This is a genomic window from Pseudomonas sp. GW821-FHT09D08, from assembly GCF_059416305.1.
Genome location: NZ_JBWKOX010000001.1, coordinates 632,161 through 687,643, shown reverse-complemented (window position 1 = coordinate 687,643; position 55,483 = coordinate 632,161). Strand labels below are relative to the sequence as shown.

The window sequence follows — 55,483 nt, the reverse complement described above, 5'->3', positions numbered from 1 at the left end:
ATCAGCTTTGATGGCGATATTCGTCTGCGCGACGAGTCGCGCTATTTCTCGGGCAACAACAGCAACAACATCACTGACTTCGCCAAGCTCAATGACACGGGCCCGTACGACGTCAACAAAAACTCCAACACCAAGTTCCCGCCGCTGCTCAACACCCGCGAGGACCGCGAGAACCTGTTCCGCCTGCGTGCACGCCTGGGCATGAAAGCGGTGATTTCGCCGGAATGGACTGCCGGCATTCGCATCGCCACCGGCTCCGACAATAACCCGGTGTCCACCACCCAGACCCTGGGCGGCGGCTTTGGCAAAAAGGACATCTGGCTCGACCAGGGTTACCTGAGCTGGAAAACCACCGATTACATGACGTTGACCGCCGGGCGCATCGGTAACCCGTTCTATTCCACCGACATGATGTATTCCAACGACCTCAACTTCGACGGCGTGGCGGCGATCTTCAACCACAGCCTCAACAGCGAGTGGGGCCTGTTCGGTACCCTTGGCGCCTTCCCGGTGGAGTACACCTCCGACACCGCCAGCAGCAATGGTATCGACAAGGAAGACAGCGACACCAAATGGCTGTTTGGCGGGCAGATCGGCGCGGATTGGAAGATCAACCGCAGCAACCGCCTCAAGCTCGCGGCCGCTTACTACCAGTTCCAGGACATCGAAGGCGAGCGCTCCAGCCCTTGCTCCACCTGGCAGGGTGCGGCAGGTTGCGACACCGACGGCACGCGCGTGGCCTTCATGCAGAAAGGCAACACGGTGTTCAACCTGCGCAACAACACCACCAACCCGGCGGATCCTGCGCGCACACCCGACCCGCAGTACGTAGGCCTGGCGTCCAAGTTCGATGTGCTGGACCTCAACCTGGTCTGGGACAGCGAACTGCCGAGCGACTTCAAGCTGCGCAGCCAGGCCAACTTCATTCACAACCTGGCCTACGACAAGGGCGAGATGCTCAAGCGCAGCGAAGGCGAGATCGTCAACAACATCAACAGCAATGGTCAGTTTGAAAGTGGCGGCAATGCGCTGATGGTCTCGTTCACCCTCGGCAGCGCCCTGGAGATGCGCAAGCGCGGCGACTGGAACCTGTTGGCCGGCTACAAGTACATCCAGCCCGACGCCTTGCCCGATGGCTTCAACGACTCGTCGTTCCACCTGGGCGGCACCAACGCCAAGGGGTATTTCATTGGCGGCAACTACGGTATCGACAAGAACATCTACGCCAGTGCGCGTTGGTTGAGCGCCTCCGAAGTGTATGGCCAGCCGTTCGAAGTCGATGTGATGCAACTGGAACTCAACACGCGCTTTTAATGCGCAGGGAGACGCCACATGAACACACGAATCTGCGCGCTGTTACTGCTGCTGGTGAGCACCGGCGCGTCGGCCGAAGGCATGGAGGAGCGCCTGCGTACGCAACTGCGCAGCACCACCCAGCAATTGCAGGCGCTGCAAAGCGAACAGGCCCAGGCCAGTGCCGCACGGCTGGCCGCCGAAAACCAGGCCAAACAGGCCCAGGCGCAAATCAAGCAACTGACGGCCGAGCTGGAAAAGGCCCGTGGCACCGCCGAGCAACTGGCCGGCCAGCAACAGAGCCTGCACAGCCAGGCGCAGGCCCAGGTGGCGGCGAGCAACGAGCAGATCGGCAAGTTCAAGAAGGCTTATGACGAACTGCTGGTGCTGGCCAAGGGTAAAGAAGTCGAGCGCGCGCGCCTGCAGGCGGCCTTAAGCGAACGTGACACACAAGTGCAGCAATGTTCAGTCAAGAATCAACAGATGTACGGCGTGGCCCAGCAACTGCTCGCGGCCTACGAAAAAATCGATGTGGCCGAGGTGATGAGCATTCGCCAGCCGTTCGCCAGCAGCGCACGGGTCAAGTTCGAGGAACTGGCCCAGGGTTTTGGCGACGATCTGTACAAGAGCCGTTTTGATGCGCCCCAGGCAGCCGCCAATCACTGATAGACAAGGAAGAGATCACCATGAGCGAATTGATCACCAGCGTCACCGTCCAGAGCCTCACCGACCTGTTGCAGGACGCCGGCTACCGGGTTAACCAGAGCGAGCAGAACGGCATCGTGCAGTTGCTCAGCGCCAGCCAGGGCATCGGCTTTGCCGTGCGCTTCGGCAACCCGGCGGCGGAGCAGGGCAGCTATGTGGACTTCACCTACAGCTGCGCGTTGCGGGTGCAGGGCGAGTTGCCCGAAGGCCTGGCCCCGGTATGGAACGCCTCGCGGCGCTTTGCGCGGTTGTCTGTGCAGGGCGAGTTCCTGCTGATGGAAATGGACGTGGTGGTGGCCGGGGTTGGCGTCACGCACCTGCGCAGCCAGCTGGAATTGTGGGATCGCCTGTTGCAGGAATTTATCGTCTACCTGCGTGAGTACAGCCAGCAGGCCGCGCAGTTGCAGGCCGCCGCGGTGGGTGAAGAGGCGGCGGTGCTGTGAAAAAGCCAACCCTGATGCTCGGCGCGGGGGCGCTGGCTGTGCTGGTGGTGGCCGTGGCGTTGAGCCTGCGGCCGGGCAGCGACCCGGTGGCGGCCCAGCAACCGGCGCCGGTGATCAATCCCGCGCCGAGCGGGCCAGCGGTGGCGCGCCTGGGCAATCAGCAGATCGACCTGGCGGAGCTGAAAAGCGTGCTGGCCAGCCTGCCGGCCGAATCCCGCGAGCAACTGCGCGGCAACCGTGGCGCCCTGGAAACCTGGATTCGCTCACGCCTGGCGCAAAAAGCCGTGCTTGAACAGGCCGATGCCCAGGGCTGGCGCCAGCGCCCGGAGGTGGAGCAGCAGACCCGCGCCGCCGCCGAGCAGATCGTGTTTCGCGACTACATGCTCTCGGTCAGCCAGGTACCGGCGGACTACCCCAGCGCCGCCGAGTTGCAACAGGCCTACGACAGCGGCAAGGCGCAATGGGTGACGCCGCCGTTGTACCAGGTGAGCCAGATTTTCCTCGCGGTGAATGACCCGCAACACCTCGATGCCGTACGGCGCCAGGCCCAGGAACTGAGCCGCAAGGCCCAGGCCGCGCCGGCTGATTTTGCCGCCCTGGCCACGCAGTTTTCCCAGGACCCCGACAGCGCCGCGCGCGGTGGCGACTCGGGGATGCAGCCGTTGCAGCAACTGGTGCCGGAGGTGCGCGGCGCGGTGGCGCGGCTCAAGGTCGGTGCGGTCTCGGACGTGGTGCAGAGCCCGGCCGGGTTCCATGTGCTCAAGCTCATCGGCCAGCAACCGGCGCGCACCGCCACCCTGGACGAGCTGCGTGAACGCCTGACCCAGGCCCTGCGCGCCCAGCGCCAGGAACAGATCGCCAAGGCCTACCTGGAAGGCATGCTCAACACCGCGACCTTGAGTATCGACGGCGCCGAGTTGAACAAAGTGCTGGAGTAACACGCCTCAACCCGCATTGGATGCACAGACCAACCAGACAGGGAGTCTCCCATGGCATTTCTCGAACCGTCTGCCCCACAGGGGCCCACTGCTTACCGTGCACCTACCGAGCCCCGCAGTGCCTGGCTAGCCCTGGCCAGCGAGATCGACCCGGAGGTGGCCCGCTACTTTCTGGTGAGTGCGCGCTGCGGCTGTTTCATGCAGGCCGCGCGCAGCCTGAATATCAAGGCAACCCTGTTGCGCAAGCGCCTGGCCCAGCTGGAGGAACACCTGCGCCATGCGCTGTTCAGCTACCAGGGCAACGGCCTGGTGCTCAGCCGCGACGGCCAGCAATTGCAAGCCCAACTGATCGCCCTGGCCCATGAACGGCGCCTGCCGGTACTGGAACAGCCGCTGATTCGCCTGGCGGTGGCCGAGCCGATCCTGCACGACATCCTCGGTCGCGACCTGATCGCCTTGCTGCGCCGCAATGCCAGCGTGCGCCTGGAGATCATCTCCCTCGACAGCCACCTGTCCCTGCAAGCGGTGGACGTGGATGTGGTGCTGTGGCTGGCGGACACCGACGGCCCGGTGCCCGGCCCGAGCTTTGTCACCGAACCGCCGCGGGCGCTGGCGCGATTGCGGTACCTGCCGCATATCGCCAAGCGCTATTCACGCCTGACCACGCGCCCGGACAGCGTGGAAGACCTGGCTGACTACATGCTGGTGCAATGGCAGCCGGACGCCCAGGTCGAGGCCCTGCAGCCATGGAACCAGGTGGTGCAACAGCGCCTGGCGGCGGTGGTGCAGGTGCATGCCTATTCGCTGATGCTGGAGATGATCCGCTGCGGCGCCTGCATCGGTTTGCTGCCGCACTACATGAGCAGCTTCGACCGGGGGCTGGTGGCGTTGCCGGGGTTGTTGGCCGAGGACAGCATGCAGCGCCAGGTGTGGCTGGCGGTGAATGCGCAGGTGCGCCATCCCGAGGCGGTGCAGATGATCGTCGAGTTGATCGTCGGTACGTTCGAGGGGCGGCGGGAGTGGTTTGACTAGCGCTGCAGTGCGCGGCCAATGATCGTTCCCTTGCTCCGCGTGGAAACGAAGGCGTTGCGTCATCGGGTTAACTGCGCCAGGCTTGGTCGCCTCGACCTCTGCGTATCAGCGACCCGCAATGCAAGCCACCCGCCTGACCTTGATCTGCCATGCCGCAACGTCCCTGCAAAAACAGGGGCGCTTTGCTGATGACGAGTGCGTTGCAATGGACTGGCAAGGCGCGGCGTTATCGCTGGCCAATCGCTATCCAAAAAACACACATTTGCTCTGTGCACCTGAGTTACGGGCACGGCAGACGGCGGGTTTGTATGGCCGTGAAGCGGTCATTGACGACGCGCTGCGTGATGGCGATTTGGGACGTTGGAAAGGCCAACGCCTCAGTCATCTCGACAGCGACGAATTACAGGTCTGGCTGACCAACAGTGCCAGCGCGCCCCATGGCGGTGAATCGGTCGATCAGGTGTGCACGCGGGTGGCGCAGTGGATGCAAACCCTGGAGGCCCAACCCGGGCACATCGTGGCCATCACCCATCCCTTTGTCATCCGCGCCGCGTTGCTGCATGTCATGCAGTGCCCGGTGCCGATGTTCTACCGGATCGACGTCGAGCCGCTGTCCGCCACCGAGCTGCGCTTCAACACGGTGTGGCGCCTGCGCCTGGAAACTCACGCCTGAGTGCGTGAACATGGCAAAATCCACGCCCCGCAATGAGAGCAATCCATGAAACGCATCCTGATCATCGGCATTGGCGCCGGCAACCCTGACTACATCACGATGCAGGCCGTGAAGGCGCTGAACCGCACCGACGTGTTTTTCCTGATGGACAAGGGCCAGAGCAAGGACAAGCTGATCGACCTGCGCCGTGAGATCTGCGAGACCTATATCACCGAACCCGGCTACCGCTTCGTCGAGGCCGACTGCCCCGAGCGCGTGCGCGGTGAGATCGACTACACCACCGCCGTGCAGGACCTCAACCGCGACAAGCAGGCCACCTTCGAACGCATGATCAACGAGGAGATGGCCGACGATGAAGTGGGCGCTTTCCTGGCCTGGGGCGACCCGGCGCTGTACGACAGCACCATCCGCATCCTGCAGGCGATCCTGGCCAGTGGCCGCTGCACCTTTGAGTTCGAGGTGATTCCCGGCATCACCAGCGTGCAAGCCTTGGCGGCCCAGCATAAAGTGCCCTTGAACCGTATCGGCAAGTCCATCGAGATCACCACCGGGCGTCGCCTGGCGGCGGGGCAGGCCAGCGAGGCCGATACCCTGGTGGTCATGCTCGACGCAGAAGATTCCTACCGCACGGTGGCCGATCAGGGCCTGGAGATTTACTGGGGCGCCTACCTGGGCACGCCGGATGAGATATTGATCAGCGGCAAGGTCAGTGAAGTGGCGGAACAGATCGAACGGGTGCGCAAGGCGGCGCGCCTGGAGAATGGCTGGATCATGGACACCTACTTGTTGCGTAAACCCTGAGGTCACGTCCCATGTTCAAACTGCTTGCTCTCGCGCTGGCCCTGGTGGCCGGCGTTGCCCACGCCGATTCCGAGTTGCACACCGATTTGCCGCTGGCGTACCTGGAACAGACCCAGGGCGATGCGCGCAACGAGCCGCTGGTGATTTTCCTGCACGGATTCGGCAGCAATGAGGAAGACCTGTTCGGCATCAAGGACGCACTGCCGTCCACCTGGACCTACCTCTCGGCCCGTGCGCCGACGCCGGTGCAACCGAATGGCTTTCGCTGGTTTACCAAGACCCCGGGTGACGGCGATTACGATGGTGTGACCGCCGATTTGCACAGCAGCGCCAAGCTGATCAAGGACTTTGTCGGCCAGGCCACCGCCAAGTATCACACCCAGCCTGACCGGGTATTCCTGGTGGGGTTCAGCCAGGGCGCGATCATGGCGTATGAGGTGGCTTTACGTGACCCGCAACTGGTGCGTGGCATTGCCGCGCTGAGTGGCAGCGTGCTGCCGGTGCTCAAGGCTGAGCTCAAGCCGGATCAGCGCTTGAACAACCTGGCGATCTTTATTGGCCATGGCACCCTGGACCAGGCACTGCCCTATGCCTCGGCGACGCGGGCGAATGAGGCGTTGGTGGGGCTTGGATTGAAGCCGGAGTTTCATGGCTATCCGGGGATGAACCACACGGTCAGTGAGGCGGAAGTGCAGGATCTTAAGGCCTGGCTGGAAACGAGTTTGAAGTGAGCGCGCTGAACAAAGGCGACGATTTGATTCAGGGAGGAGGCGTCAGGCCGCAGCTTGTGGCTGCAGGTGCAACTCGCCGTCCACCTCCTTGACCAACCCACTGGCGAGGAACAGCGGCGCCAGGCGCTTGTGCAACTGCGGCTCGACAAATTCCTTCACCGTCTCCAGCGCCAGCGCGCCATTCGAAGGCAACTCAGCCTTGGTGAAGGACAACCAGGCCTTTTTCAGCGCCATCAACACATCACTGCCCGCCGTGGAGGCAAAGCGGCGCTGGGTCGGTTTGCCGTCGAAGCTGAAGGTGTGCTGGAACGCGTAACCGGTTTCGTCACCGCCGCTGGCGGTGCAACGAATGCAGGTGCACGGACCGTCGCCGAAAGCGCTGCGCAGGTAGCTGTTGAAGTCCACCACGGGTTTGAGTGACAGGCGCTTATCCACCTCGAACAGGTCCCCGGTCATTTTTTCGTCAGTGTTCAACGTGCAGTTCCTCACAGTGTGCGGCAGTTTTTTCAAAGCGCGGCACGATACCAGCTGCGCGCCGTTTTAGGGGTATTTGCATAACAATAGACCCAGATATTCTTTTGCTGTCTAAAAAACCGCGGCTACGCTCCATCACCTTCTCGAAAACGCGGCAGATTCCCCATGACGTTCAAGTGTTCCTCCCTGGCTCTCCTGGCCGCGTCCCTCGCCGCCGCCAGCGCCTTGCTCAGCCCCGGTGCCCAGGCCGAAGGCAAGATCAGCATCGCCCAGCAATTCGGCATCGGCTACCTGATCCTCGATGTGGTGCGCGACCAGCACCTGATCGAAAAACACGGCAAGGCCCAGGGCCTGGACATCCAGGTGGAATGGAACAGCATTTCCGGCGCCACCGCCATGAACGAATCGCTGCTGGCCGGCGCCCTGGATGTGGTGTCCGCCGGTGTACCGCCGATGCTCACCCTGTGGGACCGTACCAAGGGCAAACAGAACGTCAAGGCCATCGCCTCCTTGGGCTCGATGCCCAACTACCTGCTGAGCAACAACCCCAACGTGAAGACCCTCAAGGACTTCAGCGAGAAGGACCGCATCGCCGTGCCTGCCGCCGGGGTGGGTTTCCAGTCGCGCACCTTGCAGATCGAAACCGCCAGGCAGTTCGGCGATGCCCACTACAAGAAATTCGATGACATCTCCATCAGCCTGGCCCACCCCGACGCCACCGCCGCGTTGATTGCCGGTGGTTCGGAGATCAACGCGCACTTCTCCAGTCCGCCGTTCCAGTACCAGGAGCTGCTGAGTCCCAACGTGCACAAGGTGCTCAGTTCCTACGACATCCTCGGCGGTCCGGCGACGTTCAACGTGCTGTACACCACGCAGAAATTCCACGACGAAAACCCCAAGACCTACCAGGCGTTCTACGCCGCGCTGGCCGAAGCCGAGCAGATCATCAAGGCCGATAAGCCCGCAGCGGCCAAGGCGTATATCCGTGTAGAACAGTCAAAGCTGCCGTTGGACCTGGTGGAAAAAATCGTCCAGGACCCGGAAATCGACTTCACCATCGTGCCGCAGCGTACCTTCATCTACGCCGAGAAACTGCAGGAACTGGGTGTACTGAAAAACAAGGCGGCGAGCTGGAAGGACTACTTCTTCGAAGAGGCCCATAGCGGTAACGGCAGCTGACCTGTAAACCGCCCCTCTCACATTTGGATCTCCACAATGCCTATACCGCATTCAAGCTGCGCTTGATCCAGTCATACAAGTCATTCCCCTCGCTCGACAACTCACTGTTGGCTCGCCGGCACAGGTAGTACTGGCGGCCATCATTGACCTCCAGATCAAACAGCTTCACCAGCTCGCCACTGGCCACATGGGGCGCTACCAGCGGCGCGCGCAGCAACGCGCAGCCCAGGCCGGTGAGGGTGGCGGTGAGTGCCAGCTGGCCGTCTTCCAGCAGCAAGCCATTCAGCGCCGTGGTGTCGACCTCGGCGGCCTCGAACCATTGGCCCCAGGTGCCGCGTTCTTCATCGTGCAGCAACGGCAGTTCGCTCAAGGCCTGGGGCGTGTCGATGGGGCCGTGTTGGGCGAGAAAGCTGCGGCTGCAATAGGGGGTCACCGCGCCGGAGATCAGCGGTTCGCTGTGATAGCCCGGCCAGTGCCCGGTGCCGAAGCGAATCGACAGGTCGGCAGCATCGCTGGGGTAGCTGCGGTGGTTGGCGTAGGTCACGTTGATGTCCAGCGCCGGGTGGTCTTTGAGGAAGTTCGCCAGGCGCGGGATAAACAGGTTGATGCCAAACAGCGGGATCAGGCTGATGGTCACCTGGCGGGTGGCGCTTTTCTCGCGCACATGTTCGGTGGCGCTGCGCAGCACGGCAAAGGCCGAGCGGATGGCACGGTAATACTCGCGCCCTTCATCGGTGAGCACCAGGTTGCGGCCCTGGCGCAGGGTCAGTGGCTGCTGCAGGAAGTCTTCCAGCAGGTGCAGTTGATGGCTGATGGCAGAGGCGGAAACGTCCAGCTCGCGCGCGGCGGCATTCACCCCGCCATGGCGCGCAAACGCTTCGAACGTCCGCACGGCACGCAGGGGAGGGTCATTGGCTAACTGTTCTGATTTATTCATGTATTGAATTAAATACCAAGTTTTAGTCCAGATAAAGAGCCATAAGTGCCGTATTTACGGCATAAATAGCCTGTTATTGCTTTGGCATAACCCTATAACTTTCTGATATTTGATAAAAATAGAATAGATGCTTAGTGTGCCGCCCTTGTACGCACTGAGGTCGACGGTCTTCATGGATGGTTTTATCCAACAACTGCTCAACGGCTTGATGACGGGCAGTCTCTACGCGCTGGTGGCCCTGGGGTACACCATGGTCTACGGCATCCTGCGCATCATCAACTTCGCCCACGGCGATGTGCTGATGATCGGTGCGCTCGTGGGCTTGTCGATGATTCGCCTGTTGCAGGCGACCTGGCCAGCGTTGCCAGCGCTGCTGGTGTTGCTGACGGCCACCCTGGTCGCCATGGCATTTTGTGCGGTGCTGGCGGTGGTGATCGAGCGCGTCGCTTATCGCCGGTTGCGTCACGCGCCGCGCCTGGCGCCGTTGATCAGCGGCATCGGGGTGTCGCTGCTTTTGCAAACCATCGCAATGCTGGTCTGGACCCGTAACCCGCAAATGTTCCCGCAACTGCTGCCGTTGGAACCCATCGAAGTACTGCCCGGCGTCTCCGCGCACCCCGCTGTCACCAACGCCACGGCCCTCACCACCATCGCCATTGCGCTGTCAGTGATGGTCGCGCTGCTGGTGCTGGTCGAGCGCACGCGCTTTGGCCGGGCCATGCGTGCCGTGGCGGAAAACCCCCAGGTCGCGAGCCTGATGGGCATCAACCCGAATCGGGTCATCGTGCTCACCTTCGCCATCGGCGGTGCCCTGGCGGCATTGGCCGGGGTAATGATGGCCAGCAACTACGGCAGCGCGCATTTCTACATGGGCTTCCTGCCGGGGATCAAAGCCTTTACCGCCGCGGTGCTGGGCGGTATCGGCAACCTCAAGGGCGCCATGCTCGGCGGCCTGTTGCTGGGGCTGATCGAAGCCCTGGGCACCGGCTACCTGGGCGCCGCCACCAACGGGGTGTTCGGCAGCAATTATCAGGATGTGTTTGCCTTTATCGTGCTGATCGCGGTGCTGGTGTTCCGTCCTTCCGGGCTGTTGGGCGAACGTCTGGCGACCCGCGCATGATCAACCCACTCACTGCCAATCAACGCGCCAGCCTGGGCCTGCTGCTGTTTGCCGTGGCCCTGGTGCTGGCACCGTGGATCGTCGGCCACGCCGGTGGCAACACCTGGGTGCGGACCCTGGATTTTGCCCTGCTGTACATCATGCTCGCCCTTGGCCTGAACATCGTGGTCGGTTATGCGGGGCTGCTGGACATGGGGTTCATCGCGTTCTACGCGGTGGGCGCCTACCTGGCCGCGTTGCTGTCGTCGCCCCATCTGCTGCAACAGTTTCCAGCCCTGGCGGCGTTGCTGCCGGCGGGCATGCACACCTCGATCTGGTTGATCCTGCCCCTGGGCGCCTTGCTCGCGGCGGGATGCGGCGTGGTGTTGGGTGCGCCGACCTTGCGCCTGCGCGGCGACTACCTGGCCATCGTCACCCTGGGCTTTGGCGAGATCATCCGGATCCTGCTGCGCAACCTCGACCGCCCGGTGAATATCACCAATGGCCCCAAAGGCATCGCCCAGGTCGATCCGGTGAACCTGCTCGGCGTGAACCTGGGCCGTACCCAGGAACTGTTCGGCCAGCGCCTGCCGTCGGTGTACCTCTATTACTACCTGTTCGCCGCGCTGGTGGTGCTGATTCTGTTTGCCTGCATTCGCCTGGAGCGTTCGCGCATCGGCCGTGCCTGGGTGGCGATCCGCGAGGACGAAGAAGCGGCCCAGGCCATGGGCGTGAACACCGTGCGCCTCAAATTGCTGGCGTTTGCGATTGGCGCCGCGTTCGGCGGGGTGAGCGGCGCGCTGTTCGCCTCGTTCCAGGGCTTCGTCTCGCCGGAATCGTTCACCCTCAACGAGTCCATTGCAGTGCTGGCGATGGTGGTGCTCGGCGGCATGGGCCATATCCCGGGGGTGATCCTCGGCTGCGTACTGCTGGCCGCGTTGCCTGAAGCGTTGCGCGCGAGCATGGGCCCGTTGCAACAGGCATTGTTCGGCCAAGTGCTGGTGGACCCGGAAATCATCCGCCAACTGTTCTACGGCCTCGCGTTGATCCTGGCGATGCTCTATCGACCCGCCGGGCTGTGGCCCAAAGGAGTGGCACGATGAACGCACCTCTGTTGCAGATTGACCGGGTCAACAAACACTTCGGGGGCGTGGCGGCGTTGACCGATGTGAGCCTGAGTATCCAGGCCGGCGAAATCTACGGGCTGATCGGCCCCAACGGCGCGGGCAAGACCACCTTCTTCAATGTCATGACCGGCCTCTATACCCCGGATTCCGGGCGCTTCCAGCTCGATGGCCGGGAGTACCGGCCGACCAGCGTGCATCAGGTGGCCGAAGCCGGCATTGCCCGCACGTTTCAGAATATCCGCTTGTTCAATACCATGAGCGCCCTGGAAAACGTCATGGTCGGGCGCCATGTGCGCACCCGCAATGGCCTGTGGGCCGCCTTGAGCCGGCATCGCCGTGCTCGCGACGAGGAAGCCCAAACCCGTGCCCACGCCCATCGCCTGCTGGCGTATGTCGGGCTGGCGGGTTTCGCCCATTATCGCGCCGACAGCTTGAGCTACGGCCATCAGCGCCGCCTGGAAATCGCCCGCGCATTGGCCACCGAACCGCGCCTTCTGGCCCTGGATGAGCCGGCGGCGGGTATGAATGCCAGTGAAAAAGTGCAGTTGCGCGGCCTGCTGGAAAAGATCCGCGACGACGGCCATACCCTGCTGTTGATCGAGCACGACGTGAAGCTGGTGATGGGCGTATGCGACCGCATCAGCGTGCTCGATTACGGTCAAGTCATCGCCGTAGGGCCACCCGTCGAAGTGCGCCAGCACCCGGCAGTGATCCAGGCCTACCTGGGAGCCAGTGCCCATGTCTGAAGCCTTGTTGAACGTCGACGGTTTGCAGGTGCGCTACGGCGCCATCGAGGCGGTCAAATCCCTGGATTTGCACATTGCCGAGGGTGAGCGCGTCACGCTGATCGGTGCCAACGGTGCGGGCAAGACCTCCAGCCTCAAGGCGCTGATGGGTCTGCTGCCGGCCAGTCAGGGTGCAATCCGCTTTGCCGGGCGCTCGATCCTCGGCCAGGCGCCGGACCAGTTGCTGCGCCAGGGCATCGCCATGGTCCCGGAAGGGCGCGGAATTTTTGCGCGCATGAGCGTGCTGGAGAATCTCCAGTCCGGTGCGTTTTTGCGCCGTGACAACGAGCAGGTGCAGCGCGAAATGCGCCAGCTGTTCGAACACTTTCCGCGCCTGGAAGAGCGCCTGCAGCAGTCCGCCGGCTTGCTCTCGGGCGGTGAGCAACAGATGCTCGCCCTGGCCCGTGCGCTGCTGTCACGCCCGCGTTTGCTGATCCTCGATGAGCCGTCCATGGGCCTGGCGCCGATAATGGTGGAAAAAATCTTCCAGGTGATCGACGACGTGTGTCGCCAGGGCATGACCCTGCTGTTGGTGGAACAGAACGCACGGCTGGCCCTGCAAGTGACCGACCGCGCCTATGTGATGGACACCGGCCGCATCAGCCTCAGCGGGCCCTCCGCAGATTTGCTTGAACACCCCGAGGTGCGCAGCGCCTACCTCGGTGAATAACGGCTCGATGAAAAAACACCCATGACGCTACCGGACGCCCGGCGTGTTCCGACCCGCCCGAAAAGAAACAGGAACGACTGATGAAGACTTTCAACAAAACCGCACTGATTGGCCTGGCCCTGAGCAGCCTGGCGAGCGCCATGGCCCAGGCCGACCAGACCGTGCTGATCGGCCTGGCCGGTCCCTTGACCGGGCCCTCGGCCCGGATTGGTAAAGACCTGGAAAATGGCGCGCAACTGGCCATCGACCAGGCTAACGCCAAGCACCCGACAATCAATGGTGAGGCGGTGACCTTCAAGCTGGTGTCCGAAGACGACCAGTCCGACCCGCGCACCGCCGTGACCGTTGCCCAACGCCTGGTGGATGAGGGCGTGGTCGGCGTGGTCGGCCACTGGAACACTGGCACCAGCATCCCGGCGGCGCGGGTCTACCACGATGCCGGCATCGCCCAGGTTGCGCCGGTCGCTACCGGGCATGCCTACACCCAGCAGGGCTTCGACACCAGCTTTCGAATCATGGGCCACGACGACGATGGCGGCCAGGTGGCCGGCCGCTATGCGTTGAACACCTTGAAAGCCCAGCGTATTGCCGTGATCGACGACCGCACCGCATTCGGCCAGGGCCTGGCGGACCAGTTCGTCAAATCCATCGAGGCCGGTGGTGCCAAGGTGGTTGCCCGCGAATACGTGGACGACAAGACCATCGACTTCAGTGCCGTGCTGACCAATATTCGTAGCCAGAACCCTGACCTGATCTTCTTCGGCGGCGTCGACGCCCAGGCTGCACCGCTGGCCCGGCGTATCAAGCAGTTGGGGATCAAGGCACCGCTGATGGGCGCCGGTGGGTTTGTCAGCCAGACTTTCCTGCAGCTGGCGCAGAACGAAGGCGAGGGCGTGATTGCCTTGGAGCCGGGCCTGGCGATTGCGCAGATGCCGGGTGGCAAGGCGTTCGAACAGGCCTATAAAGAACGCTACAAAACCGCGATCGAACTGCATGCACCGTTTGCCTATGACGGCGTTGGTGTGTTGGTGGCGGCCATCGAGAAGGCCGGATCCACCGACCCACAGAAGTACCTGCCGGTGCTGCGCGCCATCAGCTATCCGGGCGTGACTGGCACGATTGCGTTCGATGCCGAGGGCAACTTGAAGCAACCGTCGTTCACCGTTTACCAGGTCAAGGCCAATCAATGGCAGCCGGTGAGTGTGGCGGGCGGCCAATAAACCCACCCCCTCTGCAGGTGCGAGCTGGCTCGCTCCTGCAAGGGTCAATGGAGAGATGCAATGAGCAAACTGGAAGGTGAACTGGGCATCCTTGCCCGGCGCCGGATCGAGGCGGAAATCATCAAGCCCATCTACGAGATACTCAAGCGTGAGCAGGGCAAGGACTTTGCCGCCGCCGTGATCGGCGAAGCCGTGGGCAATGCGGCGATCCAGGCCGGCAAGCATTTTGCCGCACTGGAAGAGCAGGGCGCCGACCTTAAGAGCTTTGTGGAGTTGCAAGTGCTGTGGGAGAAGGATGACGCGCTCAAGGTCGAGATCATCGCCAGCGATGCCGAGCACTATGACTACGACGTCAAGCGCTGCCGCTACGCCGAGATGTACCACGAGATGGGCCTGGGCGAGATCGGCCACTTGCTGTCGTGCAACCGCGACGAGCTGTTTATCGTCGGCTACAACCCGAACATCGAACTGACCCGCACCCAGACCATCATGGGCGGCGCGCACCACTGCGACTTCCGTTATCGGGCCAAACCCCATGAGTAACCTGGCACGGGTCAACGGCGAACGCCTGTGGGCTTCGTTGATGGAGATGGCGCAGATCGGTGCCACCGAAAAGGGCGGTGTGTCGCGCCTGGCATTGACCGACGAGGACCGGCGTGGCCGCGATCTGTTCGTGCACTGGTGCACTGCGGCCGGTTGCACGGTACGGGTGGACGCCATGGGCAATATATTTGCGCGTCGCGCCGGGCGCCATGACCACCTGGCGCCGGTGATGACCGGCTCCCACGGCGATTCCCAACCCTTCGGCGGCAAGTACGACGGCATCTATGGCGTACTCGCCGGAGTGGAAGTGCTGCGCACCCTGAACGACCTGGGGATTGAAACCGACCGGCCCATCGAAGTGGTCAACTGGACCAACGAAGAGGGCTCGCGCTTTGCCCCGGCGATGATTTCCTCCGGCGTCTACGCTGGCGTGTTCGACCTGGAATACGGGTTGTCCCGTGTGGACAAGGCCGGCGTGACCATCGGCCAGGCCTTGCAGCAGATCGGCTATGCCGGCCCCCACCCGGTGGGTGGCCAGGCGGTGCATGCCGCCTTTGAACTGCATATCGAACAAGGCCCGATCCTCGAAGCCCAGGGCATCACCATTGGCGTGGTCACCGGTGCCCAGGGCCAGCGTTGGTACGAAGTCGAATTGAGCGGGCGCAGCGCCCATGCCGGCACCACCCCGATGGACCATCGCCTGGATGCGCTGCTCGGTTTTGCCCGTGTGGTCGAGGCCGTGAATGGGCTGGGCCTGGAGCAGGGCGCGGAAGGACGGGCCACGGTGGGCATGGCGAATATCTTTCCCAACTCGCGCAACGTGGTGCCGGGACGGGTGTTTTTCAGCGTGGAATTCCGGCACCCGGACGAGGCCGTGCTGGCACGCCAGGACCAGCAATTGCGCGACGCCGTGGCGCACATCGCCGAAGGCATCGGCTTGCAGCACAGCGTTAAGCAGATCTTCCAGTACGCACCGATTGCCTTCGACAGCGATTGTGTAGAGGTGGTACGCGCGTCCGCCGAGGCGTTGGGCTACAGCCATCGGCCGATGATCTCCGGCGCCGGGCACGACGCCTGCTACCTGAACCAGGTGGCGCCGACCGCGATGATCTTCGTACCGTGCGTGGACGGGCTGAGCCATAACGAAGCGGAGGAGATCTCCCCCGAGTGGTCGACGGCAGGGGCGGATGTGTTGCTCCAGGCCATCCTGGCCAAGGCTGGGATCTAACGGTACATACAGGTCTGATGTGGGGGGGCAAACTCCCTCTAGACGCGCTACGTCGAAGAGGTAGGGGGGGCCTCCCCACAGTGATTCTTCATCGTCGGTGAGGTCAGCGGAAGAACTCACCGGGCGTGGCATCGAACTGCTGCCGAAACGCGTTGATGAACGCCGACGTGGACTCATAGCCACAGTTCAACGCCACATCCGTCACCCGCTCGCCTTGCTCCAGGGCGGGCAGGGCGCTCAATAACCTTAAACGCTGGCGCCAGGCCCGAAATGTCAGGCCGGTGTCCTTCAAAAACAGGCGGCTCAGCGTCTTTTCGCTGACCCCCAGTTTCTCGCTCCAGTGTCCCAGGGTAGTTTGCTGTTCCGGGCGCAGGCTCAAGCTGCGGTAGATCTGTCGCAACCTTGGGTCATGGGGCAATGGCAGCATCAAGTCGACCTTGGGCGCTGCGGCGAGTTGGTCGAGCACTACCTGGACCAGGCGCCCATCCGGGCCATCCTCGGCATATTCCACCGGCAGCTCGCTGAAGCTGCGGATCAACTCGCGCAGCAGGCTGCTCACCTCCAGCACCTGGCAGCGTTCGGCGGCCCAGGCGGTGACGCTGCAATCGAGGTACAGGCTGCGCATCTCGGTGTGGGGCGAGCTGTACACCCGATGCGGCATGCCCGCGGGGATCCACACCGCCCGCTGGGGCGGTGCGACGAAGCGGCCGGCGCTGGTCTGGATCTCCAGCACCCCGGAAATGGCGTAGGACAATTGCACCCACGGGTGGCTGTGCCGACGGGTCAGGGCGCGGTTGGGCAGCGATTCGGTGCGCCCATACACCGGCCGTGGCAGGCTGGAAAGCCCAGGCACACTGCGGCGTACGGTGTTGGCATGTCCTTTAGGCGGCATTTACTGGCTCATTGGCGTTAGTCGGTAACAAGCCGTTACGTTAGAGTCGCCATGACGCTCTTGGCAACCCCCGGAAGATTCGCTTATGACTCGCCCCCGTTTTCTGCCCGACAACTTCACCCTGACCTTGATCGCCACGGTGATCCTCGCCTCCCTGCTGCCCGCCAGCGGCCAGACTGCCGTGGCCTTCGGCTGGGTCACCAACCTGGCCATCGCGCTGCTGTTTTTCCTGCACGGCGCCAAGCTGTCGCGCCAGGCCATCGTCGCCGGCGCGGGCCACTGGCGCCTGCACCTGCTGGTGTTCAGCCTGACTTTTGTACTGTTCCCGCTGCTGGGCCTGGCGCTCAAACCGGTGTTGTCGCCGCTGATCGGCAAAGACCTGTACATGGGCATGCTCTACCTCTGCGCCTTGCCGGCCACGGTGCAGTCGGCGATTGCCTTTACCTCCCTGGCGCGGGGCAACATCCCGGCGGCGATCTGCAGCGCGGCGGCCTCCAGCCTGTTCGGCATCTTCCTCACGCCATTGCTGGTGACGTTGTTGCTCAATGTGCACGGCGAAGGCAGCTCCACTGTCGATGCGATCCTGAAAATCAGCGTGCAACTGCTGCTGCCGTTTATCGCCGGGCAGATCGCCCGCCGCTGGATCGGCGCGTGGGTGGGGCGCAATAAAGCCTGGCTGAAGTTCGTCGACCAGGGTTCGATCCTGCTGGTGGTGTACGGCGCGTTCAGCGAAGCGGTCAACGAAGGCATCTGGCACCAGATCCCGCTGTGGGAGCTGGGCGGCCTGGTGGTGGCCTGCTGCGTGTTGCTGGCCTTGGTGCTGGTGGCATCCACTCTGTTGGGCAAGGCCTTTGGCTTTAATCAGGAAGATCGCATCACCATCCTGTTCTGCGGCTCGAAGAAGAGCCTGGCCACGGGTGTGCCGATGGCCCAGGTGCTGTTCGCCGGGGCGAGCATGGGCGTGCTGATTTTGCCCTTGATGCTGTTTCACCAGATCCAGTTGATGGTCTGTGCGGCGTTGGCGCAGCGTTATGCCAAGCGGCCGGAGAGCATTCCGGAGTTGATGGCGCAGGTGGATCCTTAACCGTTTGTTGCGCTAAGACGAATAACCTCAAGTTAGTGCCTTTGCTGACGACTTACTTCCTAATAGCCCAGGAAGGAGTATCAGCATGCGTATCAACGGTTTTTCGGCAGCTACCTGTCTCCTTTGCCTTTGGGCAAGCACCTGCGGCGCGGTCCAGCCGGCGGGTCAAGGCACCATCAGTTTCACGGGCAGCATTGTCGAACCCTTGTGTGCGACAAATGCGCACAGCGGTGCCCGGATGGACGTGACAGGTTGCCCGAGCGCCAGCCGTGGCAATCGGTTCGATGTCCGCAGTATGGCGCCGGTCGCCAGCGTCAACGGGGCCAGTCTGCGGCTGGTGGCGGACAGCGGCAGCGGGCGTTATTACGACCAGACGTACCTGTTGGTGGACAGCCTCGGCAAGCCGATCCAGTCAGGCAACTACGTGGTCACCATGACGGCACCGTGACAAAACTGAGGGTATTTTGAGGGGGATGAACGTCAACAGACGGCCGATAAACCTATAGAATGCCAGGCGGCGGCGCTTGTCCTGGGTGGCCGCTTGATCATCGCCAGAGTACCTCGCCCTTCAATGAGCATTTCAGCCGCAACCCCCCAAGCCAACTGGCAACCGGTCATCGCCCTGGCGCTGGCCGCGTTTGTGTTCAATACCACTGAATTCGTCCCCGTCGGGCTGCTCAGCGCTATTGGCGCCAGCTTCGATATGCCCGTGTCCAGCGTCGGCCTGATGCTCACCATCTATGCCTGGATCGTGTCCCTGACCTCGCTGCCGGTGATGCTGCTGACCCGCAACGTTGAGCGACGCAAGCTGCTGATCGTGCTGTTCTGCCTGTTTATCGCCAGCCATATCCTCTCCAGCGTGGCCACCAGTTTCGGCCTGTTGATGGTCAGTCGCGTCGGCATTGCCCTGTCCCATGCGCTGTTCTGGTCGATCACCGCGTCCCTGGCGGTACGCCTGGCGCCGGAAGGCAAACAGGTGCAAGCCCTCGGCCTGCTCGCCACCGGTACGTCCCTGGCGATGGTGCTGGGTATTCCCCTGGGGCGTCTGCTCGGCGAAGCCATGGGCTGGCGCACCACGTTCCTGGTGATCGGCGCGTTCGCCGCCGCCCTGGTGTTCTGGCTGGCGCGCACCTTGCCCTTGCTGCCGAGCCAGAACTCCGGCTCCCTGCGCAGCCTGCCACTGCTGTTCAAGCGTCCGGCGCTGGTGGCGTTGTATGTGCTCACGGCGATGACCGTGACCGCGCAATTCACCGCCTACAGCTACATCGAACCTTTCGTCGAAGGCGTGGCCGGCATGAGCGGCAGCGCGGTGACCCTGATCCTGCTGGTGTTCGGCGGCGCGGGCATCATCGGCTCGCTGCTGTTCAGCCTGGTGCACCGCTTCAACCCCCACCTGTTCGTGGTCGGCGCGGTGTTTATCCTGGCCGCGTGCCTGGCGCTGATGCTGCCGTTGAGCGGCGCCGAGTCGTACCTGGTGATCCTCAGCGTGTTCTGGGGCATGGCGATCATGGGCTTCGGCCTCGCCATGCAGTCCAAGGTACTGGTGCTGGCCCCGGACGCCACCGACGTGGCCATGGCGATGTTCTCAGGTATCTACAACATCGGCATCGGCGGTGGCGCCCTGATGGGCAGTTGGGTCGGCAGCCACTTCGGCTTCGCCTGGGTCGGCGTGGCGGGCGGGTTGCTGGCGGCGCTGGCGTTGATCGGGTATTGCCTGGCGATTCGCAAGTTTGGGACCGGAGTTGTGCAGGACTGACGTGCGAAGCGCCGCAGATTAAATAGAACCAGACAAGTCTTACAGGGCCCCTCGATGCCCATTGCTACCGTCGCCCAGGACCGCCCACAGCCTGTGGTGACGGCGCTTGAACAGCAATGGAGTCGACTGTGCAAAAACGTTTGACCGCAGAGTTTCTGGGTACCTTCTGGCTGACCTTCGGGGGATGTGGCAGTGCCATTCTGGCGGCCGCATTTCCTGGGTTGGGCATCGGTTTCGCAGGGGTTTCCCTGGCATTCGGGCTCACCGTGCTGACCATGGCCTATGCCGTGGGTGGCATCTCCGGGGGGCATTTCAATCCGGCCGTGACCATCGGCCTGTGGGTGGGGCGCCGCCTGTGCGGTGGTGATGTGCTGCCCTACATCGCGGCGCAGGTCATTGGCGCGCTGGCTGCGGCTGCGGCGCTGTACGTGATTGCCAACGGCCAGCCCGGTTTCGACATGGGTGGCTTTGCCGCCAACGGCTACGGCGCACTGAGTCCGGGCCTGTTCGATATGAAGGCGGCGTTGCTGGCCGAAGTCATCGCCACGTTCTTCTTTGTGCTGATCATCATGCGCGTCACCGCACCAGGCGCGGCCGCCGGCTTTGCGCCGATTGCCATCGGCCTGGCACTGACCCTGATTCACCTGATCCTGATCCCGGTGACCAACACCTCGGTCAACCCTGCGCGCAGTACCGGGCCGGCGTTGTTTGCCGGCGGTGAGTACATTGCGCAGCTGTGGTTGTTCTGGCTGGCGCCGATAGTGGGTGGGGTGCTGGGGGCCTGGGTGGCGCGTGGCCTGACGGTGAATGCGCCACAGGGCTGACGTCGGGGTCAGGCCACCGGAATCAGCGGGTCAGCCGCCGCCAGGGCGGTGGCCCGTTCAGCGGCTGGCGGGTAGATCCACACCGTGTTGATCTGCTGCTTGAGCTCCTTGGCTTCCTGGCCCACCAGCTTGAGTTGACGATCCCAGCCTTCGGTGTACACCGCGCCCCAGGCCCCGAGGTCGAGGCAGGTGACGTATTTGGGCTGGCTGTAGGTCATCGGGGCCACACCGATCAGGTCGGCGGCGACGTTGTTGCCGGCGTAGCGGCCCAGGGCGATGGCGTGCTGGCAGGACATGCCGGCGAAGTGACCGAGGTCGTCGGTGGCGGCGTAGGCCACATCACCGGCGGCAAAGACATCGGCCTGGCCCTTCACCTTGAGGTTGCCGTCCACATGCAGGCGGCCCTGGGGGTCATGGCTGCCGCTGAACTGTTCGGTCAGCGGGTTGGCGCGAAAGCCGATGGTCCAGATCACGGTGCTGGACTCGATGCGCTGCCCATCGGCCAGGGTCACGCCGCCGGCATCCACCGCGGCCACGGAGGTGTTCAATCGCCATTCGAGGCCCAGGTGTTGGCTGGCTTCGACGATGGACGGGCGAATGCCATCGCCCATGGATGCCCCGATCTGCGGGCCACGGTCCACCACGATCACACGGATAGTGGCGTCGTCACCCAGTGCTGCGCGCAGGCGTGCCGGCATTTCGGTGGCGGTCTCGATCCCGGTAAACCCGCCGCCGGCCACCACCACGGTGTTGCGTGCCGGGCTGTCGGGCAGGTTTTTCAAACCCTTGATATGGGCTTCGAGGCGCGTGGCGTCTTCGATCTGGTCTACATCGAACACGTGCTGGAGGCCTTCCATCTGCGGGCGATTGAGACGACTGCCGGCGGCCAGCACCAGGCGGTCGTACTTGACGGTGGTGGGGATGCCTGCCGTGTTGCGGTAGGTCACCTGCTTGCCGTGTTCATCGATGCGGTCGGCGGCGCCCTCGATGAAGTCCACGCCGACTGCCGCAAACAAGGGGCCCAGCGGTGCCTGCATGGCATGCACGTCGGCCTCGTAGAAACGTGGGCGAATACGTAGCGCCGGCTGTGGGGCCAGGACGCTGATCTGCACGTCATGGCGATCATGTTTATCCAGCAGGCGCGCGGCGCTCAAGGCGCTCCAGACACCGCCGAACCCGGCGCCGATGATAAGGATGTGCTGCTTCATGGGGATGCTCCAGGGACCAGGTCGATACGATTGCTCAAGGCGCAATGCGTTACCGGCCTACTCTAAGAGCGCCGCGGTTTGGCGGGTAGGACAGAAAACCCTGAATAACTGCCAAGCGGCCTGCCGTCAGCGGGAAAAGCGCGCGCGGTAGTCGCGAGGGGAAATCGCAAGGTGGCGATGGAAGGTGTAGCGCATGCGTTCTTCATCGCCAAAGCCACACAGGTGCGCCACCTGGTCGATGTTGCGCTGGGAGTCTTCCAGCAGGCGCCGCGCCGCCTCCACGCGAAACAACTCGATGGCCTTGGCCGGGGTGCGCCCGGTTTTTTGCTTGTAGACCCGGGCGAAGTTGCGCGGGCTCATGCGGCTTTGTTCCGCCAGGCGCTCCACCGTAAGCTCGCGGTCGCTGAGGTTGTCGGCGATCCACAGGTGCAAGGCGTCGAAACCGGCAGTGTCGTCGGTCTGGGCTTGCAGCAGTTGGCTGAACTGGGCCTGGCCGCCGGGCCTTTTGAGAAACACCACCAGTTCCCGGGCCACTTGCAGGGCGACGTGACGCCCGCAATCGGCCTCTACCAACGCCAGCGCAAGGTCGATGCCGGCACTCACGCCTGCTGACGTCCACACATTGCCTTGCTGGACAAAGATCGCGTCCATGTCCACATCGATGCTGGGAAACCCGCGCTTGAGCATGTCGCACATTGCCCAGTGCGTGGCAGCACGTCGGCCCTGGAGCAAGCCGGCCTGGGCCAGCAGGAAGGTACCGCTGCACACCGAGGCCGTGCGCCGGGCCCGAGTGGAGGCGTGACGCAGCCAGTCCACCAGGTCGGTGTTGGCGGCCAGCGCCTGTTGAATGGCGGGGGCGCCGGGTACGATCAAGGTGTCCAGGGCGGCGGGGTCAAATTGCGCCAATGGCAGGGTGTCGACGCTCAATCCTTCGGCCGTTGGCATCAAGCCGCCCGCCAGGCTGGCGGTGTGCACCACATAGCCTGGCAGGCCACGCTCGACCATGGCCTTGGTTGCAGCCCAGAACACGGTCTGGGCACCGGTCAGGTCGAGCAGGCCCATTTGCGGGTAGGCCAGGAACACCAAGGTGCGCGACTGGCCGAGCGGCTGGACGGGGTTCATAGCGCCGACAACACCGCCTCGAGTTTTTCCTGGTCCCGTGCAAACTGTCGAATTCCTTCCGCGAGTTTCTCAGTGGCCATCGCATCTTCGTTCGACGCCCAGCGGAACTGCGCTTCGTTCATTGGCTGGCGTGCTTCACCTTCGGTCACCGGCACCAATTTGCGCGCCAGCGTGCCCTGGTCTTCGTCGAGCTTCTGCAGCAGCTCCGGGCTGATGGTCAGGCGATCGCACCCCGCCAGCTGTTCGATCTGGCTGAGGGTGCGGAAGCTTGCGCCCATCACCACGGTGTTGATCTGGTTGGCTTTGTAGTAGTTGTAGATGCGCGTCACCGATTGCACACCCGGGTCATCAGCGCCGGAGTAGTCCAGGCCGGTGTTCTTGCGGTACCAGTCGTAGATGCGGCCCACGAACGGTGAGATCAGGAACACCCCGGCATCGGCGCAGGCCTGGGCCTGGGCGAACGAGAACAGCAGGGTGAGGTTGGTCTGGATGCCGGCTTTTTCCAGGCGTTCGGCCGTACGGATGCCTTCCCAGGTGGAGGCGAGCTTGATCAGCACGCGGTCGCGGCTGATACCGGCCTGGTCGTACAGGGCGATCAACTGGTTGGCCTTGGCCCACAGCGCGTCTTCATCGAAGGACAGGCGCGCGTCGACTTCGGTGGAGATACGCCCAGGAATGACCTTCAAAATGCCGGCCCCCACTGACACCGCGAAGTGGTCGCAGGCCAGGCCGACGTCGCCCTTGGCCAGGTTGAAGGCATTGCGCAGCAGCTCGGCGTATTCCGGGATCGCGGCGGCCTTGAGCAGCAGCGACGGGTTGGTGGTGGCGTCCACCGGGCGCAGGCGGCTGATGGCTTCCAGGTCGCCGGTGTCGCAGACCACGGTGGTGAATTGCTTGAGTTGTTCGAGCTTGGACGTCATGAGCGGCAATCTCCAAAAAAGGTTATTGGTTGAGGGCCTGTGCGGTGTCCAGGTCGGTGATCAGGATGTCCAGGTAGCCGCCCTTGAGCGCGCCACGAATGGCCTGGACCTTGTTCAGCCCGCCGGCCAGGCCGAGCACGCGGTGGATACTGCGCAACTTGGGCAGCGCCACCGAGACCACGAATTCTTCATCTTCCTCCAGCACCGGCTTGCCCTGGGCATCGAAGTAACGCAGGCAGATATCGCCGACGGCACCGCGCTCGGCCAGCAGGCGCAGCATGTCCTCGGTGTAGTAGTTGCCACTGTTGCGCAGCAACTGCGAGGGTTCCAGGTCGCCGATGCCGACGATCGCCAGGGTGATGCTGTCAAAGCGTTGCAGCACTTCCTTGACCTCTTCCATCTGCACGATGCGCTGCTTGCTCTCCACTGATTGCTCGATGCTTTGCGACGGCAGCAGGAACGCCGGGCAGTTGAGCAGGGTGGCCAGGCGTTGGGTGAGCAAGGTAGCTTCAAACGCGCCTTTGTTGCCGACACCGCCCAACAGTTGTACCACTTCCTGGGCGCCTTGTTTGCCCGGCTGGGCATGCAGGTGGCCGACCATGGCGCGAATGGTGCTGCTCCACGACGAAATGCCGATATGGTCCTGGGGCGACAGGCTGGTCTCCAGGTAGTGGGCAGCCGCCGAGCCGATGGCTTGCTTGATGCTTTCATCGTTGCCGGGCTCTGTGGCTTCCACCACGATCACCTGGCGCACGTCGTAGCGGCGTTGCAATTGGTTTTCCAGCTCCAGGTGCAGGCCTTGCAGGCGCATCACGCTGATCTTCACCACGCCTTCCTGCAGCGCCCGGCGCAGGGCGCGGCTGATAAAGGATTGGGACAGGTCCAGCTGTGCGGAAATCTCGGACTGCTTGAGCCCGTCTTCGTAATAGAGGCTCGCGATCTTGGTGATCAGGCGCTGTTCTTCGATCTGGCTCATGAAGGCCTCAGTGATGACATCAATGCGGGTGAGGATACCAAACCCTTACGACATGATCAGGCCGCCGTCGATATTGATCGCCTGGCCGGTCAGGTAGGCCGCGTCATCCGAGGCCAGGAACGCCACCAGGCCGGCGACATCCGAGGGCTTGCCGGCCCGGCGCAGGGGGATGTTCCTGACCCATTCGGCCATCAATTCCCCCTTGCCGTAGCGTTTTTCGTCGGTGCTGAGGATCTCGCCCCACACGCGGTCGTTGTAGTCCCACATCTCGCTTTCGATGATGCCGGGGCAGAACGCGTTGACCGTGATGTTATGCCGCGCCAGTTCCAGTGCCAGGCTCTGGGTGATGCCGATTACGCCCATTTTGCTCGCAGCGTAGTGCGGCGTGTAGATAAACCCCTGGCGGCCCTGGCCGGACGAGGTGTTGATCAGGCGCCCGCTGCCTTGCTTGACCATGTACTTGGCCGCTTCCCGGCAACCCAGCCACACGCCGGTGGTGTTGACCTGCAGCACCTTGTCGAAGTCGGCGCGGGGCATCTTGTCGTAGTGGTCGATGGTGATGATGCCGGCGTTCTGTACTGATACGTCGATGCTGCCGAAGCGTGCGTGACCCTCGCGGTAGAGGGTTTCGATATCTTCTTCGCGGGTCACGTCGATGCCCAGGGCCAGGGTATCGACCTTGTATTCCCGGGCCAGTTGGTCGGCGGTGAATGTCACGCGCTCCAGGTCGTTGGAGGCCAGCACCAGGTTGGCGCCTTCCTGGGCGAAGCGCTCGGCAATGCCGGCACCAATGCCACGGCAGGCGCCGGTGATCACGATGGTTTTACCGCTGAAACGTTGCGACATGACAAAACTCCTTACCAGCAGACAAAACCACCATCGACCAGCAGGTCGACACCGGTGCAGAAAGACGAGGCCTGGCTGACCAGGAAAATCGCCGGGCCGACCATTTCGTCCACGCTGGCCATGCGGCCCATGGGCGTGGTCTGTTCAAAGATCTTCACCTGGTCGGCGACTTCCGGGCGAGAGTTCATCGGCGTGGCGGTGTAGCCGGGGCTGATGCAGTTGACGCGCAGGCCTTTGTCGGCCCATTCCATCGCCAGGCTTTTGCTCAGGTGGATTACCCCGGCCTTGGAGGTGTTGTAGTGCGCCTGCAACAGCCCGCGGTTGACGATGCTGCCGGACATGGAGGCGATATTGACGATGGCGCCTTTGCCACGCGGCAACATCACTGCGGCCTGGGCCTGGCAACTGAGGAAGATGCCGGTGAGGTTGATGTCCAGGGTGGTTTGCCAGCGTTGCAGCTCCAGGTCTTCGGCGGCCTGGGCATTGGCGATGCCGGCGCAGTTGACGGCCACGCTGAGTGGGCCAAGCTCGTGTTCGGTTCGCGCGACCGCTGCATCCAGGGCGGCTCGTTCGGTGACCGTGCCACTCAAGGCCAGGGCGCGCCGGCCCAGGGCCTGGATGCGTTCTACCGTGCTGGCAATGCCGGGGCTGCCCGGAAGATCAAAGCAGGCCACATCCGCGCCGGCTTCGGCGAGCCCGACGGCGATAGCCTGGCCAATGCCGCTGCCGGCGCCGGTGACAAAGGCCACTTGGCCTTGAAGACTAAAAAGCTGCATGACTAACTCCGTTATTTGAAATCACAGTGAACCTCTGTGGGAGAGGGCTTGGATCTATGCAGGTCTTTGGTTATGCGGTGGCCATTTCCATCACCGACACCGGCGTGGCCTCACCGCGCTGCAGAATCCCCATCTGCCGTCCCCGGCTCATCACCATCACCCGGTGGGACAAGCCCAGCACTTCATCCAGGTCGGAACTGACCACAATCACCGCCATGCCCTTGGCCGCCAGGTCCGCGATCACTTCATAAATCGCCGCCCGCGCACCCACGTCGATGCCGCGTGTGGGCTCATCGAGGATGAACACCTTGGGGTTGCGCGCCAGCCACTTGGCAATGATCACCTTCTGCTGGTTACCGCCGGACAGGCTGGAAATCCGCGACTGCGGCGCACCTTTCACCCCCAGTCGCGCCGCCGCCGTGCGCGCGAATTCGCGCAGTGGGGCAGGGAATACCCAACCGCGTTTATCCAGCAGGTCGGTGTTGCCATAAATCAGGTTGTCTTCGATGCGATGCTCCACCACCACGCCTTGCTGCTTGCGGTCTTCGGGCACCAGCACCACGCCGGCCTGGATCGCCTCGAAGGGCGAGCGCAACTGGCGGACCTCGCCATCCAGTACCATATGGCCCCGAATATCCTGGGCCGCACCGGCAATGGTGCGCACCAGTTCGGTTCGCCCGGCGCCGACCACCCCGGCAATGCCGAATACCTCGCCGGCACGCACGCTGAAGTCGATGCCGTGCAAGGCAAACTCACGGCAGGTCAAATCCTTGACCTGCAACATCACCTGCTCCTGGGGCGCCTGCAACGCAGGGAAGATCCGCTCCAGGCTGCGCCCGACCATCTGCTCCACCAACTCCCGCACCGGCACCTGGGCCGTAGCATGCAGGGCGATCTGGCGACCGTCGCGCAGCACCAGCACGCGGTCGGCGATGCGTGCGATTTCTTCCAGGCGGTGGCTGATATAGATAAACGACACACCCTCGGCCTTCAGCCGTTCCACCTGCTTGAACAGCAGCTCGGTTTCTTCGCCACCCAATGCAGCGGTGGGTTCATCGAGGATCAACAGGCTGGCCTTCAGCGTCAGCGCCTTGGCGATTTCCACCAGTTGCTGGGCCGCCACGCTCAGGCCTTCGACCTTGCGCGAGGCCGGCACCTTGAGGCCCAGGCGTTCGAGTTGGATCTGCGCCTGGGCCTCCATGTACTCGCGGTCCACCCGCCCACGGCGCATGGGCAGGCGGCCGACGAAGATGTTCTCGGCGATCGACAGTTGCGGCAGCAGGCGGATTTCCTGGTGGATCAGGCCGATCCCGGCGCCCAGCGCGGCCCCCGGTGAAGCGGGTGCGTAGGGCGCGCCGAGCCAGGTCATGCTGCCCCCGGCCTCCGGTTGCACCAGCCCGGCGATGATCGACGACAAGGTCGACTTGCCCGCGCCGTTCTCACCGAGCAGGGCCAGTACTTCACCGGGGCGAATGTCCACGTTGACCTGCGACAACACCTGCACCGGCCCGTAGGCCTTGCTGATATTGCGCAGGCACAGCACCGCGTCGGATCGAGCGGTGTCCACGGCTGCTGCTTGCATGACGACCTCCAAGGCTTACGGGTGCTGTTGCAGGAACGGCGCGACGTTTTCTTTAGTGGTCAGCACGGTGGGCAACAGTTGCTCCTTGGGCAGGGTCTTGCCGGCTTTGAGGTCGATGGCCGAGGCCACGGCCAGGCGCCCCATTTTCTGCGTCTGCTGGGTCATGGTCGCGTTCAGCACACCGCTTTGCACGGCCTTGAGCCCGGCCACGTCGCCGTCGAAACCGACCACGACCACCTTGTGATCGAGGTTGCCGACTTTCACCGCCTGGGCAGCGCCCAAGGCCATGGCATCGGCGCGGCCGAAGAACACGGTGATGTTCGGGTCACGCTGGAGCAGGTCCTGGGCTACCGCGAAGCCTTTGTCCTGGGCCCATTCGGCCGGTTGCTGGGCGACGACCTTGAGGTCCGGGAAGGCTTTCAGGCCCTCCTCAAAACCCTTGGCGCGATCATTCTCGGGGGTGGTACCGATCTGGCCTTGCAGGATCGCGATGCGGCCCTTGCCCTCGGTGATCTTGCCCACGTACTCGGCCAGGGTCTTGGCGCCGGCCACGCTGTCGCTGGCGATAAAGGTGTCGCCCGGTGCGTCGGGGGCGTTGCGGTCCACGGCGATCACCGGGATGCCCGCAGCCTTGGCGGCTTTCACCGGCACACCGGCAGCAGTGGCGCCGGCCGGGATGTAGATCAGCACGTCGATCTGGCGGGTGATCAGGTCTTCGATCTGGCTGACCTGGGTGGAGGAGTTGCCCTGGGCGTCCACGGTGATCACCTTGACCCCCTTGGCTTTGCCCTCGGCTTCCACCGATTGCTTGATCTGGTTGAAGAAGTCGGCCTGCAGGTTGGCCACGGCCAGGCCGATGGTCAAATCCTTGGCCCAGGTGGTGCCGGCAGCGGTGAGGGTGGCGGCGGCGAGAGCGGTGGCCAACAGCAATTTCTTGGGGCTGAACATGTCGGTGACTCCTGGTTTTATTGTTGGAGGGTGTCAACTGTCGAACAGGTTTAACGGGCAGTGCTGGAGCGGCGTCGCAGGGTGTCGATGGTGACGGCGAGGGCGATGACCACGCCGATCACCACTTGTTGAATAAAGGGCGAGACGCCGAGCAGGTTGAGGCCATTGCGCAATACGCCAATGATCAGTACGCCCACCAGGGTGCCGCCGATGCTGCCGACGCCGCCACTGAGGCTGGCGCCGCCAATCACCACGGCGGCGATGGCGTCCAGCTCCAGGCTCAGCCCGGCACTCGGTTGCGAGGAGTCCAGGCGCGCGGCCAGGGTCACCGCGGCGATGCCGGCCAGCGCCCCGCTGATGGCGTACACCCACAAGGTAATCGCCCGCACCTTGATGCCCGACAACCGCGCCACTTCGGGGCTGCCGCCCATGGCGTAGAGGTTGCGGCCACCGGCACGAAAGCGCAGGAACACCCAGGCCACCACCAGCATCACCAGGAACAGGCCCACGGTGGCCGAGAGGAAACCAAAGTGGCGCACCGTCGCCAGGCTGGTGAACCAGTCCGGGTAGCCGACGATCTGCCGGCCTTCGGTAAGGATATTCGCCAGGCCACGGGCCACCGACATCATGGTCAGCGTGGCAATAAAGGGTGGCAGCTTGGCGTAGGTGATCAACCCGCCTGAGACCAGCCCGGCGAGCATGCCGCTGGCAATCGAGATCGGAATCGCAAAGCCCAGGGGCACCGCCTGATCCTGATACAGCCAGCCGAGCATCATCATCGAGAAGGCCAGCACCGAGCCGACCGACAGGTCGATGCCGCCGATCACGATCACCGCCGTCATGCCGATCGCCAGGATGCCCAGCACCGTGACCTGATCGAGGATGTTCAGGCCATTGCGCAACGAGAAGAAGAATTCGGAACTGAAGGAGAAGACCAGCACCAGCAGCACCAGCCCGATCAACGGGCCGCCGATATTACTGGGCAGCAGTTTGACGATACGTGGGCGGGGTGGCGGCTTGAGTTCGGCCGGGTGCTGGACAGTAGCTTTGGCGTCCACAGTGTTCTCCTGAGTTATTTTTTTTGGAGTGCTTCAGGCGTCTTGAATATTTATGCGTGCCTGACTGTTAATTCAGATTCCAGTGACACTGTGTCAAAGTCAAGCGCTTAATTTTTCTTGCATGCCTCTGATCCGGTGTTTTTGCCCGGCGCAAAGCCACGGGCTAGATGAGCCGGCGTGGGATTTTGGCCGTTTGTCCGAGGGATATTTCCGGGTTTTATTTGGTTTTTCAGCGGTTCGCTCACTTGACCTGCTGGAGGATCGGCGTCTAAATAGAAATATATTGTCACTGCTGAATAAATATTCAAAGACAGCCTTGGACACTTTCACCCCGCGTGGTCAGCCTCAAAGGAGCCGCTGCATGAATGCCTTCCAGTACGACGCCCACCAGATCAAGGAACAGGCCCGCCTGATCCGTCGCCATGTGATCCGCTTGAATGCCGACTCCCCGGCGGGCGGGCACACCGGGGCGGATCTTTCCGAGACCGACATCCTCGCCACCCTGTATTTCCGCATCCTCAACACCGGCCCGGAACGCACCGAAGACCCCGAGCGCGATATTTATATCCAGAGCAAGGGCCACGGCGTCGGCGGCTTGTATTGCTGCCTGGCGCAGGCGGGCTACATCCCCACCGAGTGGCTGCCCACCTACCAGCACTTCAACTCGCACCTGCCCGGCCACCCGGTACGCCAGAAAACCCCCGGCATCGAACTGAACACCGGCGCCCTCGGCCACGGTTTGCCGGTGGCGGTCGGGCTGGCCCTGGCGGCGAAGATGTCCGGCAGCAACAAGCGCATCTACGTGCTCACCGGTGACGGCGAACTGGCCGAAGGCTCCAACTGGGAAGCGGCGATGGCAGCGGCCAAGTACGGCCTGGATAACCTGTTTGTGATCGTCGACAAGAACAAGCTGCAGCTTGCCGGTTTGACCGCCGAGATCATGCCGCTGGACCCACTGGACGTGAAATGGGCGGCCTTTGGCTTCCGCGTCAGCGAGTGCGACGGTAACGATGTCGGCCAATTGATCGAAGCCCTGGAAAGCATGCAGACCAAGACCGGCGCGCCCCAGGTGCTGATCGCCCACACCATCAAAGGCAAGGGCGTGTCGTTTATCGAAGCCCGCCCCGAATGGCACCACCGCGTGCCCAAGGGTGATGAAATCAACGCAGCACTGGAGGAGTTGAACCATGGCGAGTGAACATTTGGCGAGCGTCATGGTGGAAGCGTTTATCGCTGCCGTGGATGCCGGGCTGGACGTAGTGCCGGTGGTCAGCGACTCCACCTCCACGGCCAAGATCGGCCCGTTTGCCCAGCGCTTTCCCGAGCGGCTGATCAATGTGGGCATTGCCGAGCAATCCCTGGTCAGCGTCGCGGCGGGCCTGGCCCTGGGCGGCAAGATCGCCGCCACCTGCAACGCGGCGCCGTTCCTGATCTCGCGGGCCAATGAGCAGATCAAGGTGGACGTTTGCTACAACCAGGCCAACGTGAAGATGTTCGGCCTGAATGCCGGCACCAGTTATGGCCCGCTCGCCAGCACCCACCACAGCCTCGACGATATTTCGGTGATGCGCGGGTTTGGCAATGTGCAGATCTTCGCCCCCGCCGATGCCGTCGAGTGCCGGCAGATCATCGATTACGCGCTGCGCTACCACGGCCCGGTGTATATCCGCCTCGACGGCAAAGCCTTGCCCGACGTGCACGGCGCCGACTATCAGTTTGTGCCCGGTCGGGTGGATATCCTGCGCCAGGGCGCCGATGTGAGCATCGTGGCCCTGGGCTCGGTGGTGCATGAAGCGGTGGAGGCGGCGGCATTGCTGGCGGAGCAGGGCATCCAGGCCCAGGTGATCAACCTGTCGTCGATCCGGCCCTTGCAGCGTGATGTATTGCTCAGCGCCTTGAGCGGCACCCGCTCGGTCATCAGTGTGGAAGAACACAATATCAACGGCGGCGTCGGCAGCCTGGTCGCCGAAGTGCTGGCCGAAGCCGGGTTGGGCATTGCCCTGGTCCGCCTGGGTATCGGCGATGGCGAGTACGCCGCCGCCGGTGCCCGCGAACCGACCCGCGCCTTGCATAACATCGACGCGGCTGGGATCGTGGCGGCTGCCACTCGGTTGCGGTGAACCCCATGAATAACAACACCCCGCTGATCCTGGCGATAGATGAAGGCACCAGCAACGCCAAGGCGGTGCTGGTCAACGAACTTGGCCAGGTGATTGCGCGCGGTTCGCGGCCCTTGAGCATCCGCCATCCCCAGGCTGGGTTTTCCGAGCAGGACCCGCTGCTGATCTGGCAAAACACGTTGGCGGCGATTGAAGAATGCCTGGCCCAGGTGGATCGTCCGATCACTGCGTTGGCCATCAGCAACCAGCGTGAATCGGTGGTGGCTTGGGATAGGCATACCGGTGAGCCATTGTCGCCGTGCATCAGTTGGCAGTGCCGACGCTCTACGGCGTTGTGCACGCACCTGCATGAGCAGGGCCATGAAGCGCTGATCCTGGAAAGGACCGGGCTGGCGTTGGACCCGATGTTCTCGGCGGGCAAATTTCGCTGGATTCTCGATCACCTTGAGGATGGCCACGCCCGCGCCGCTGCCGGGGAGATCTGCCTGGGCACGGTCGACAGCTGGCTGTTGTGGCAACTCAGCGGCGGCCAGGTGTTCGCCACCGACTATTCCAACGCCGCACGTACCCAACTGTTCAACCTGCACACCTGTGCCTGGGATCCTGAGCTGTTGGCGTTGTTCGGCATTCCTGCTGCGGCCCTGGCACCGATCCAGCCGAGCGCCGGGTTCTTCGCCGAAACGGTCGCGGTGGGCGGCTTGCCCGCCGGTATCCCGGTGATGTCGATGATCGGCGATTCCCATGCGGCTCTGTACGGGCAGGGCGGTTTTGCGCCGGGGCTGGTCAAGGCCACCCTCGGCACCGGTTCGTCCTTGATGACGCCCATGGGCGGGCCGATTGCCTCCACCCATGGCCTGTCGACCACCCTGGCCTGGCACGATGGCAGCCAACCTACTTTCGGCATGGAAGGCAATATCGTCCATACCGGCGCTGCCGTGCAGTGGGCGTCGAAGCTGGTGGCGGGAGAATCCCTGGATGCGCTGACCGAACAGGCCGCGCAATTGCCGGACAACGGCGGCGTGTATTTTGTCCCGGCGCTGTCCGGCCTCGGCGCACCGCACTGGAAGGCCGACGCCCGTGGACTCATCTGCGGGTTGAGCGAAGCCACGTCCGGCGCGCATATCCTGCGCGCGGCGCTGGAATCCATCGGCTATCAGATTCGCGATGTGTTCGAGGCCATGCAGCAAGACATCGGCAGCCCGCTCAAGGAACTGTGGGTGGATGGCGGCGCCACGCGCAACCGCTGGCTGATGCAGTTCCTCGCCAACCTGCTGCAACGCCCGGTGGTGCGCAGCCTGTCGCCGGAAGTCTCGGCATTGGGCGCAGCGCACCTGGCGGGACGGGCGTTGGGGGTGTGGGCGAGTGATGCGGCGCTGGGGCAGTTGGAACGCCAGCGCGAGCGCTTTGAGCCGCAGGAGGATCCGGCGATGGCGGAGCGTTACTCAGAGTGGAAAAAGGCTCTAGCCCGCACACTCCTCTAACCGCATATGCAAACCAAATGTGGGAGGGCTTGCCGCGGGCTGTTGTGGTGAGCGGGCTTGTCGAATCGTCGCACCGCCCCTCCCACATTGAGATCACACCCGCCTTCAAGGCCGCCAGGTCTGCACATCCTTGGCATCCACCGCCTTGGGCAACAACCCCGCCTTGAAGAACGCATCGGCAATCTTCTGCTGCTCACCCAACTGCTCAATCGTCACCGGCTGCACCTGATAACTGCGGTGCGCATTCGCCGCTTCCACCGTGGCTGCATCCAGGTTGCCCCACAGCGGGCCGAGCACTTTTGCCGCGTCCTGCGGGTTGGTTTTTACCCAGTGGCCGGCGTTTTCCAGCTGCGCGTACACCACCTTCAATACCTGCGGGTGCGCCTTGGCGTACGGCGTGCCGGTCAGGTAATAGCGCTTGTAGCTGGCCAGCCCGGCACCGTCCGCCAGGGTGCGCGTCGGCAGTTGGCGCTGCACGCTGGTGAGGAAGGGTTCCCAGGTGACCCAGGCGTCCACCTTGTTGTTCTCGAACGCCGCGCGGCCATCGGCCGGCGACAGGTAAGCCGGCTCGATATCCGAGAACGCCAGGCCGGCCTTGGCCAGCGCGGCAATCAACAGATAGTGAGTGCCGGCGGCCTTGGTTACCGCGATCTTCTTGCCCTTCAAGTCTGCCAATTGTTGGATCGGCGAGTCCTTGCGCACCACGATGGCCTGGGCCGAAGGCGAGGGCGCTTCCTGGGCGAAGTAGGTGAGTTTGGCCTGGGCGGCCTGGGCGAAGATCGGCACGGTGTCGGCCACGTCGGCGCTGATGTCCACATTGCCGACGTTCAGCGCTTCCAGCAGCGGCAGGCCGCTGGGGAACTCATGCCAGCTCACCTCGATGTTGTCGGCCCTGAGGGCTTTCTCCAGGGTGCCCTGGGTCTTCAGCAGGGTGATCAGCGTGGAGGATTTCTGGTAACCGATGCGCACGGTTTCCTGGGCGTGCGCACTGACGGCAACGGAAAGGGCCAGCAATCCTAATACAGCGGCGAGGGGACGACGAAGGGACATGGTGGGCTCGATCTTCAGCGAAATAGATCCAAGCTTAATGATCTGAAAACCATTCGATAAATACTCTTTCGATCTGAGCTTAGGGCGCTTTCATACGCTTCCTGCCCATCAGGCATAACCATAGAATTATATGGTTCTTTCATAAAAGTCAGTCGTTAATATAATCAAAATGGAATTTTTGTCGCTTTCGGCCTTTCTCTGGAGCGGGCTGACCCATTCAATAGGGATACTTCGCATGGCTGCTTTTGATCACCTGACCCGTCGCCGCCTCCTGGGCCTGGCCGGCCTGACCCTGGCGAGCCTGTCGCTGCCGCGCCTGGGCTTTGCCGCCGACGCACATGCCGGCCACAACATCGCCCAGGAGCCCGCCGGCACCGGTGAGTTCATCCGCCTCGACGCGCCGCGTAAACTCAAGCTGGCGGTGAACCTCAACGCGGTGTGCCTGGCGCCGGTGGTAATCGCCCATGGGCAGGGTTTCTTCAGCAAGCACAACCTGGACGTGGAGTTGGTCAACTTCGGCAACTCCACCGAGGTCTTGCTGGAAGCCATCGCCACCGGCAAGGCCGACGCAGGCGTGGGCATGGCGTTGCGCTGGCTCAAGGCCCTGGAGCAGGGCTTTGACGTGAAGCTCACCGCCGGCACCCATGGCGGTTGCCTGCGGTTGCTCAGTGCCGCCAACGGCGGTGTGAGCAAACTGGAAGACCTCAAGGGCAAGGCCATCGGCGTGACCGACATGGCCAGCCCGGACCGCAACTTCTTTTCGATCCTGCTGAAAAAACACGGCGTCGACCCGGTGCGCGATGTGGAGTGGCGCCTGTACCCGGCCGACCTGCTCGGCACGGCGCTGGAGCGTGGCGAAGTGCAGGCAGTGAGCGGCAGTGACCCGTTCATGTACCGCCTGATCAAGTCCGGCGTGGCGCGGGAGTTGTCCACCAACCTGGTGGAGGAATACGCCAACCTCAGTTGCTGCGTGGTCGGCGTCACCGGCAAATTGGTGCGTGAAGACAAGCGCGTGGTCGCGGCGCTGACCCAGGCGATCCTTGAGGCCCATGACTATTCCGTGCAGCACCCGGAGGAAGTCGCCAAAGGCTTCCAGGCCTACGCACTGAACACCTCCACCGAAGAAGTCCAGGCGATCCTCCACGACCACACCCACGGCCACCACGCGGTCGGCGCAGCGCTGACCCAGGAGATCACCACCTACGTCACCGACCTGAAAACCGTGGAAGTGATCAGCAAAGGCACCGACCCGATCGCGTTTGCCAGGGAGATCACCGCCGATGTCTTCAACTGACGCAACCATCCTCAACCCGCCTGTGGCGCTCAAGCTCGGGTGGCAAGGCGCGGCGGTGGTGACGGCCTGGGTGGCCGTCGCGCTGCTGATCAGCTACTGGCCCAACGCGGTGCGCAATTGGCCGATGACCCAGGGCCTGGCCAACCTCTGCTTAGGCGTGGCAGCGTTGTTCATCGTGCTGAGCCTGCTGGGGCGCAGGCTGTCGACACTCGCGCTGCGCTTACGCACGGCCGCGCCCTGGCTGATCGCCTTGCCGGTGCTTTTGGGACTCTGGGAATTGCTCACCGCCAAGCTTGCGCTGTTGCCGGTGCCATTCTTCGCGCCGCCCCAAGCCTTGCTCGCGGTGTACATCGAAGACTACGCACGCCTGGCCGACAGCCTGCTGCATTCGGCGCTGCTGCTGGGCTCGGGGGTGGCGCTGGGCGCCGCCACCGGGTTTGTCGCCGGTGTTGCCATTGGTTGGTCCACGCGTATCGGCTACTGGCTGCACCCGGTGCTGCGCATCCTCGGCCCGGTGCCGTCGACGGCGTTGTTGCCGCTGTGTTTTTTCCTGTTTCCGAGCAGTTGGAGTGCGAGTGTGTTTTTGATCGCCCTGGCCACCTGGTTTCCGGTCACGGTGCTCACCTGGTCCGGCGTGGCCAGCGTCGATAAAGCCTATTACGACGTGGCGCGCACCCTCGGCGCCCGGCCGGGTTTTCTGATTTTCAAGGTGGCGATTCCCGCCGCGTTGCCTCACGTCTTCGTCGGCCTGTTCATGGGCCTGGGCGCCTCATTCTCAACCTTGGTGGTGGCGGAAATGATGGGGGTCAAATCCGGCATCGGCTGGTACCTGCAATGGGCCCAGGGCTGGGCGGCCTACGCGAACATGTACGCCGCACTGCTGATCATGGCGCTGGCCTGTTCGGGGTTGATCACCGGGTTGTTCCTGGTGCGTGATCGGTTGTTGGCCTGGCAGAAAGGAGCGATGAAATGGTAGCACCGGCACACGCGGTATCGGCTTCGGAAGGATTGGCGCTGCGCATAGAAAACCTCAGCCATGGTTTTGCGCTGGACGGCCGGCATTTGCCGGTGTTGGAGCGGGTGTCCCTGGACGTGGCGCCGGGAGAATTTGTGGCATTGCTCGGGCCTTCGGGTTGCGGCAAGTCCACCTTGCTGCGCCTGGTGGCGGGGCTGGAGCCGGCGGACTCCGGACGGCTGTTGGCCGATGGCGAACCCATCACCGGCCCGGACCCGAGCCGTGTGGTGGTGTTCCAGGACCCCACCCTGTACCCATGGCGCCGCGTGTGGGACAACGTCGCCCTCGGCCTCGAAGCCCAAGGCCTGCTCAAGACTCATTCGGCCAGGGTCGATGAGGCCCTGCATAAGGTCGGCCTTGGCCCGTTCGCCCGCGCCTATCCCCGGCAATTGTCCGGCGGCATGGCCCAGCGGGTGGCGTTGGCCCGTGCCCTGGTCAACCAGCCGCGGTTGCTGATCCTCGACGAACCCCTGGGCAAACTCGACTCCCTGACCCGCATCACCATGCAAAAAGAGCTGATCGACCTGTGGCAGCGCCAGGGCTACACGGCCCTGCTGGTGACCCACGATGTGGAAGAAGCCTTGCTGCTGGCCAACCGGGTGATTGTGTTCAGCGACCGCCCGGCGAAGATCCAGGCACAGTTGAGCATCGATAGGCCGTATCCACGGCACCGGGACGATCCTTACCTGGTGGACCTGCGGCGGCAGATACTGGGCCTGCTGGGGTTGGGCGAAAACTGGTAGTCAGTGGGCGTCTTTCAGCGCAATGGCCTGGGTGGTCGCACTTGAGACACCGGCACGGTCAGCCAGGTAACGCGCGGGCGGCTGGCCCACCGCCTTGCGGAACATGGTGATGAAGCCGCTGGCGTTTTCATAACCCAGGTCCAGGGCCACCCGTTGCACACTTTCACCCTTGGCCAGTCGTTGCAGGGACAGGATCACATGCAACTGCCGGCGCCAGCGGCCGAAACTCAGGCCCAGTTCCTCCAGCAACAGGCGCGTCATGCTGCGCTCGCTCATACCGATGCGCACCGCCCACTGGCCGAGGGTGGCTTTGTCGGTCGGGTCGGCCAGCAGGCTGTTGGCCAGGCGGCGCAAGCGTGCGTCCTGGGGCATCGGCAGGTGCAGGGCTTCGACCGGGGCGGCGGCCAGTTCATCCAGCAAGGTGTTGATCAAGCGGCCTTGGGCGCCGGCCTCGTCATAGAGTTGCGGGAAGCTGACGGCCTTGCTGATCAGCTCATGCAGCAACCCGGACACGGCCAGGGTGCAGCATTGCGGCGGCAGGGCGTGGGCGGCGTCGGGGTCGATCAACAGGCAATACACCTCGGCCTCGCCAGAGCCACGCGCCGCATGGGGCGTACCGCCGGGAATCCACAGTGCGCACTGGGGCGGCACGATCCAGATCCCCGCTTCGATTTCACAGTGGATGACCCCGCGCAGGGTGTACATCAACTGGCCCTTGCGATGGGCGTGCTGGGCATGTTCCCAGGTATCCGACGTGCTGGTGGCGCCCACGGCCACCACGGCGCGGGGGAACAGGTCGGCGTCCTTGGCCATCAACGGGTCGAGCAGATCGAGACGGTGGTGCTTCATGGCGGAGATCGCAGGTTGGCCGGATTGCGAAACAGTCTGGCTATTCTGTGCAATGCCGTCCAGGGGTTCGAGCTTTATATTGAGATCCACTCTCATTAAGGAGCTTTGCCATGCGACTCGACAGTACAACGTTCCCTGTGGTGAAAATCGTCTTCGATGCGCCGAACCAAGGCGGGCCGGAAGACGCCTTCCGGGTCTTCGAAGACCTGTTGGCACGCCAGCAATCCTTCCTGCTGCTGCACGAAAAAGCCGTGGACGAAACCCATCACGAACATTCCCATGAACAGCGCAAGCAAGCCTCGATCTGGATGAAGAAGCACCGACAGGCGCTGCGCACGTTCGTCAAGGGCATGATCCAGGTCGAGCCCAGCGCGGCCAAACGCCTGGCACTCAAGCCGTTTGCGCAGATGTTCGGCAAGGCCTGGGGCTATCCGTTGTTGGTGGTGGAATCCAAGGACCAGGCCTGGGCGCTGGCGCGGGATGTGCTGGATGAGCGAGTGTCGGATGTGGCGCATTTTTGAACGGACGCGACCCGACTCTCTCTCTGTGGTGAGCGGGCTTGCCCCGCGCCGGGCTGCGCAGCGGCCCCAAAACCAGGCGCTTAGGCGTGCCTGATACACCGCATTCGTCTTCATCAGGGGCGCTTCGCACCCCAACGCGGGCAAGCCCGCTCGCCACAGGGGCAGGTCTTTCTCGCCGGTCGGGGGCTGGCCAAGCTGCGTTATCACCTTTCATTGCAGCTGTTGCTGATCCTGGTTTATCTGGTGGTGGCCGAGCGGGTGGTAGAGATTGTGTGGGGCTTCCGCGCCCATTGAAGTATCCTCCGCACCCCGCTTTCCACCGATTCAAAGACAGATGACAGGACAAGACATGCAGGCGCTGCTGGAGTCGATCCTCGACGAAGTGCGCCCCCTGATCGGCCTCGGCAAAGTCGCCGACTACATTCCCGCGCTGGCCGATGTACCGGCCAACCAACTGGGCATCGCGGTGTACGGCAATGACGGCTCGGCCTACCGCGCCGGTGACGCCGATACGCTGTTCTCGGTGCAGAGCATTTCCAAGGTGTTCAGCCTGGTGCAGGCCATCGACCACGGCGGCGAAACCATCTGGGAACGCCTGGGCCACGAGCCTTCGGGGCAACCGTTCAACTCGTTGGTGCAACTGGAATTCGAACGCGGCCGCCCGCGTAACCCCTTCATCAATGCCGGCGCGCTGGTGATCTGCGACATCAACCAATCACGCTTTGCCGTGCCGATCCTGTCGATGCGCGACTTCGTGCGGCGCCTGTCGGGCAACCCGCAGATCCTGGTCAACAGCGTGGTCGCCGACTCCGAAGCCCAGCACGGCGCACGCAACGCCGCCATGGCCTACCTGATGAAGTCCTTCGGCAACTTCCACAACGATGTGGATGCGGTGCTGCACAGCTACTTCAACTACTGCGCCCTGCAGATGAGCTGCCTGGACCTGGCCAAGGCGTTCAGCTTCCTCGCCAACGAGGGCACCAGTGCCCACAGCGGCGAACAGATCCTTACCGCGCGGCAGACCAAGCAAGTCAACTCGATCATGGCCACCAGCGGGCTGTATGACGAGGCGGGCAACTTTGCCTACCGCGTGGGCTTGCCGGGCAAGAGCGGTGTGGGCGGCGGCATTGTCGCGGTGGTGCCAGGGCAGTTTACGGTGTGCGTGTGGTCGCCGGAATTGAACGCGGCGGGCAACTCGCTGGCGGGGATCAAGGCGTTGGAGTTGTTGAGTGAGCGGATTGGGTGGTCGGTGTTTTGAGTGCGAAACCACTTGGAGGGTTGGACATCCCACAGCAGGACATGGGACACACATTGAGGTAAAGTCGAGCCAGCGTTCGACGCCTGAGGTGATCTATGCTCGTTGCCATTGATCAGTCCTTGTCCTGAGCCGGAGACCAACATGTCACGTAAAAAAGTTAAGCCCCCAATTACTGAGGCACAAATTCTTGCCCAGGAATCGAGTATTCCCTCCATTGCGGCCAAAGCATTCAGGGATGCCTACGAGGTTGCCCTTTCTAAAGGAGAATCCGTGCTTGTGGTGCGTGCTGGTCAATTGGTTAAAGTTTCCAATACGGAAACGTTAGTTATCCGCCCCGTGGAAACCTACGGCACGCTCAAGGCTGGTACGCGCTTGAAAACCAGAAAGTCCTTGTTGGACCGTCGGTCTGCTCAGGCGCAGATTCAGGCTTGAGTACGACCCCTCGCGTCCGTATGTTCGCCGGGCCGAACGGGAGCGGAAAGAGCACATTCAACTCGAAGGTTCCGGCCCACTTGCTGGTCAATTACATCAATCCCGATGCGATTGAACTAGGCATTCGTGAAACGGGTGTTTTTGACTTTGCTGTCTTCGGGCTATACCGCTCCGCCGAGTGCGTGATCGCGTTCTTGCGCAGTCATTCACTGCTTTCAAAATTTCCCGACTCCCTCGCCAAACTGGACGACCTGGCCGTCAAGGGTGAGTGGATCATTTTTTCTTCGCGCAACATCGACTCTTATATCGCTTCTGCTCTTGCCGATTTTATTCGGGTGTCTCTGATTGAAGAACGCGTAAGTTTTACATTCGAGACAGTCATGTCGGACGGCAGCAAAATTGAACTGCTAAGGCAGGCGAAAGCTGCCGGTTATAGGGTATACGTTTATTACGTTGCTACTGCGGATGCTGATATTAACGTTGCCCGGGTTGCCTACCGGGCCTCTATAGGTGGTCATGATGTACCACTGGACAAGATTCGATCTCGTTATAAGCGCTCTCTGGAAAACTTGTCTGAGGCGATACTTTTATCCAATCGAGCCTATATCTTTGATAATTCGCAAGACGGCGAGCCCAGTTTTGCGCAACTTGCCGAGATTACAGAAGGCGAGGATATCGATATTGTTGCGGACACCCAGCCTGCGTGGTTTCAGCAATACGTCATCGATAAGTTGACGTAGCCGCTTCACAAACAAGTCCACTGCAACAAGGCGATGCTGGTGAGTAGGGCGAAGGTGCGGTCTTGCAGTAGGGACGACGAGCCCAAACGGTAACTTTCTGTTCCGGGTCTTTCGGGAGGGCGCCGAAAATAGCGCAGGCGCCCCATGTCTTCTATGTCAGGCTGCCGGGTGAGTTTCGTCCAGCACCTTGTCCACCAACAGTTGCACACCTTCCAGCATTCGGCAGATGCCCAACGCCACATTGCGTTGGGCGCCATCGATTTCAAAGGCCAGGTGCGTAGCGATGTCGGTGATGGAGGATAGATCCTGGGAGGCGTTGACCAGCAGGGTTTCCGTGCCGAGGTCAGGGCGCACGGTGAAGAGTTTTTCTGGGGGATTGGGGCGGTCTTTAATCATGGTGAAGCTCCTTTGTAAATGGGGCTGCCACGATTCGCGGTCAATCGAAGAGGGTGGCAGCTGTACGCGGGTTGACCGACCGGCCCAAAGAACAAAACCGGCATACCCTAAGGTATCCCGCGTACAGCTGCCGCGACACGATACATCAGACATAAAAAAACGCCTAAGCTCGGGGTTGGCGCAGTTGCTCTTTGAAGTCGGACGGTCAAATCCGGTCGCTGAATTGGCAGCGACGGCACGGAGGTTAGTCAGCGAAGTTCCGAGCGACAACCTGAAACAGTCGTGGGATAAGTCCTAGGGACCTCATGGCCGGACGCTACATCCTGTGGCGAGGGAGGTTCCACTACCTCTTCGACGTAGCGCTGTCGTGAAGCAAACTGGGACCTCTGTGGTGAGCGGGCTTGTCCCGCGTTGGGGGGCGAAGCGCCCCTGATGAAGATGAATGCGGTGTATCAGGCACTCCTCTGAGCCTGGTTTTGGGGCTGCTGCGCAGCCCAGCGCGGGACAAGCCCGCTCGCCACAAACGCCTATTCAGCGCCCTTTTTTGCGCGTCTTCGACCCCGGCAAAATCATGCCCACCTCTTGCTGGTAGCGCCGATACCGCTCACCAAACAACGCCACCAGGTCCTTTTCTTCAAAGCTGGCGCCAATGAAGAGGTAAACCGTCATCCCTGTCGCAAACAACAGGTGCCCGGCCGTCATGTGTGGCGTTGCCCAAAAGGCGATCAGGAAGCCGAGATACAGCGGGTGGCGCACGATCCTGTAAAACAGCGGCGTCCTGAATACTGGCGCCCGTGGTGTGGTTTTGCGCCAACGGTCGATAGCTTGCTTGAGCCCGAACAGTTCGAAGTGGTCGATCAAAAAGGTTGCCAGTAAAGCGATGCACCAGCCCAGCCCGAACAAGCCAATCAACACGGCCTTGGCCCACGTCGTTTCAACCTTCCAGACGGTGAGCGGCATCGGTTGCCACAGCCAGAACATCAGCACCAGCACCAGGCTGCTGAGCAGCACATACGTGGAGCGTTCCACGGACGTCGGAATGACTGCCGCCAGCCACTGCTTGAAACCTTTGCGCGCCATGGCCGTGTGCTGGACGCCGAATAGCAGGATCAGCGCGCCGTTGATCAGCACGGCGACTGGCCACGCCACGTGGGGGCCATCGTTGATGTTCTTGGGCACCGCCACGCTGCCGACGAACCCGATCAAATACAAACACGTGAACAGGAACGCCAAATAGCAGCAGGTGCTGTACACCAGCCCGATGACACGGGCGGTGCGAGTGTTGTCGAGTTGCATGAGCATGCCTTTCCCACAGGATGAATAGACCGCAAACCCGCAGGTCAGCCAGTCCATGGCTAAGCCTAGCGGGTTTTGCGTACCAAAGGACCTGTGAGGGATAACGGTTTTCAGCGTGCCTGCAATTAGGACTCAGCTGATATTGAGCCGATCCAACAAGCTGTACCAAGCCACCCCCGCACCAATGTAAAACCGCTGCAATCCGTGCATCGGCAAGCGCTGCAGCGGTGTGACCGGGTAGGCAAATTCAGCCTGGCTGTCGCACAACCGCCCGGCCAGTTGCTGCCCCAGGCTGGTACACAATGCGATGCCGCGGCCATTGCAGCCCAGCGCCAAGGTCAGGCCCGGTGCCGGTTCGTGGACATGGGGCATGAAGTCCCGCGTGATTGCGATACGCCCGGCCCAGCGGTACTCAAATTCCAGCGGGCCCAATTGCGGAAAGAGCAGCGCCAGGGAGCGCTCCAGGTGGGCAAAATCGGCCGGTGACGTGGGGTCGTTGAACAACCCGCGTCCGCCCATCAGTAAGCGCCCATGACTGTCTTTGCGAAAGTACAGCAGTAGCCGTTGTGCGGTGGACACGGTTTCCTGTCCCGGCAAGATGCTCTCTGCCGCACGCCCACGCAGCGGTTTGGTGGCGACGATAAAACTGTTCGCCGCGAGGATGCTCTGTGCCATGCCCGGCCACAGGCTGCCGCTGTAGCCATTGGTGGCCAGCACCACTTGATCGGCCATCACCTGCGCACCGCCAGCGGTCTGCAGTTGCCACCCCGGGCCCTGGCGCTGTAACCCTGTCACTGCACTGTGACCATGAATGCGAACACCCGCCGCCAACGCCGCGCCGACCAGCCCACGGGCATACGCCAGCGGCTGAATCGCCCCGGCGCGGCCATCCAGCCAGCCGCCGGCGAATGCCTCGCTGCCCATGCGCGATGCCACCGCCGCCGCATCCAGGCGCTGCACCGGAACGCCGCGCCGCGCCCATTGCTCGGCTCGCGCATGCAGGCCGGCCACGCCCTTTTGCGTGTACGACACCTGCATCCAGCCTTTGCGCACCGGCGCGCAATCAATGCCGTGCCTGTCGATCAACGTGAACACCAGGTCCGCCGAGTTCGACACTGTCGAGATCAACGGCTCGGCCTGCTCCGGCCCGTACATCTGCACCAGTTGCTCCGGGTCGTACTTGAGCGTCGGGTTGACCTGCCCGCCATTGCGTCCCGATGCGCCCCAGCCGGGCTCATTGGCTTCCAGCACGCACACGCTGACCCCGCGCTCGGCCAGATGCAGGGCTGTCGACAGGCCGGTATACCCCGCGCCGACAATCGCCACATCCACTTTCACCGACTCACCCAGCGCAGGCGTCGGCACCACGGAGGGCGCCGTCGCCGACCACAATGATTTCATGACAGGCTCCGCGTGTTGCCGGTGGGGTGCAGCACGCGCCGCAGGAAGTCCTGGGTACGTGCATGCTGTGGATCGCCCAGCACCTGCTCGGCCGGGCCGCTCTCGACGATGTAGCCGCCATGCAGGAAGCACACGCGGTCGGCCACTTCGCGGGCAAAGCCCATTTCGTGGGTGACCACGATCATGGTCATGCCTTCGTCGGCCAGGGTGCGCATTACCGCCAGGACATCGCCCACCAGTTCCGGGTCGAGGGCCGAGGTGGGTTCGTCGAACAGCATGGCTTCAGGTTTCATCGCCAGGGCGCGGGCGATGGCCACGCGTTGCTGCTGGCCGCCGGAGAGCTGTTCGGGGTAGGCGTCGGCCTTGGCGCTCAGGCCCACCTTGTCCAGCAACACCAGGGCCTCTTCGCGGGCCTGCTTGAGCGGTTCGCCTTTGACATACACCGGACCTTCCATCACGTTTTCCAGCACGGTGCGGTGGGGGAACAGGTTGAAGCGCTGAAACACCATGCCCATGCGGCTGCGCAACGCGTGCACGGTTTTGCTGCCGCGTTGCACGGTTTCGCCGAACACGTTGATGTGGCCGCCATCGTAGGCTTCCAGCGCGTTGATGCAGCGCAGGAGGGTGGATTTGCCCGAGCCCGAGGGGCCGATCAGGCACACCACTTCGCCCTTGGCCACGTCTAGGTCAACGCCGTGCAGTACGCGGTGGCTGCCGTAATGTTTTTGCAACTGACGAATCTCGATCATGCTTTTTTCCTCCGCCCCAGGTGCTGCTCCATACGACGCAGGCCATACACCAGCGGCAGGCTCATCAGCAGGTAGAGCAGGGCGACCAGGGTGTAGACGGTCATGTTCTGGAAGGTCGACGAGGCGATCAGTTGGCCTTGGCGGGTCATCTCGGCGACGGTGATGGTGGACACCAGGGACGAATCCTTGAGCATCATCACCAGGGTGTTGCCGTAGGGCGGCAGGGCGATGCGAAATGCCTGGGGCAGGATCACCCGGCGCATCATCAGCGCCGAGCGCATGCCCAGGGCTTCGGCGGCTTCACGCTGGCCCTGTTCCACGGCGATGATGCCGGTGCGGAAGTTCTCGGCCTGGTATGCCGAGTAGGCGATGCCCATGCCGATCACCCCGGCGTAGAACGCCGTGAGGTGCACGCCCATGTCCGGCAGCACGAAGTAGATGTAGAACAGCTGCACGATGATCGGCAGGCCACGGATCACGTTGATGATGGTGCTGGCCACCCACGACAGCGTGCGAATCGGCGACAGCTTGAGCAGCGCCAGCACCAGGCCGATTGCACTGCTGAGCAGGAACGACAGCACGGTGATCTGGATCGTCACCCAGGCGCCCTGCAGCAGAATCGGCAGGAAGTCCCGGGCGTTTTGCAGGAACTCGGCCGGGTTCATGGGCGCACCTGGGTATCAAGTCCCCACTTCTTGAGGATGCTGTCCAGGGTACCGTCGGCCTTGATGCCGGCGATGGCGGTGTTCAGGCGCCCGAGGGTTTGCGCATCGCCTTTGCGTACCACCAGGCAGACTTCGCCGACGTTGGTGGGCTGGTAGTCGGGGGCGAGCTTCACGCCTTTGAACAGCTTCTGGCGAATCTGGTAGGCCACCACCGGCTGGTCGCCGACCGCCGCCTTGATGCGGCCCAGGGACAGGTCGCGGACCATCTCGCCGATGGAGTCGTAGGTGCGAATCTCCTTGAAAATCCCCAGCTTGTTCAGTTGGTCGTAGAACACCGTGCCGGCCTGTACGCCGACCACCTGATCCTTGAGCGGCGTGAGGTCGGGGTAGGCGGCGCTGTCGTCGGCATTGATGATCAGACCCTCACCGTAGGCGTACACCGGGGCGCTGAAGTCGACGACCTTGGTGCGCTCTTCGGTCTTGAGCATGCCGGCGGAAATGAAGTCGAGCTTGCCGGAGGTGAGGGAGGGGATCAGCGCGGCGAAGTTGGTCTGTTCGATCTGGCTGGTGAAGCCGCCGGCCTTGCCCACGGCCTCGGCGACGTCGACCATCACGCCCTGGATGCTGTTGGTCTTGATATCGAGGAAGGTGAACGGCGACCCACTGGCGGTTGCACCGACTTTGTACGTGGACGCACTTTCTGCGTGCGCGGCGCTGACGCAGAGTGTGGCGCACACACCGAAGGCAAGGCGGCGAAACAAGGGCGAAAGACTGTTCATCGGGCTACTCCAGAAGGAAAACGGAAAGTCAGTACCGCGAGCGGTTGCCGATGAAATCGCAAGCTCTGTGCCATTTCGATTAAAATAAATCGAATTACGCTATATAAAATCGACAAAATGAACAGTTCGTATCGATATGCGATATTTAATGGTCTATTTTTGTGATTTGGGGTAGTAATATCGCCACGCCTGATCCATCTGACCGCGAGTCCGCCATGTCCGAAGAACGCAACAGTCTGCACAACCAATCCCTGGAAAAAGGCCTGTCGGTGCTCAAGGCATTCAGCGCCCAGCGCCGCAGCATGAGCCTTGCAGAGGTGGCCGAGGCCGCTGGCATGACCAAAAGCTCGGCCCAGCGCATGGTGTTTACCCTCGAAAGCCTGGGTTACCTTCGGAAACACTCCCGCACACGGCATTACCAACTCACCCCCCGGGTGCTGGAGCTGGGGTTCAGCTACCTGGATGCGCATTCATTGATCGAGGTGGCCAACCCGTTTCTATCGGAACTGACCCGGCTGACCGGCGAGACCTCGTGCCTGACCGAGCCGGCGGGCTACGACATGACCTATATCGCGCGCTTTGTCAGCGCGGGTTTTGTACCGGTGCATATGCCGATCGGCTCGCGGGTGCCGATGTACTGTACGGCGTCGGGGAGGGCGTATTTGAGTGCATTGCCGCAGGAGGAGGCGTTGGCGCTGATCGAGCACAGCCAGCGGGTGGCACACACCAGCCAGACGTTGACGGACGTGGCGGGCATTCTGGAATCGTTGCAGCAGGTGCGCGAGCAGGGCTATGCGGTGAATGCCCAGGAGCTGTTCCTCGGCGACATGACCATCGGCGCGCCGGTGCTGGGCGCCAATGGCCGGCCGGTGGCGGCGGTGCATGTGGTGGCGCCGACCAGTCGGTGGAGCAGGGCGGATGCGGAGAAGCAGCTGGCGCCGGCGCTGTTGCAGTGCTCCAGGGCACTGAGCAACTCGGCGCGGAACCTGGAATAACCGGCAATGCAGATGCAAATGTGGGAGGGGGCCGGCCGCCGATGGCAGTGTATCAGCGAGCAACTGCTTGCTGATCCACCGCTATCGGGGGCAAGCCCCCTCCCACATTCTGTTCGGTTCGCTATGGCCTGTCAGGCCATTGCATCCCAGGCGCGATCACCGTGCTCGTCCTTGATCCGAGTCGGCAGGCCCATCCCGTCCAGCGCCTTGAGGAACGGCTCAGCCGGCAGTTCCTCGACGTTGGCCATGTGTTTCACATCCCACTCGCCCCGGGCGACCAGCAGCGCGGCGGCTACCGGTGGAACGCCTGCGGTGTAGGAGATGCCCTGGCTGTCGGTTTCAACGTAGGCTTCTTCGTGATCCGCTACGTTGTAGATGAACATCTCGCGCGGCTGGCCGTCCTTGGTGCCTTTGACCAGGTCGCCGATGCAGGTCTTGCCGGTGTAGCCCGGGGCCAGGGAAGACGGGTCGGGCAGCACGGCCTTGACCACTTTCAACGGCACCACTTCCAGGCCTTCGGCGGTGGTGACCGGCTTCTCGGAGAGCAGGCCGAGGTTTTTCAGCACGGTGAACACGTTGATGTAGTGTTCGCCGAAGCTCATCCAGAAACGCACGTTGGGCACGTCGAGGTTTTTCGACAGCGAGTGCACTTCATCGTGGCCGGTGAGGTAGAGGTTCTGCGAACCCACGACCGGCAGGTCGTCGGTGCGTTTGACTTCGAACATGGTGTTGCTGGTCCACTGGCTGTTCTGCCAGCTCCACACCTGCCCGGTGAATTCGCGGAAGTTGATTTCCGGATCGAAATTGGTGGCGAAGTATTTGCCATGGGAGCCGGCATTGACGTCGAGGATGTCGATCGAATCAATGCGGTCGAAATGCTGTTGCTGCGCCAGCGCGGCATACGCGTTGACGACACCCGGGTCGAAGCCCACGCCAAGGATGGCGGTGATGTTCTTCTGTTTGCACTCTTCCAGGTGGTTCCATTCGTAGTTGCCGTACCACGGCGGGGTCTCGCAGACCTTGCCCGGCTCTTCGTGGATGGCGGTGTCGAGGTACGCAACGCCCGTGTCGATGCAGGCACGCAGCACCGACATGTTGAGGAACGCGGAACCCACGTTGATGACGATCTGCGATTCGGTCTCGCGGATCAGGGCCTTGGTCGCTTCCACGTCCAGGGCGTTCAGCGTGAAGGCCTGGATGTCGGCGGGCACCTTGAGGCTACCCTTGGCCTTGACGCTGTCGATGATGGCCTGGCATTTGGAGATGTTGCGCGACGCGATAGCAATACGACCGAGTTCGTCGTTGTGCTGCGCGCACTTGTGGGCCACCACCTTGGCGACACCTCCTGCACCAATGATAAGAACGTTCTTTTTCAATTGCTTTATCTCTCCTTTATCCGCCAGCTTACGAAAGGCTGGACAGGTAGTCGTCGTAACCAAATTCACGAACCACTTCGACTGTACCGTCGAGTTGTTTCACTACGATGGACGGCATTTTCAGGCCGTTGAACCAATTTTTCTTGACCATGGTGTAGCCCGCGGTGTCGATGAACGACAGCCGATCGCCGATGGCCAGCGGACGATCAAATTGATACTCGCCGAAGATGTCCCCGGCCAGGCAGGATTTGCCGCACACCATGTAGGTGTGTTCGCCCTCGCTTGGCGCCAGCTTGGCGTTGAGGCGATAGATCAACAGGTCCAGCAGGTGAGCTTCGATGGAGCTGTCCACGACGGCGAGATGTTTGCCGTTGTAGAGGGTGTCGAGCACGGTGACTTCCAGGGAGGCGCTGTTGGTGATCGCCGCTTCGCCGGGTTCCAGGTAGACCTGCACGTCGTACTTTTGCGAGAACGCCTTGAGGCGCTGGCAGAAGGCGTCGATGGCATAGCCTTCACCGGTGAAGTGGATGCCGCCGCCGAGGCTGACCCAGTTGACCTTGTGCAGCAGCGCGCCGAAGCGTTCTTCGATGGTGTTCAGCATCTGGTCGAACAGGTTGAAGTCGCCGTTCTCGCAGTTGTTGTGGAACATGAAGCCGGAGATCTGTTCGATCACGCCTTCGATCTTCACCGGATCCCATTCGCCCAGGCGGCTGAACGGACGCGCCGGGTCGGCCAGCAGGTAGTCGGAGCTGCTTACCTGCGGGTTGACGCGCAGGCCGCGGGTCTTGCCTTCGCTGCGTTCGGCAAAACGCTGCAGCTGGCTGATGGAGTTGAAGATGATCTTGTCGCAGTTATCGAGCATCTCTTCGATTTCATCGTCGGCCCAGGCCACGCTGTAGGCGTGCGCCTCGCCTTCGAACTTCTGGCGGCCGAGCTTCAACTCGTACAGCGACGACGAGGTGGTGCCGTCCATGTATTCCTGCATCAGGTCGAACACCGACCAGGTGGCAAAGCACTTGAGCGCCAGCAGGGCCTTGGCGCCGGACTGCTCGCGCACGTAAGCAATCTTCTGCATGTTGACCAGAAGCTTCTGTTTGTCGATGAGGTAGTACGGCGTTTTGATCATTTTTGAGAGCCTGCGGCGGTGCCTGCCAAAAAAGGACACGCATTGTGCCCGCACTTGGATCGAATCGAAAGGTTAGTGGGCGGATTTTGCTGCGCCGGTTTTTCAAGCATAGGCCCGGAGTATGACTATCTAAGGATATGCCCCCTCCCACATTTGGCCCCAGGTACCTCTGCTGCACTGCCATCAAACCGTCATCTCCCCACCACCTTCCTGCCACATTCCGCCGTTACTGTCCTCGCCAATGAGATCGATCTCAAGCGAGTGACCATGACTGATTTGAAAGACGTCGCGCGACTGGCCGGCGTATCCCGCGCGACCGCCGCCCGCACTTTTGCCTCCCCCGACCAGGTGCGCCCGGCCACCCGTGAGCAGGTGTTCGCCGCTGCCCGGGAGTTGGGGTTTCGGCCCAACCTGCTCGGCCGCCAATTGCGCCTGCAAACCACCCAGTTGATCGGCGTGGTGGTGCCCAATCTGCTCAACCCGGTGTTCGCCGAACAGTTCCAGGCCATGGAGCGTGCCGCGCGGTTGCGTGGCTACAGCCTGGTGCTGGCGACCACCGACTACAGCAGCGAGCGCGAGTGCATCGTAGTGGAAGAACTGCTGCGCCAGCGCGTCGATGGCCTGGTGCTGACGGTCACCGATGCCGAAAGCAACAGCGTGCTCAGCAGCCTGAATACCGAACGGACACCGTTCGTGCTGGCCTATCACCAACCGAGCAACCCCAACTACAGCGCCGTGTCGGTGGACAACCGCGCCGGCATGGCCTTGGCCACGCGTTACCTGCTGGAGGCCGGTCATCGACGCATCAGCATGGTCGCCGGCCCCGCCTTGCAGTCCGATCGCGCACGCCTGCGCTATGCCGGTTACTGCGACGCGATGAAGGCATACGGTCTCAAAAGCCGCGCGGTGATCGAAATGCCCGCCCATACCCAGGCCGAATTCGCCGCCATCCAGCCGTACCTCAACGGCCCCGACGCCCCCAGCGCCCTGGTGTGCTCCAACGATTTCCTCGCGATCAGCCTGATCGCCGAGCTGCGCCGCAACGCCTGGAATGTACCTGGGCAACTGTCGGTGATGGGCTTCGACGGCATTGCCCTCGGCACCCAGATGCACCCAACCCTGTGCAGCGTGGTGCAGCCCATCGCGCTGCTGGCCAGCACGGTGATTGACCAACTGCTGGCGCAGATCGCCGGCAACGATCCCATTTCCCATTGCCTGCCTTGCCATATCCGGCCGGGCGAAAGTACCCAACCCTTTGAGGAGTTCCTTGATGCGCGCATTCAGTAAAACCCTGGCCGCCGTGCTGCTCTGCGGCGTGGCCAGCCTGGCCCAGGCCGCCGACACCGCGATTTGCTACAACTGCCCGCCGGACTGGGCCGACTGGGGCACCCAGCTCAAGGCCATCGCCGCCAGCACCGGTGTGCAGGTGCCGCTGGACAACAAGAACTCCGGCCAGTCCCTGGCGCAACTGGTGGCCGAAAAGGCCGCGCCCGTCGCCGACGTGGTGTATTACGGCGTGACCTTCGGCTTGCAGGCGCAAAAGGCCGGCGTGGTCGAGGGTTACAAGCCCAAGGGCTGGGAACAGATCCCCGCCGGGTTGAAAGACCCCGCCGGCCAGTGGTTTGCGATCCACTCCGGCACCCTGGGCATCATGGTCAACGTCGATGCATTGGGTGGCCTGCCGGTGCCGCAAAGCTGGGCCGACCTGCTCAAGCCGCAATACAAAGGCATGGTCGGCTACCTGGACCCGTCCAGCGCCTTCGTCGGTTACGTCTCTGCCGTGGCGATCAACCGCGCAATGGGCGGCGACCTGGACAACTTCGCCCCGGCCATCGATTACTTCCAGAAGCTGGCGAAAAACGCCCCCATCGTGCCCAAGCAGACCGCCTATGCGCGGGTACTGTCCGGGGAGTTGCCGATCCTGGTGGACTACGACTTCAACGCCTACCGCGCCCGCTACAAAGACAACGCCAACGTCGCCTTCGTGATCCCCAAGGAAGGCAGCATCAGCGTGCCCTATGTGATGAGCCTGGTGGCCAACGCGCCGCACCGCGCCAATGGCGAGAAGGTGCTGGACTTCGTATTGTCGGACCAAGGCCAGGCCCTCTGGGCCAAGGCGTACTTGCGCCCGGTACGCCCGGTGACCATGCCGGCCGACGTCGCCGCGCAGTTCCTGCCCGACAGCGATTACGCCCGCGCCGGTGTGGTGGACTATCAGAAAATGGCCGCTGTGCAGGAAGCCTTCGCCGCCCGTTACCTGAACGAGGTCAAGTAAGTGGCTGCATCGGCAAAACAGGCGGCCTGGGCGCTGGCCCCGGCCTTTGCAGTGCTGTTCGCGTTCTGGCTGCTGCCGCTGGCGCACTTGATGGTGCTCGGCGCCGACAGCCGCGACAGCCACGGCAGCGGCTATTGGCAGGTGCTCAGCAGCGCGCAGTACCTGGGTAGCCTGGCGCAGACCTGCGTGCTGGCGATCGTGGTGACGTTCACCGCGTTGTTGATCGGTGGCATCAGTGGGGTGTTCCTCGCGCGCCAGCAGTTTTTCGGGCGTTCGGCGTTGGTGGCCTTGCTCACGTTTCCCCTGGCGTTTCCCGGGGTGGTGGTGGGCTTCCTGGTGATCCTGCTGGCCGGGCGCCAGGGGTTGCTGGCGTCCCTGGGCCTGCAATTGGCCGGTGAGCGCTGGATCTTTGCCTACTCGCTGGCCGGGCTGTTTGTCGGCTACCTGTATTTCTCGATTCCGCGGGTGATCCTCACGGTGATGGCCGCGTGCGAAAGCCTCGACCGCAGCCTGGAAGAAGCCGCGCATTCGCTGGGAGCAGGGCACTGGCGGGTGGTCTGCGACGTGATCGTGCCGGGCCTGGCGCCGGCGTTGGCGTCCTGCGGCGCGATCTGCTTCGCCACGTCCATGGGCGCCTTCGGCACCGCGTTCACCTTGGGCACGCGCCTGAATGTGACCCCGGTGGCGATCTACAACGTGTTCACCAACTACGCCAACTTTGCCGTCGCCGCCGCGTTGTCGGTGGTGCTCGGCGCGGTGACCTGGGCGGTGCTGTTGCTCACGCGACGCCTGGTGAAAAATGCGGGGACGGTCTTGTGAAGCGCTCATCGCTGTTTGTGATGCAACTGCTGTTCACCTTGCTGGTGTGCGCGTTCATGTTGGTGCCGGTGCTGATGTCGTTGCTGGCCGGGTTGACGCGCAATTTCTTCGTCGGCCTGTCCAGTGGCCTGACCTTCGACTGGTTGATCCAGGTCTGGCAGGCCTATTCGCCCACCGTATGGCTGTCCTTGCAATTGGCCCTGGCGTGCGCGGTGTGTGTCTGCGTGATCGGCGTGCCGGCGGCGTATGCGCTGGTGCGCATGAACAACCGCTTCAGCCGTGCCTTCGAAGAACTGATGGTGCTGCCGGTGGCGATGCCGGGGCTGGCCAGTGCGCTGGCGTTGCTGCTCACCTACGGCCAGTTCGGCACGTTTCGCAGCAGCTGGTTGTTCATTCTGGTGGGCCATGTGTTGTTCACCTTGCCGTTCCTGGTACGTCCGGTGATGGCGGTGATGCAACGCCAGCAACTGCCGGTGCTGGAAGAGGCGGCGGCCAGCCTGGGCGCCGGGCCGATCAAGCGCTTTTTCAGTGTGGTGGTGCCCAACTGCCGGGCGGGGATTCTGGCCGGCGTGCTGATGGTGGTGACCTTGTCGTTGGGCGAATTCAACCTGACCTGGATGCTCCACACACCGATGACCAAGACATTGCCCGTGGGCCTGGCCGACAGCTACGCCTCGGCGCGCCTGGAAATCGCCAGCGCCTACACCCTTATCTTTTTGCTGATGATCGTGCCGCTGCTGATTGCGTTGCAGGCCATCAGCGCTCGTTTGTCCCGTGGAGAGCGTCGATGACCGCTATCACTATCCGCCTGCAAGGCTGTCGCAAGGCATTCGCCGACGGCACCGTGGCTGTGCATGACCTGAACCTGACCGTCGAAGGCGGTGAAACCCTGGCGATCCTCGGCCCGTCCGGCTGCGGCAAGACCACCACCTTGCGCCTGATTGCCGGCCTGGAACGCCCGGATGTGGGCCAGGTTTTTTTCGGCACCGACGACGTCACCCGCCTGCCCATCGAGCGTCGCGACGTGGGCATGGTGTTCCAGAACTACGCGCTGTTTCCCAACCTCGATGTGGCCGGCAATATCGTCTACGGCTTGAAGATTCGCGGCATGGCAGCTCTGGAGCGCAACAAGCGCTGCGAGGAACTGCTGGAACTGGTGGGCCTGCAACAGCATGGCAAGCGCAGCATCCACGAATTGTCCGGTGGTCAACGTCAACGGGTGGCCCTGGCCCGTGCCCTGGCGCCGCGCCCTAAAGTGCTGTTGCTGGATGAACCGCTGGCGGCCCTGGATGCGCAATTGCGCGAGCGCCTGCGCAGCGAGCTGAATGAACTGCTGCGCGGCCTCGGTATCACCTCGGTATTTGTCACCCACGACCAGGGCGAAGCCATGGCCCTGGGCGATCGTATCCTGGTGATGGAGCACGGCCGCGTCGCGCAACTGGCCAGCCCACGGGAGATCTACCAAACGCCGGCGAATGCGTTCGTCGCCGGTTTTGTCGGCAACCTGAATGCCTTTGCCGTCACCTCGCGAACAACCCATGGCCTGGAAGTCTGCGGCGGCGAGTTGCCGTGGCAGGCCGCCGACGTGCCCAACACGGTGTACTGCCGCCCCGAACACCTGCGGGTGATGGAGAGCGAAGGGCACTTGCACGGCCATCTAGTGGCGCAGTTTTTCCAGGGCGCCCAAAGCCGCCTGCTGGTGGACGTGGGCGGCCCGCAACCGCTGCTGGTGGACAGCAGCGACAACCACCTGTACGCCGTCGGCGCGCCGATTGCCCTGGCGATTGCGCCGCACATGTTGTTCACCCTGAATGCGTGAGAGTTTGCTTGTGAATCGTCCGTTTCTTGTTGCGCAAATCAGCGACCTGCACCTTAAAGCCGGCCAGCGCCTGACGTATGGGGTGGTGGATACCCTGGGCGCGCTGCGCCGTGCCGTCGACCATTTGAACGCCAGCCACCCACGGCCCGATATTGTGGTGATCAGCGGTGACCTGGTGGACTTCGGCCGCGCCGATGAATACGCCGTGCTGCACCCCGAACTCGCGCGCCTGCACATGCCGTGCTACCTGGTGCCCGGCAACCACGACACACGCGGGCCGTTGCTCGAGGCATTCCGTGATCACGCCTACTTGCCTTTGTCGGCAGAGGGGCCGTTGGACTGGGTGGTGGACGAGCATCCGCTGCGCTTGATCGGCCTGGACTCGACTATCCCGGGTGGGCACGGCGGCCAGCT

The 55,483-nt window shown here is 62.8% G+C and carries 59 protein-coding genes (2 of these 59 running past the window's edge); 37 read left to right on the top strand and 22 right to left on the bottom strand.

Annotated features, from left to right (window positions below):
* From AC07OP_RS02915 to AC07OP_RS02880, 8 genes are all read left to right on the top strand, one after another.
* Positions 1–1,314 carry the 3' portion of a putative porin gene (locus AC07OP_RS02915; protein WP_495101686.1) on the top strand. The gene continues 387 nt to the left of window position 1, outside the view, so 1,314 of the gene's 1,701 nt are visible here — the last part of the coding sequence; its start codon lies off the left edge, out of view; the stop codon is at positions 1,312–1,314.
* Positions 1,315–1,332: 18 nt separating this feature from the next.
* Positions 1,333–1,959 carry a DNA repair protein gene (locus AC07OP_RS02910; RefSeq protein ID WP_495101685.1) on the top strand — a complete coding sequence of 209 codons (627 nt, stop codon included), beginning with the start codon at positions 1,333–1,335 and terminating at the stop codon, positions 1,957–1,959.
* A gap of 20 nt (positions 1,960–1,979) precedes the next feature.
* Positions 1,980–2,441: a YbjN domain-containing protein gene (locus AC07OP_RS02905; protein ID WP_065924373.1), complete on the top strand. Its 462-nt coding sequence runs from the start codon at positions 1,980–1,982 to the stop codon at positions 2,439–2,441.
* Positions 2,438–3,379 carry a peptidylprolyl isomerase gene (locus tag AC07OP_RS02900; RefSeq protein ID WP_141157436.1) on the top strand — a complete coding sequence of 314 codons (942 nt, stop codon included), beginning with the start codon at positions 2,438–2,440 and terminating at the stop codon, positions 3,377–3,379. Before AC07OP_RS02905 ends, AC07OP_RS02900 begins: the two co-directional genes overlap by 4 nt.
* A 51-nt stretch (positions 3,380–3,430) precedes the next feature.
* Complete coding sequence (locus tag AC07OP_RS02895; protein ID WP_323147274.1) at positions 3,431–4,411, top strand: LysR family transcriptional regulator; 981 nt, start codon at positions 3,431–3,433, stop codon at positions 4,409–4,411.
* A 118-nt stretch (positions 4,412–4,529) separates the two neighbouring features.
* A complete protein-coding gene (locus tag AC07OP_RS02890; protein WP_495101684.1) occupies positions 4,530–5,084 on the top strand; it encodes a histidine phosphatase family protein in 555 nt (184 codons plus the stop codon).
* A 45-nt stretch (positions 5,085–5,129) separates the two neighbouring features.
* Positions 5,130–5,885, top strand: a complete 756-nt coding sequence (gene cobF, locus AC07OP_RS02885; protein ID WP_495101683.1) for a precorrin-6A synthase (deacetylating) — start codon at positions 5,130–5,132, stop codon at positions 5,883–5,885.
* An 11-nt stretch (positions 5,886–5,896) separates the two neighbouring features.
* Positions 5,897–6,616 (top strand): alpha/beta hydrolase, encoded by a 720-nt coding sequence (locus AC07OP_RS02880; RefSeq protein ID WP_495101682.1) that lies wholly within the window; start codon positions 5,897–5,899, stop codon positions 6,614–6,616.
* Positions 6,617–6,658: 42 nt separating this feature from the next.
* Here AC07OP_RS02880 and AC07OP_RS02875 read toward each other — a convergent pair whose 3' ends face one another.
* Entirely contained in the window at positions 6,659–7,090 is a 432-nt protein-coding gene (locus tag AC07OP_RS02875) for a hypothetical protein (RefSeq protein ID WP_115488594.1), read from the bottom strand.
* Positions 7,091–7,255: 165 nt separating this feature from the next.
* Between AC07OP_RS02875 and AC07OP_RS02870 the strand changes: the two genes are divergently transcribed.
* Positions 7,256–8,269, top strand: coding sequence for an ABC transporter substrate-binding protein (locus AC07OP_RS02870; protein ID WP_495101681.1), 1,014 nt, complete (start codon positions 7,256–7,258; stop codon positions 8,267–8,269).
* Between the two features lie 40 nt (positions 8,270–8,309).
* Here the strand turns inward: AC07OP_RS02870 and AC07OP_RS02865 are convergent, their stop codons facing one another.
* Positions 8,310–9,206 carry a LysR substrate-binding domain-containing protein gene (locus AC07OP_RS02865; RefSeq protein WP_495101680.1) on the bottom strand — a complete coding sequence of 299 codons (897 nt, stop codon included), beginning with the start codon at positions 9,204–9,206 and terminating at the stop codon, positions 8,310–8,312.
* 172 nt (positions 9,207–9,378) lie between these two features.
* On the opposite strand from AC07OP_RS02865, the gene AC07OP_RS02860 reads away from it, so the two are divergent.
* From AC07OP_RS02860 to AC07OP_RS02830, 7 genes are all read left to right on the top strand, one after another.
* Complete coding sequence (locus tag AC07OP_RS02860; RefSeq protein ID WP_495101679.1) at positions 9,379–10,326, top strand: branched-chain amino acid ABC transporter permease; 948 nt, start codon at positions 9,379–9,381, stop codon at positions 10,324–10,326.
* Positions 10,323–11,408, top strand: a complete 1,086-nt coding sequence (locus AC07OP_RS02855; protein WP_115488597.1) for a branched-chain amino acid ABC transporter permease — start codon at positions 10,323–10,325, stop codon at positions 11,406–11,408. The genes AC07OP_RS02860 and AC07OP_RS02855 overlap by 4 nt, the downstream gene beginning before the upstream one ends.
* Complete coding sequence (locus AC07OP_RS02850; RefSeq protein WP_495101678.1) at positions 11,405–12,178, top strand: ABC transporter ATP-binding protein; 774 nt, start codon at positions 11,405–11,407, stop codon at positions 12,176–12,178. Before AC07OP_RS02855 ends, AC07OP_RS02850 begins: the two co-directional genes overlap by 4 nt.
* Positions 12,171–12,887: an ABC transporter ATP-binding protein gene (locus AC07OP_RS02845; RefSeq protein WP_065941816.1), complete on the top strand. Its 717-nt coding sequence runs from the start codon at positions 12,171–12,173 to the stop codon at positions 12,885–12,887. The genes AC07OP_RS02850 and AC07OP_RS02845 overlap by 8 nt, the downstream gene beginning before the upstream one ends.
* A gap of 80 nt (positions 12,888–12,967) precedes the next feature.
* On the top strand, positions 12,968–14,107 hold the full coding sequence (locus AC07OP_RS02840) for a branched-chain amino acid ABC transporter substrate-binding protein (RefSeq protein ID WP_065948080.1): 1,140 nt from the start codon (positions 12,968–12,970) through the stop codon (positions 14,105–14,107).
* A gap of 60 nt (positions 14,108–14,167) precedes the next feature.
* Positions 14,168–14,650 carry an L-2-amino-thiazoline-4-carboxylic acid hydrolase gene (locus AC07OP_RS02835; RefSeq protein WP_027607276.1) on the top strand — a complete coding sequence of 161 codons (483 nt, stop codon included), beginning with the start codon at positions 14,168–14,170 and terminating at the stop codon, positions 14,648–14,650.
* Positions 14,643–15,878, top strand: a complete 1,236-nt coding sequence (locus AC07OP_RS02830) for a Zn-dependent hydrolase (RefSeq protein WP_027607275.1) — start codon at positions 14,643–14,645, stop codon at positions 15,876–15,878. The genes AC07OP_RS02835 and AC07OP_RS02830 overlap by 8 nt, the downstream gene beginning before the upstream one ends.
* Positions 15,879–15,981: 103 nt before the next feature.
* On the opposite strand, the gene AC07OP_RS02825 is transcribed toward AC07OP_RS02830, so the two are convergent.
* Positions 15,982–16,770 carry an AraC family transcriptional regulator gene (locus tag AC07OP_RS02825; RefSeq protein ID WP_115488601.1) on the bottom strand — a complete coding sequence of 263 codons (789 nt, stop codon included), beginning with the start codon at positions 16,768–16,770 and terminating at the stop codon, positions 15,982–15,984.
* A gap of 85 nt (positions 16,771–16,855) precedes the next feature.
* Between AC07OP_RS02825 and AC07OP_RS02820 the strand changes: the two genes are divergently transcribed.
* From AC07OP_RS02820 to aqpZ, 4 genes are all read left to right on the top strand, one after another.
* Positions 16,856–17,854 carry a bile acid:sodium symporter family protein gene (locus tag AC07OP_RS02820; RefSeq protein ID WP_027607273.1) on the top strand — a complete coding sequence of 333 codons (999 nt, stop codon included), beginning with the start codon at positions 16,856–16,858 and terminating at the stop codon, positions 17,852–17,854.
* An 85-nt stretch (positions 17,855–17,939) separates the two neighbouring features.
* Positions 17,940–18,302 (top strand): type 1 fimbrial protein, encoded by a 363-nt coding sequence (locus AC07OP_RS02815; RefSeq protein WP_495101677.1) that lies wholly within the window; start codon positions 17,940–17,942, stop codon positions 18,300–18,302.
* 123 nt (positions 18,303–18,425) lie between these two features.
* Positions 18,426–19,610: a sugar transporter gene (locus tag AC07OP_RS02810; RefSeq protein WP_092488744.1), complete on the top strand. Its 1,185-nt coding sequence runs from the start codon at positions 18,426–18,428 to the stop codon at positions 19,608–19,610.
* Positions 19,611–19,738: 128 nt separating this feature from the next.
* On the top strand, positions 19,739–20,434 hold the full coding sequence (gene aqpZ / locus AC07OP_RS02805; RefSeq protein ID WP_413771018.1) for an aquaporin Z: 696 nt from the start codon (positions 19,739–19,741) through the stop codon (positions 20,432–20,434).
* Positions 20,435–20,442: 8 nt separating this feature from the next.
* On the opposite strand, the gene AC07OP_RS02800 is transcribed toward aqpZ, so the two are convergent.
* From AC07OP_RS02800 to AC07OP_RS02760, 9 genes are all read right to left on the bottom strand, one after another.
* Positions 20,443–21,642: an NAD(P)/FAD-dependent oxidoreductase gene (locus AC07OP_RS02800; protein ID WP_495101676.1), complete on the bottom strand. Its 1,200-nt coding sequence runs from the start codon at positions 21,640–21,642 to the stop codon at positions 20,443–20,445.
* 126 nt (positions 21,643–21,768) lie between these two features.
* Positions 21,769–22,764, bottom strand: a complete 996-nt coding sequence (locus AC07OP_RS02795) for a GlxA family transcriptional regulator (protein ID WP_065924575.1) — start codon at positions 22,762–22,764, stop codon at positions 21,769–21,771.
* Positions 22,761–23,684 (bottom strand): transaldolase, encoded by a 924-nt coding sequence (gene tal / locus AC07OP_RS02790; RefSeq protein WP_495101675.1) that lies wholly within the window; start codon positions 23,682–23,684, stop codon positions 22,761–22,763. The genes AC07OP_RS02795 and tal overlap by 4 nt, the downstream gene beginning before the upstream one ends.
* A 22-nt stretch (positions 23,685–23,706) precedes the next feature.
* Positions 23,707–24,660 carry a sugar-binding transcriptional regulator gene (locus tag AC07OP_RS02785; protein ID WP_027607267.1) on the bottom strand — a complete coding sequence of 318 codons (954 nt, stop codon included), beginning with the start codon at positions 24,658–24,660 and terminating at the stop codon, positions 23,707–23,709.
* Positions 24,661–24,705: 45 nt separating this feature from the next.
* The gene (locus tag AC07OP_RS02780) at positions 24,706–25,506 is read right to left on the bottom strand and encodes an SDR family oxidoreductase (protein WP_027607266.1); all 801 of its coding nucleotides are present in this window, start codon (positions 25,504–25,506) and stop codon (positions 24,706–24,708) included.
* Positions 25,507–25,517: 11 nt separating this feature from the next.
* On the bottom strand, positions 25,518–26,297 hold the full coding sequence (locus AC07OP_RS02775; RefSeq protein WP_256221311.1) for an SDR family oxidoreductase: 780 nt from the start codon (positions 26,295–26,297) through the stop codon (positions 25,518–25,520).
* A gap of 55 nt (positions 26,298–26,352) precedes the next feature.
* Positions 26,353–27,864: a sugar ABC transporter ATP-binding protein gene (locus AC07OP_RS02770; protein ID WP_495101674.1), complete on the bottom strand. Its 1,512-nt coding sequence runs from the start codon at positions 27,862–27,864 to the stop codon at positions 26,353–26,355.
* A 15-nt stretch (positions 27,865–27,879) separates the two neighbouring features.
* Positions 27,880–28,812, bottom strand: a complete 933-nt coding sequence (locus tag AC07OP_RS02765) for a sugar ABC transporter substrate-binding protein (RefSeq protein ID WP_065941828.1) — start codon at positions 28,810–28,812, stop codon at positions 27,880–27,882.
* 50 nt (positions 28,813–28,862) lie between these two features.
* Positions 28,863–29,870, bottom strand: coding sequence for an ABC transporter permease (locus AC07OP_RS02760; protein WP_122538716.1), 1,008 nt, complete (start codon positions 29,868–29,870; stop codon positions 28,863–28,865).
* Between the two features lie 361 nt (positions 29,871–30,231).
* Between AC07OP_RS02760 and AC07OP_RS02755 the strand changes: the two genes are divergently transcribed.
* Genes AC07OP_RS02755 through AC07OP_RS02745 form a run of 3 tightly spaced genes read left to right on the top strand, consistent with a single transcriptional unit; the run spans position 30,232 to position 33,471 of the window.
* Positions 30,232–31,068 carry a transketolase gene (locus AC07OP_RS02755; RefSeq protein WP_065941830.1) on the top strand — a complete coding sequence of 279 codons (837 nt, stop codon included), beginning with the start codon at positions 30,232–30,234 and terminating at the stop codon, positions 31,066–31,068.
* Positions 31,058–31,990 carry a transketolase family protein gene (locus AC07OP_RS02750; protein WP_495101673.1) on the top strand — a complete coding sequence of 311 codons (933 nt, stop codon included), beginning with the start codon at positions 31,058–31,060 and terminating at the stop codon, positions 31,988–31,990. The genes AC07OP_RS02755 and AC07OP_RS02750 overlap by 11 nt, the downstream gene beginning before the upstream one ends.
* A 5-nt stretch (positions 31,991–31,995) precedes the next feature.
* Positions 31,996–33,471 carry an FGGY family carbohydrate kinase gene (locus AC07OP_RS02745; protein WP_495101672.1) on the top strand — a complete coding sequence of 492 codons (1,476 nt, stop codon included), beginning with the start codon at positions 31,996–31,998 and terminating at the stop codon, positions 33,469–33,471.
* A gap of 105 nt (positions 33,472–33,576) precedes the next feature.
* On the opposite strand, the gene AC07OP_RS02740 is transcribed toward AC07OP_RS02745, so the two are convergent.
* Entirely contained in the window at positions 33,577–34,521 is a 945-nt protein-coding gene (locus AC07OP_RS02740) for an aliphatic sulfonate ABC transporter substrate-binding protein (RefSeq protein WP_495101671.1), read from the bottom strand.
* Between the two features lie 235 nt (positions 34,522–34,756).
* Between AC07OP_RS02740 and AC07OP_RS02735 the strand changes: the two genes are divergently transcribed.
* From AC07OP_RS02735 to AC07OP_RS02725, 3 genes are read left to right on the top strand one after another with little or no spacing between them, the layout of a single operon-like run.
* Complete coding sequence (locus tag AC07OP_RS02735) at positions 34,757–35,815, top strand: ABC transporter substrate-binding protein (protein WP_495101670.1); 1,059 nt, start codon at positions 34,757–34,759, stop codon at positions 35,813–35,815.
* A complete protein-coding gene (locus tag AC07OP_RS02730; RefSeq protein ID WP_495101669.1) occupies positions 35,802–36,791 on the top strand; it encodes an ABC transporter permease in 990 nt (329 codons plus the stop codon). The genes AC07OP_RS02735 and AC07OP_RS02730 overlap by 14 nt, the downstream gene beginning before the upstream one ends.
* Positions 36,785–37,573 (top strand): ABC transporter ATP-binding protein, encoded by a 789-nt coding sequence (locus AC07OP_RS02725; RefSeq protein WP_495101668.1) that lies wholly within the window; start codon positions 36,785–36,787, stop codon positions 37,571–37,573. Before AC07OP_RS02730 ends, AC07OP_RS02725 begins: the two co-directional genes overlap by 7 nt.
* Here the strand turns inward: AC07OP_RS02725 and AC07OP_RS02720 are convergent, their stop codons facing one another.
* Entirely contained in the window at positions 37,574–38,422 is an 849-nt protein-coding gene (locus AC07OP_RS02720; RefSeq protein WP_495101667.1) for an AraC family transcriptional regulator, read from the bottom strand. It lies immediately after the preceding gene.
* A gap of 110 nt (positions 38,423–38,532) precedes the next feature.
* On the opposite strand from AC07OP_RS02720, the gene AC07OP_RS02715 reads away from it, so the two are divergent.
* The 4 genes from AC07OP_RS02715 (at position 38,533) to AC07OP_RS02700 (ending at position 41,373) form a co-directional block, all read left to right on the top strand.
* Positions 38,533–38,943: a hypothetical protein gene (locus AC07OP_RS02715; RefSeq protein ID WP_108572745.1), complete on the top strand. Its 411-nt coding sequence runs from the start codon at positions 38,533–38,535 to the stop codon at positions 38,941–38,943.
* Between the two features lie 349 nt (positions 38,944–39,292).
* Positions 39,293–40,201: a glutaminase B gene (gene glsB / locus AC07OP_RS02710; RefSeq protein ID WP_027607252.1), complete on the top strand. Its 909-nt coding sequence runs from the start codon at positions 39,293–39,295 to the stop codon at positions 40,199–40,201.
* A gap of 141 nt (positions 40,202–40,342) precedes the next feature.
* Complete coding sequence (locus AC07OP_RS02705; protein WP_065941838.1) at positions 40,343–40,633, top strand: hypothetical protein; 291 nt, start codon at positions 40,343–40,345, stop codon at positions 40,631–40,633.
* Positions 40,634–40,713: 80 nt separating this feature from the next.
* Entirely contained in the window at positions 40,714–41,373 is a 660-nt protein-coding gene (locus AC07OP_RS02700; protein ID WP_495101666.1) for an ATPase, read from the top strand.
* Between the two features lie 156 nt (positions 41,374–41,529).
* Here the strand turns inward: AC07OP_RS02700 and AC07OP_RS02695 are convergent, their stop codons facing one another.
* From AC07OP_RS02695 to AC07OP_RS02670, 6 genes are all read right to left on the bottom strand, one after another.
* A complete protein-coding gene (locus tag AC07OP_RS02695) occupies positions 41,530–41,769 on the bottom strand; it encodes a DUF6124 family protein (RefSeq protein ID WP_495101665.1) in 240 nt (79 codons plus the stop codon).
* Positions 41,770–42,300: 531 nt separating this feature from the next.
* Positions 42,301–43,065 (bottom strand): methanethiol S-methyltransferase, encoded by a 765-nt coding sequence (gene mddA, locus AC07OP_RS02690; protein WP_495101664.1) that lies wholly within the window; start codon positions 43,063–43,065, stop codon positions 42,301–42,303.
* Positions 43,066–43,197: 132 nt separating this feature from the next.
* Positions 43,198–44,466: an NAD(P)/FAD-dependent oxidoreductase gene (locus AC07OP_RS02685; RefSeq protein WP_495101663.1), complete on the bottom strand. Its 1,269-nt coding sequence runs from the start codon at positions 44,464–44,466 to the stop codon at positions 43,198–43,200.
* Complete coding sequence (locus tag AC07OP_RS02680; protein WP_027607248.1) at positions 44,463–45,215, bottom strand: amino acid ABC transporter ATP-binding protein; 753 nt, start codon at positions 45,213–45,215, stop codon at positions 44,463–44,465. Before AC07OP_RS02680 ends, AC07OP_RS02685 begins: the two co-directional genes overlap by 4 nt.
* A complete protein-coding gene (gene ehuD / locus AC07OP_RS02675; protein WP_027607247.1) occupies positions 45,212–45,880 on the bottom strand; it encodes an ectoine/hydroxyectoine ABC transporter permease subunit EhuD in 669 nt (222 codons plus the stop codon). The genes AC07OP_RS02680 and ehuD overlap by 4 nt, the downstream gene beginning before the upstream one ends.
* The gene (locus tag AC07OP_RS02670; RefSeq protein WP_092488726.1) at positions 45,877–46,659 is read right to left on the bottom strand and encodes an ABC transporter substrate-binding protein; all 783 of its coding nucleotides are present in this window, start codon (positions 46,657–46,659) and stop codon (positions 45,877–45,879) included. Before AC07OP_RS02670 ends, ehuD begins: the two co-directional genes overlap by 4 nt.
* 215 nt (positions 46,660–46,874) lie before the next feature.
* On the opposite strand from AC07OP_RS02670, the gene AC07OP_RS02665 reads away from it, so the two are divergent.
* Positions 46,875–47,654 (top strand): IclR family transcriptional regulator, encoded by a 780-nt coding sequence (locus tag AC07OP_RS02665; protein ID WP_027607245.1) that lies wholly within the window; start codon positions 46,875–46,877, stop codon positions 47,652–47,654.
* Positions 47,655–47,785: 131 nt separating this feature from the next.
* Here the strand turns inward: AC07OP_RS02665 and AC07OP_RS02660 are convergent, their stop codons facing one another.
* Positions 47,786–49,030, bottom strand: a complete 1,245-nt coding sequence (locus AC07OP_RS02660) for a saccharopine dehydrogenase family protein (protein ID WP_495101662.1) — start codon at positions 49,028–49,030, stop codon at positions 47,786–47,788.
* A 28-nt stretch (positions 49,031–49,058) separates the two neighbouring features.
* Positions 49,059–50,156, bottom strand: coding sequence for a carboxynorspermidine decarboxylase (locus AC07OP_RS02655; protein WP_141155330.1), 1,098 nt, complete (start codon positions 50,154–50,156; stop codon positions 49,059–49,061).
* A 267-nt stretch (positions 50,157–50,423) separates the two neighbouring features.
* Between AC07OP_RS02655 and AC07OP_RS02650 the strand changes: the two genes are divergently transcribed.
* The 6 genes in view from AC07OP_RS02650 to AC07OP_RS02625 are tightly spaced (at most 10 nt apart) and all read left to right on the top strand, a layout consistent with a single transcriptional unit that may run on beyond the window.
* Entirely contained in the window at positions 50,424–51,443 is a 1,020-nt protein-coding gene (locus AC07OP_RS02650; protein ID WP_141155329.1) for a LacI family DNA-binding transcriptional regulator, read from the top strand.
* Positions 51,427–52,431, top strand: a complete 1,005-nt coding sequence (locus tag AC07OP_RS02645; RefSeq protein ID WP_065941842.1) for an ABC transporter substrate-binding protein — start codon at positions 51,427–51,429, stop codon at positions 52,429–52,431. Before AC07OP_RS02650 ends, AC07OP_RS02645 begins: the two co-directional genes overlap by 17 nt.
* Positions 52,432–53,250 carry an ABC transporter permease gene (locus AC07OP_RS02640; RefSeq protein WP_053134326.1) on the top strand — a complete coding sequence of 273 codons (819 nt, stop codon included), beginning with the start codon at positions 52,432–52,434 and terminating at the stop codon, positions 53,248–53,250.
* A complete protein-coding gene (locus AC07OP_RS02635; protein ID WP_065924597.1) occupies positions 53,247–54,041 on the top strand; it encodes an ABC transporter permease in 795 nt (264 codons plus the stop codon). The genes AC07OP_RS02640 and AC07OP_RS02635 overlap by 4 nt, the downstream gene beginning before the upstream one ends.
* Positions 54,038–55,069, top strand: a complete 1,032-nt coding sequence (locus tag AC07OP_RS02630; protein WP_495101661.1) for an ABC transporter ATP-binding protein — start codon at positions 54,038–54,040, stop codon at positions 55,067–55,069. Before AC07OP_RS02635 ends, AC07OP_RS02630 begins: the two co-directional genes overlap by 4 nt.
* Before the next feature lie 10 nt (positions 55,070–55,079).
* Positions 55,080–55,483, top strand: the beginning of a protein-coding gene (locus AC07OP_RS02625; protein WP_495101660.1) for a phosphodiesterase. It continues 430 nt past the right edge of the window; 404 of the gene's 834 nt are visible here — the first part of the coding sequence; the start codon lies at positions 55,080–55,082; the stop codon falls past the right edge of the window.

Coding starts and splice junctions, on each gene's coding strand:
- AC07OP_RS02910 (WP_495101685.1), top strand. CDS start 1,333: ATGAACACACGAATCTGCGCGCTGTTACTGCTGCTGGTGAGCACCGGC.
- AC07OP_RS02905 (WP_065924373.1), top strand. CDS start 1,980: ATGAGCGAATTGATCACCAGCGTCACCGTCCAGAGCCTCACCGACCTG.
- AC07OP_RS02895 (WP_323147274.1), top strand. CDS start 3,431: ATGGCATTTCTCGAACCGTCTGCCCCACAGGGGCCCACTGCTTACCGT.
- AC07OP_RS02890 (WP_495101684.1), top strand. CDS start 4,530: ATGCAAGCCACCCGCCTGACCTTGATCTGCCATGCCGCAACGTCCCTG.
- cobF (WP_495101683.1), top strand. CDS start 5,130: ATGAAACGCATCCTGATCATCGGCATTGGCGCCGGCAACCCTGACTAC.
- AC07OP_RS02880 (WP_495101682.1), top strand. CDS start 5,897: ATGTTCAAACTGCTTGCTCTCGCGCTGGCCCTGGTGGCCGGCGTTGCC.
- AC07OP_RS02870 (WP_495101681.1), top strand. CDS start 7,256: ATGACGTTCAAGTGTTCCTCCCTGGCTCTCCTGGCCGCGTCCCTCGCC.
- AC07OP_RS02865 (WP_495101680.1), bottom strand. CDS start 9,206: ATGAATAAATCAGAACAGTTAGCCAATGACCCTCCCCTGCGTGCCGTG.
- AC07OP_RS02860 (WP_495101679.1), top strand. CDS start 9,379: ATGGATGGTTTTATCCAACAACTGCTCAACGGCTTGATGACGGGCAGT.
- AC07OP_RS02855 (WP_115488597.1), top strand. CDS start 10,323: ATGATCAACCCACTCACTGCCAATCAACGCGCCAGCCTGGGCCTGCTG.
- AC07OP_RS02850 (WP_495101678.1), top strand. CDS start 11,405: ATGAACGCACCTCTGTTGCAGATTGACCGGGTCAACAAACACTTCGGG.
- AC07OP_RS02845 (WP_065941816.1), top strand. CDS start 12,171: ATGTCTGAAGCCTTGTTGAACGTCGACGGTTTGCAGGTGCGCTACGGC.
- AC07OP_RS02840 (WP_065948080.1), top strand. CDS start 12,968: ATGAAGACTTTCAACAAAACCGCACTGATTGGCCTGGCCCTGAGCAGC.
- AC07OP_RS02835 (WP_027607276.1), top strand. CDS start 14,168: ATGAGCAAACTGGAAGGTGAACTGGGCATCCTTGCCCGGCGCCGGATC.
- AC07OP_RS02830 (WP_027607275.1), top strand. CDS start 14,643: ATGAGTAACCTGGCACGGGTCAACGGCGAACGCCTGTGGGCTTCGTTG.
- AC07OP_RS02825 (WP_115488601.1), bottom strand. CDS start 16,770: ATGCCGCCTAAAGGACATGCCAACACCGTACGCCGCAGTGTGCCTGGG.
- AC07OP_RS02820 (WP_027607273.1), top strand. CDS start 16,856: ATGACTCGCCCCCGTTTTCTGCCCGACAACTTCACCCTGACCTTGATC.
- AC07OP_RS02815 (WP_495101677.1), top strand. CDS start 17,940: ATGCGTATCAACGGTTTTTCGGCAGCTACCTGTCTCCTTTGCCTTTGG.
- AC07OP_RS02810 (WP_092488744.1), top strand. CDS start 18,426: ATGAGCATTTCAGCCGCAACCCCCCAAGCCAACTGGCAACCGGTCATC.
- AC07OP_RS02800 (WP_495101676.1), bottom strand. CDS start 21,642: ATGAAGCAGCACATCCTTATCATCGGCGCCGGGTTCGGCGGTGTCTGG.
- AC07OP_RS02795 (WP_065924575.1), bottom strand. CDS start 22,764: ATGAACCCCGTCCAGCCGCTCGGCCAGTCGCGCACCTTGGTGTTCCTG.
- tal (WP_495101675.1), bottom strand. CDS start 23,684: ATGACGTCCAAGCTCGAACAACTCAAGCAATTCACCACCGTGGTCTGC.
- AC07OP_RS02785 (WP_027607267.1), bottom strand. CDS start 24,660: ATGAGCCAGATCGAAGAACAGCGCCTGATCACCAAGATCGCGAGCCTC.
- AC07OP_RS02780 (WP_027607266.1), bottom strand. CDS start 25,506: ATGTCGCAACGTTTCAGCGGTAAAACCATCGTGATCACCGGCGCCTGC.
- AC07OP_RS02770 (WP_495101674.1), bottom strand. CDS start 27,864: ATGCAAGCAGCAGCCGTGGACACCGCTCGATCCGACGCGGTGCTGTGC.
- AC07OP_RS02765 (WP_065941828.1), bottom strand. CDS start 28,812: ATGTTCAGCCCCAAGAAATTGCTGTTGGCCACCGCTCTCGCCGCCGCC.
- AC07OP_RS02755 (WP_065941830.1), top strand. CDS start 30,232: ATGAATGCCTTCCAGTACGACGCCCACCAGATCAAGGAACAGGCCCGC.
- AC07OP_RS02750 (WP_495101673.1), top strand. CDS start 31,058: ATGGCGAGTGAACATTTGGCGAGCGTCATGGTGGAAGCGTTTATCGCT.
- AC07OP_RS02745 (WP_495101672.1), top strand. CDS start 31,996: ATGAATAACAACACCCCGCTGATCCTGGCGATAGATGAAGGCACCAGC.
- AC07OP_RS02740 (WP_495101671.1), bottom strand. CDS start 34,521: ATGTCCCTTCGTCGTCCCCTCGCCGCTGTATTAGGATTGCTGGCCCTT.
- AC07OP_RS02735 (WP_495101670.1), top strand. CDS start 34,757: ATGGCTGCTTTTGATCACCTGACCCGTCGCCGCCTCCTGGGCCTGGCC.
- AC07OP_RS02730 (WP_495101669.1), top strand. CDS start 35,802: ATGTCTTCAACTGACGCAACCATCCTCAACCCGCCTGTGGCGCTCAAG.
- AC07OP_RS02725 (WP_495101668.1), top strand. CDS start 36,785: ATGGTAGCACCGGCACACGCGGTATCGGCTTCGGAAGGATTGGCGCTG.
- AC07OP_RS02720 (WP_495101667.1), bottom strand. CDS start 38,422: ATGAAGCACCACCGTCTCGATCTGCTCGACCCGTTGATGGCCAAGGAC.
- AC07OP_RS02715 (WP_108572745.1), top strand. CDS start 38,533: ATGCGACTCGACAGTACAACGTTCCCTGTGGTGAAAATCGTCTTCGAT.
- glsB (WP_027607252.1), top strand. CDS start 39,293: ATGCAGGCGCTGCTGGAGTCGATCCTCGACGAAGTGCGCCCCCTGATC.
- AC07OP_RS02705 (WP_065941838.1), top strand. CDS start 40,343: ATGTCACGTAAAAAAGTTAAGCCCCCAATTACTGAGGCACAAATTCTT.
- AC07OP_RS02695 (WP_495101665.1), bottom strand. CDS start 41,769: ATGATTAAAGACCGCCCCAATCCCCCAGAAAAACTCTTCACCGTGCGC.
- mddA (WP_495101664.1), bottom strand. CDS start 43,065: ATGCAACTCGACAACACTCGCACCGCCCGTGTCATCGGGCTGGTGTAC.
- AC07OP_RS02685 (WP_495101663.1), bottom strand. CDS start 44,466: ATGAAATCATTGTGGTCGGCGACGGCGCCCTCCGTGGTGCCGACGCCT.
- AC07OP_RS02680 (WP_027607248.1), bottom strand. CDS start 45,215: ATGATCGAGATTCGTCAGTTGCAAAAACATTACGGCAGCCACCGCGTA.
- ehuD (WP_027607247.1), bottom strand. CDS start 45,880: ATGAACCCGGCCGAGTTCCTGCAAAACGCCCGGGACTTCCTGCCGATT.
- AC07OP_RS02670 (WP_092488726.1), bottom strand. CDS start 46,659: ATGAACAGTCTTTCGCCCTTGTTTCGCCGCCTTGCCTTCGGTGTGTGC.
- AC07OP_RS02665 (WP_027607245.1), top strand. CDS start 46,875: ATGTCCGAAGAACGCAACAGTCTGCACAACCAATCCCTGGAAAAAGGC.
- AC07OP_RS02655 (WP_141155330.1), bottom strand. CDS start 50,156: ATGATCAAAACGCCGTACTACCTCATCGACAAACAGAAGCTTCTGGTC.
- AC07OP_RS02650 (WP_141155329.1), top strand. CDS start 50,424: ATGACTGATTTGAAAGACGTCGCGCGACTGGCCGGCGTATCCCGCGCG.
- AC07OP_RS02645 (WP_065941842.1), top strand. CDS start 51,427: ATGCGCGCATTCAGTAAAACCCTGGCCGCCGTGCTGCTCTGCGGCGTG.
- AC07OP_RS02630 (WP_495101661.1), top strand. CDS start 54,038: ATGACCGCTATCACTATCCGCCTGCAAGGCTGTCGCAAGGCATTCGCC.